At 45.4% G+C, this 57671-nt stretch carries 53 protein-coding genes (2 of these 53 cut by a window edge); all 53 read left to right on the top strand.

Annotated elements, in window-relative coordinates:
* A protein-coding gene (gene tsf, locus MWM02_RS13080) for a translation elongation factor Ts (protein ID WP_064551008.1) crosses the window boundary here: on the top strand, positions 1-262 show its 3' end. The gene continues 623 nt to the left of window position 1, outside the view; the window shows 262 of its 885 coding nt (coding positions 624-885); the start codon falls outside the window, past its left edge; its stop codon occupies positions 260-262.
* Between the two features lie 134 nt (positions 263-396).
* The gene (gene pyrH, locus MWM02_RS13075; RefSeq protein WP_003251694.1) at positions 397-1119 is read left to right on the top strand and encodes a UMP kinase; all 723 of its coding nucleotides are present in this window, start codon (positions 397-399) and stop codon (positions 1117-1119) included.
* Positions 1120-1121: 2 nt separating this feature from the next.
* Complete coding sequence (gene frr, locus MWM02_RS13070) at positions 1122-1679, top strand: ribosome recycling factor (protein ID WP_003251692.1); 558 nt, start codon at positions 1122-1124, stop codon at positions 1677-1679.
* 155 nt (positions 1680-1834) lie between these two features.
* A complete protein-coding gene (locus MWM02_RS13065; RefSeq protein WP_064551007.1) occupies positions 1835-2611 on the top strand; it encodes an undecaprenyl pyrophosphate synthase in 777 nt (258 codons plus the stop codon).
* Positions 2612-2616: 5 nt separating this feature from the next.
* Positions 2617-3411, top strand: a complete 795-nt coding sequence (locus tag MWM02_RS13060; RefSeq protein WP_064551006.1) for a phosphatidate cytidylyltransferase — start codon at positions 2617-2619, stop codon at positions 3409-3411.
* Between the two features lie 20 nt (positions 3412-3431).
* Complete coding sequence (gene dxr, locus MWM02_RS13055; RefSeq protein WP_064551005.1) at positions 3432-4577, top strand: 1-deoxy-D-xylulose-5-phosphate reductoisomerase; 1146 nt, start codon at positions 3432-3434, stop codon at positions 4575-4577.
* Between the two features lie 18 nt (positions 4578-4595).
* The gene (gene rseP / locus MWM02_RS13050; RefSeq protein WP_064551004.1) at positions 4596-5855 is read left to right on the top strand and encodes an RIP metalloprotease RseP; all 1260 of its coding nucleotides are present in this window, start codon (positions 4596-4598) and stop codon (positions 5853-5855) included.
* Positions 5856-5885: 30 nt separating this feature from the next.
* Positions 5886-7589 (top strand): proline--tRNA ligase, encoded by a 1704-nt coding sequence (locus MWM02_RS13045; protein WP_064551003.1) that lies wholly within the window; start codon positions 5886-5888, stop codon positions 7587-7589.
* 118 nt (positions 7590-7707) lie between these two features.
* Positions 7708-12018, top strand: coding sequence for a PolC-type DNA polymerase III (locus MWM02_RS13040; protein WP_064551002.1), 4311 nt, complete (start codon positions 7708-7710; stop codon positions 12016-12018).
* Between the two features lie 336 nt (positions 12019-12354).
* A complete protein-coding gene (rimP, locus tag MWM02_RS13035; RefSeq protein ID WP_244402195.1) occupies positions 12355-12828 on the top strand; it encodes a ribosome maturation factor RimP in 474 nt (157 codons plus the stop codon).
* Between the two features lie 24 nt (positions 12829-12852).
* Positions 12853-14001, top strand: coding sequence for a transcription termination factor NusA (gene nusA / locus MWM02_RS13030; RefSeq protein ID WP_064551000.1), 1149 nt, complete (start codon positions 12853-12855; stop codon positions 13999-14001).
* A gap of 12 nt (positions 14002-14013) precedes the next feature.
* Positions 14014-14304 (top strand): RNase P modulator RnpM, encoded by a 291-nt coding sequence (rnpM, locus tag MWM02_RS13025; protein ID WP_064550999.1) that lies wholly within the window; start codon positions 14014-14016, stop codon positions 14302-14304.
* Positions 14294-14596 carry a YlxQ family RNA-binding protein gene (locus MWM02_RS13020; protein WP_244402194.1) on the top strand — a complete coding sequence of 101 codons (303 nt, stop codon included), beginning with the start codon at positions 14294-14296 and terminating at the stop codon, positions 14594-14596. The genes rnpM and MWM02_RS13020 overlap by 11 nt, the downstream gene beginning before the upstream one ends.
* 19 nt (positions 14597-14615) lie before the next feature.
* Positions 14616-16838, top strand: coding sequence for a translation initiation factor IF-2 (infB, locus tag MWM02_RS13015; protein ID WP_064550997.1), 2223 nt, complete (start codon positions 14616-14618; stop codon positions 16836-16838).
* Positions 16835-17113: a DUF503 domain-containing protein gene (locus MWM02_RS13010; RefSeq protein WP_064550996.1), complete on the top strand. Its 279-nt coding sequence runs from the start codon at positions 16835-16837 to the stop codon at positions 17111-17113. Before infB ends, MWM02_RS13010 begins: the two co-directional genes overlap by 4 nt.
* Positions 17114-17128: 15 nt before the next feature.
* Entirely contained in the window at positions 17129-17509 is a 381-nt protein-coding gene (rbfA, locus tag MWM02_RS13005) for a 30S ribosome-binding factor RbfA (RefSeq protein WP_064550995.1), read from the top strand.
* 86 nt (positions 17510-17595) lie between these two features.
* Positions 17596-18504 carry a tRNA pseudouridine(55) synthase TruB gene (gene truB / locus MWM02_RS13000; RefSeq protein ID WP_064550994.1) on the top strand — a complete coding sequence of 303 codons (909 nt, stop codon included), beginning with the start codon at positions 17596-17598 and terminating at the stop codon, positions 18502-18504.
* A gap of 34 nt (positions 18505-18538) precedes the next feature.
* On the top strand, positions 18539-19522 hold the full coding sequence (gene ribF / locus MWM02_RS12995; RefSeq protein WP_064550993.1) for a bifunctional riboflavin kinase/FAD synthetase: 984 nt from the start codon (positions 18539-18541) through the stop codon (positions 19520-19522).
* Positions 19523-19613: 91 nt separating this feature from the next.
* A complete protein-coding gene (rpsO, locus tag MWM02_RS12990; RefSeq protein WP_003251659.1) occupies positions 19614-19883 on the top strand; it encodes a 30S ribosomal protein S15 in 270 nt (89 codons plus the stop codon).
* A 159-nt stretch (positions 19884-20042) separates the two neighbouring features.
* The gene (pnp, locus tag MWM02_RS12985) at positions 20043-22181 is read left to right on the top strand and encodes a polyribonucleotide nucleotidyltransferase (protein ID WP_244402193.1); all 2139 of its coding nucleotides are present in this window, start codon (positions 20043-20045) and stop codon (positions 22179-22181) included.
* A gap of 91 nt (positions 22182-22272) precedes the next feature.
* On the top strand, positions 22273-23235 hold the full coding sequence (locus MWM02_RS12980; protein ID WP_064550991.1) for a polysaccharide deacetylase family protein: 963 nt from the start codon (positions 22273-22275) through the stop codon (positions 23233-23235).
* A gap of 13 nt (positions 23236-23248) precedes the next feature.
* A complete protein-coding gene (locus MWM02_RS12975; RefSeq protein WP_244402192.1) occupies positions 23249-24490 on the top strand; it encodes a M16 family metallopeptidase in 1242 nt (413 codons plus the stop codon).
* 105 nt (positions 24491-24595) lie between these two features.
* Positions 24596-24835 (top strand): YlmC/YmxH family sporulation protein, encoded by a 240-nt coding sequence (locus MWM02_RS12970; RefSeq protein ID WP_064550989.1) that lies wholly within the window; start codon positions 24596-24598, stop codon positions 24833-24835.
* A gap of 122 nt (positions 24836-24957) precedes the next feature.
* Complete coding sequence (gene dpaA, locus MWM02_RS12965; RefSeq protein WP_064550988.1) at positions 24958-25860, top strand: dipicolinic acid synthetase subunit A; 903 nt, start codon at positions 24958-24960, stop codon at positions 25858-25860.
* Positions 25860-26459: a dipicolinate synthase subunit B gene (locus MWM02_RS12960; RefSeq protein WP_064550987.1), complete on the top strand. Its 600-nt coding sequence runs from the start codon at positions 25860-25862 to the stop codon at positions 26457-26459. Before dpaA ends, MWM02_RS12960 begins: the two co-directional genes overlap by 1 nt.
* A gap of 131 nt (positions 26460-26590) precedes the next feature.
* The gene (gene asd / locus MWM02_RS12955; protein WP_064550986.1) at positions 26591-27637 is read left to right on the top strand and encodes an aspartate-semialdehyde dehydrogenase; all 1047 of its coding nucleotides are present in this window, start codon (positions 26591-26593) and stop codon (positions 27635-27637) included.
* Positions 27638-27667: 30 nt separating this feature from the next.
* Positions 27668-28903, top strand: coding sequence for an aspartate kinase (gene dapG / locus MWM02_RS12950; RefSeq protein WP_064550985.1), 1236 nt, complete (start codon positions 27668-27670; stop codon positions 28901-28903).
* A gap of 20 nt (positions 28904-28923) precedes the next feature.
* Positions 28924-29796 carry a 4-hydroxy-tetrahydrodipicolinate synthase gene (gene dapA, locus MWM02_RS12945; RefSeq protein WP_064550984.1) on the top strand — a complete coding sequence of 291 codons (873 nt, stop codon included), beginning with the start codon at positions 28924-28926 and terminating at the stop codon, positions 29794-29796.
* 145 nt (positions 29797-29941) lie between these two features.
* Positions 29942-31606, top strand: a complete 1665-nt coding sequence (locus tag MWM02_RS12940; protein WP_064550983.1) for a ribonuclease J — start codon at positions 29942-29944, stop codon at positions 31604-31606.
* A 110-nt stretch (positions 31607-31716) separates the two neighbouring features.
* Positions 31717-32448: a ClpP family protease gene (locus MWM02_RS12935; RefSeq protein ID WP_064550982.1), complete on the top strand. Its 732-nt coding sequence runs from the start codon at positions 31717-31719 to the stop codon at positions 32446-32448.
* Positions 32445-32702 (top strand): YlzJ-like family protein, encoded by a 258-nt coding sequence (locus tag MWM02_RS12930; RefSeq protein ID WP_244402191.1) that lies wholly within the window; start codon positions 32445-32447, stop codon positions 32700-32702. The genes MWM02_RS12935 and MWM02_RS12930 overlap by 4 nt, the downstream gene beginning before the upstream one ends.
* Positions 32703-32769: 67 nt before the next feature.
* Positions 32770-35046: a DNA translocase FtsK gene (locus MWM02_RS12925; protein WP_275973736.1), complete on the top strand. Its 2277-nt coding sequence runs from the start codon at positions 32770-32772 to the stop codon at positions 35044-35046.
* A 200-nt stretch (positions 35047-35246) separates the two neighbouring features.
* The gene (locus tag MWM02_RS12920) at positions 35247-35978 is read left to right on the top strand and encodes a GntR family transcriptional regulator (RefSeq protein ID WP_064550980.1); all 732 of its coding nucleotides are present in this window, start codon (positions 35247-35249) and stop codon (positions 35976-35978) included.
* Positions 35979-36078: 100 nt separating this feature from the next.
* Positions 36079-37164, top strand: coding sequence for a BMP family lipoprotein (locus tag MWM02_RS12915; protein ID WP_064550979.1), 1086 nt, complete (start codon positions 36079-36081; stop codon positions 37162-37164).
* A gap of 133 nt (positions 37165-37297) precedes the next feature.
* Entirely contained in the window at positions 37298-38827 is a 1530-nt protein-coding gene (locus tag MWM02_RS12910) for an ABC transporter ATP-binding protein (RefSeq protein WP_064550978.1), read from the top strand.
* Positions 38824-39870: an ABC transporter permease gene (locus tag MWM02_RS12905; RefSeq protein WP_064550977.1), complete on the top strand. Its 1047-nt coding sequence runs from the start codon at positions 38824-38826 to the stop codon at positions 39868-39870. Before MWM02_RS12910 ends, MWM02_RS12905 begins: the two co-directional genes overlap by 4 nt.
* Positions 39871-40830, top strand: coding sequence for an ABC transporter permease (locus MWM02_RS12900; RefSeq protein ID WP_064550976.1), 960 nt, complete (start codon positions 39871-39873; stop codon positions 40828-40830).
* Between the two features lie 140 nt (positions 40831-40970).
* Positions 40971-42251, top strand: a complete 1281-nt coding sequence (yfmF, locus tag MWM02_RS12895; RefSeq protein ID WP_244402189.1) for an EF-P 5-aminopentanol modification-associated protein YfmF — start codon at positions 40971-40973, stop codon at positions 42249-42251.
* 2 nt (positions 42252-42253) lie between these two features.
* A complete protein-coding gene (gene yfmH, locus MWM02_RS12890; protein ID WP_064550974.1) occupies positions 42254-43546 on the top strand; it encodes an EF-P 5-aminopentanol modification-associated protein YfmH in 1293 nt (430 codons plus the stop codon).
* A 39-nt stretch (positions 43547-43585) separates the two neighbouring features.
* Positions 43586-44302 carry an elongation factor P 5-aminopentanone reductase gene (gene ymfI, locus MWM02_RS12885; RefSeq protein WP_064550973.1) on the top strand — a complete coding sequence of 239 codons (717 nt, stop codon included), beginning with the start codon at positions 43586-43588 and terminating at the stop codon, positions 44300-44302.
* A 62-nt stretch (positions 44303-44364) separates the two neighbouring features.
* On the top strand, positions 44365-44613 hold the full coding sequence (locus MWM02_RS12880) for a DUF3243 domain-containing protein (RefSeq protein WP_064550972.1): 249 nt from the start codon (positions 44365-44367) through the stop codon (positions 44611-44613).
* A gap of 139 nt (positions 44614-44752) precedes the next feature.
* Positions 44753-45544: a DUF3388 domain-containing protein gene (locus MWM02_RS12875; protein ID WP_064550971.1), complete on the top strand. Its 792-nt coding sequence runs from the start codon at positions 44753-44755 to the stop codon at positions 45542-45544.
* A 30-nt stretch (positions 45545-45574) separates the two neighbouring features.
* On the top strand, positions 45575-46450 hold the full coding sequence (locus tag MWM02_RS12870; protein ID WP_244402188.1) for a helix-turn-helix domain-containing protein: 876 nt from the start codon (positions 45575-45577) through the stop codon (positions 46448-46450).
* Between the two features lie 54 nt (positions 46451-46504).
* Positions 46505-47083, top strand: a complete 579-nt coding sequence (pgsA, locus tag MWM02_RS12865) for a CDP-diacylglycerol--glycerol-3-phosphate 3-phosphatidyltransferase (RefSeq protein ID WP_064550969.1) — start codon at positions 46505-46507, stop codon at positions 47081-47083.
* Between the two features lie 113 nt (positions 47084-47196).
* The gene (locus tag MWM02_RS12860; RefSeq protein WP_244402187.1) at positions 47197-48444 is read left to right on the top strand and encodes a competence/damage-inducible protein A; all 1248 of its coding nucleotides are present in this window, start codon (positions 47197-47199) and stop codon (positions 48442-48444) included.
* A gap of 165 nt (positions 48445-48609) precedes the next feature.
* Positions 48610-49662: a recombinase RecA gene (gene recA / locus MWM02_RS12855; protein ID WP_064551284.1), complete on the top strand. Its 1053-nt coding sequence runs from the start codon at positions 48610-48612 to the stop codon at positions 49660-49662.
* Positions 49663-50133: 471 nt separating this feature from the next.
* On the top strand, positions 50134-51699 hold the full coding sequence (rny, locus tag MWM02_RS12850) for a ribonuclease Y (protein WP_064550967.1): 1566 nt from the start codon (positions 50134-50136) through the stop codon (positions 51697-51699).
* An 83-nt stretch (positions 51700-51782) separates the two neighbouring features.
* Positions 51783-52577 carry a TIGR00282 family metallophosphoesterase gene (locus MWM02_RS12845; protein ID WP_064550966.1) on the top strand — a complete coding sequence of 265 codons (795 nt, stop codon included), beginning with the start codon at positions 51783-51785 and terminating at the stop codon, positions 52575-52577.
* 125 nt (positions 52578-52702) lie between these two features.
* Positions 52703-52963 carry a stage V sporulation protein SpoVS gene (gene spoVS / locus MWM02_RS12840; protein WP_003251598.1) on the top strand — a complete coding sequence of 87 codons (261 nt, stop codon included), beginning with the start codon at positions 52703-52705 and terminating at the stop codon, positions 52961-52963.
* A gap of 88 nt (positions 52964-53051) precedes the next feature.
* Positions 53052-53975, top strand: a complete 924-nt coding sequence (locus MWM02_RS12835; protein ID WP_244402186.1) for a dipeptidase — start codon at positions 53052-53054, stop codon at positions 53973-53975.
* A gap of 194 nt (positions 53976-54169) precedes the next feature.
* Positions 54170-55906 carry a 2-oxoacid:acceptor oxidoreductase subunit alpha gene (locus MWM02_RS12830; protein ID WP_244402185.1) on the top strand — a complete coding sequence of 579 codons (1737 nt, stop codon included), beginning with the start codon at positions 54170-54172 and terminating at the stop codon, positions 55904-55906.
* Positions 55907-55908: 2 nt separating this feature from the next.
* Positions 55909-56775 carry a 2-oxoacid:ferredoxin oxidoreductase subunit beta gene (locus MWM02_RS12825; RefSeq protein ID WP_244402184.1) on the top strand — a complete coding sequence of 289 codons (867 nt, stop codon included), beginning with the start codon at positions 55909-55911 and terminating at the stop codon, positions 56773-56775.
* A 187-nt stretch (positions 56776-56962) separates the two neighbouring features.
* Positions 56963-57671, top strand: the 5' portion of a protein-coding gene (gene miaB, locus MWM02_RS12820; protein ID WP_064550962.1) for a tRNA (N6-isopentenyl adenosine(37)-C2)-methylthiotransferase MiaB. Its footprint extends 863 nt past the window's final position; 709 of the gene's 1572 nt are visible here — the first part of the coding sequence; its start codon is at positions 56963-56965; its stop codon lies beyond the right edge, outside the window.

Below are 57671 nucleotides of genomic sequence, written 5' to 3'. Positions count from 1 at the left end.
GTTGAAACAGCAAGCGTTAAATGAAGGAAAACCTGAACATATCGTAGAAAAAATCGTAGAGGGCCGTTTAAACAAATTTTATGAAGATATTTGTTTGTTAGAGCAAGCGTTCGTGAAAAATCCAGACGTAAAAGTACGCCAATATGTTGAATCCAACGGTGCAACAGTGAAAACATTTATCCGTTATGAAGTTGGCGAAGGAATGGAGAAACGCCAAGACAACTTTGCCGAAGAAGTAATGAATCAAATGAGAAAGCAATGAGCGAAGTCCATAGGGAACACACACCGTGTTCCCTATTTTTCAAAATATAGCATCACGATTTTCCAAAAGTGGTGCGATGTTTTTTGCCATTTTTTGCGTTTCGCTTTTCCTAATTAGCTGCATGGAGGTTCGACATGGAGAAACCAAAGTATAAGCGTATTGTACTGAAGTTAAGCGGTGAAGCGTTAGCTGGGGAACAAGGATTTGGCATTAACCCTGCCATTATTCAATCCATTGCGAAACAAATAAAAGAAGTTGCCGAGCTCGGTGTTGAGATTGCGATTGTTGTTGGCGGCGGAAATATTTGGCGCGGAAAAACGGGAAGCGAGATGGGAATGGACCGTGCGACGGCAGACTATATGGGAATGCTCGCAACGGTCATGAATTCGCTTGCGCTTCAAGATAGCCTCGAACACCTCGGCGTCGAGACGAGGGTGCAAACGTCGATTGAAATGCGGCAAGTGGCTGAACCTTACATACGAAGAAGAGCCATTCGCCATCTTGAAAAAAAACGTGTCGTCATTTTTGCGGCAGGGACGGGAAATCCGTACTTTTCAACGGATACGACGGCGGCATTGCGCGCTGCCGAAATTGAAGCAGACGTTATTCTAATGGCCAAAAACAATGTGGATGGCGTATATAGCGCCGATCCGAAAATTGATGAAAATGCAGTGAAATATGATGAACTATCTTATTTGGATGTCATTAAGCAAGGATTGGGAGTGATGGACTCCACTGCTTCCTCGTTATGCATGGATAACGATATTCCGTTAATTGTTTTCTCGATTATGGAAGAAGGCAATATAAAACGAGCCGTTCTTGGCGAAAATATTGGAACAATCGTGAGGGGGAAATAGCGATGGTACAGCAAATCATCAATACTGCAAAGGAAAAAATGGATAAAGCCGTCCAGGCGTTTACTCGCGAACTTGCAACCATTCGTGCGGGAAGAGCCAATCCGAGTCTATTGGAAAAAATAACGGTGGATTATTACGGCGCACCAACGCCAATTATCCAGCTGGCAAGTATCAGCGCTCCGGAAGCGCGGTTGCTTGTCATTCAGCCGTATGATAAATCGGTTATCAAAGATATTGAAAAAGCAATTCTATCATCTGATTTAGGATTAACACCATCCAATGACGGGTCAGTCATTCGCATTGCGATTCCGCCGTTAACGGAAGAACGTCGCCGTGAGCTAGTGAAGCTTGTCAAAAAATATTCTGAAGACGCGAAAGTTGCTGTGCGCAATATTCGCCGCGATGCGAATGATGAGTTGAAGAAACTGGAGAAAAATGGTGAAATTACAGAAGATGAGTTGCGTGGTTATATAGATGATATTCAAAAGCTCACAGATAATCATATCGCAAAAATTGATACGATTACGAAAGAAAAAGAAAAAGAAGTAATGGAAGTGTGATGAAACAGGAAAGACCCTCTATATTCATGGAGGGTTTTTTTGCTATAATGGAAAGGCAATGAATCTGAAAAGTGGATGAAGCAAAAAAAGTTTGTTCCAGAAATCGCTAGTCACATGGTACATTATAATAAAATATCATCATATGGAGGACTAGTATGTTTAATAAAATTTGGAAAAATAAAGAGGATGAATCATCCTTTTCTCTTGTTTACACAAAAGAGGATATATTGCAACATCCGATTCCAAAACATGTCGCCATCATTATGGATGGCAATGGGCGATGGGCAAAAAAGCGGGCCTTGCCTCGGGCAGCGGGCCATTACGAAGGAATGCAAGTCGTTCGCAAAATTACCCGTTTTGCCAACGAACTTGGCATTAAAATACTATCATTGTACGCGTTTTCGACAGAAAATTGGAAGCGGCCGAAAAGCGAAGTAGAGTATTTGATGAAGCTTCCTGAACAATTTTTAACGACGTTTCTTCCGGAATTAATTGAAGAAAATGTGAACGTTCGCGTGATTGGAAATACCGAACAGCTTCCTGAACATACACGGCGGGCGGTGGAGAAGGCAATTTATGAAACAAAGGACAATACAGGATTGATTCTGAATTTTGCCTTAAACTATGGCAGCCGCGCGGAAATTACATATGCGGTGCAGCAGATTGCCAAAGAAATTCAAAACGGACGTTTATCTCCGGAACAAATTACGGAAGAGTTAGTGTCTTCGTATTTGATGACAAAAGATTTAACAGATCCGGATTTACTTATCCGCACAAGCGGAGAAATACGTTTAAGCAATTTTATGTTATGGCAGCTTGCTTATACAGAGTTTTGGTTCACTGATGTGTTATGGCCGGATTTTACGGAACAACATTTATTAGAAGCGATTGCTGCATTTCAAAAACGCAATCGCCGTTTTGGAGGAGTTTAAATAAGATGAAACAGCGAATGATTACTGGCTTCATTGCCGCCGCGTTGTTTTTGCCGATTGTGATTTTTGGCGGATTTCCGTTTATAATAGTAACATATATATTAGCAACGATTGGGCTGTTTGAATTATTGCGGATGAAACGTCTTCGCGCGTTTTCGCCAGGAGGAATCATAAGTTTTTTGCTTTTATGGGTGTTGCTGATTCCGAACGCATATGCCCATCGGTTCGAGTCTTTAAACATAACGAAAAGCGAATGGTTTGCACTCGCCGCGTTATTGCTGCTTGTATATACGGTAGTGACGAAAAACGCGTTTACATTCGATGAGGCGGGATTTCTGTTTTTATCTATTCTTTACGTTGGCTTTGGATTTTATTATTTTATGGAAATTCGCTTTATTGGCTTGGCGTATATGGTGTATGCTTTATTTACGATTTGGGCGACAGATATCGGGGCGTATTTTATCGGTCGGGCGTGGGGAAAACGCAAGCTTTGGCCGGAAATTAGCCCAAACAAAACGGTGGAAGGCTCGATTGGCGGAATCGTTTGCGCCGTTGTTGTTGCTATTGTGTACCAACTGTGTACAAACCTTTTTGACAGCTTCGGCATTCTCATTGCGATGACGATCGTTCTTTCCGTGTTTGGGCAGTTGGGAGATTTAGTCGAGTCCGCATTTAAGCGGCATTATGGCGTCAAAGATTCCGGAAATATTTTGCCGGGGCATGGCGGCATTTTAGACCGCTTTGATAGCTTATTGTTCATTGCGCCGATTTTAGCTGTTTTCATGAATGTCGTGTTATAAGGGAGTTAGGAGTGAAGGGATTGAAATATATTAGTATATTAGGAGCCAGCGGTTCCATTGGCACTCAGACGTTGGATATCGTTCGTTTGCATCCAGATCAATTTCAATTAACGGCAATATCGATTGGAAAAAATGTGGACATGGCACGAGCGATTATTGAAGAATTTGCTCCCCGGCTTGTCGCTGTCGCCGATGCAGACGCGTATGATAAGCTTCGCAGCGAATACGCGGGAAAAGTAAAGATCGTTTATGGTGAAGATGGTTTAACGGAAGCAGCCGTTTTTCCAGAAACGGACATTGTTGTGACAGCCGTCGTCGGAAGCGTTGGACTTGTTCCGACGTTACGAGCGATTGAGGCTGGTAAAACGATTGCGCTAGCAAACAAAGAAACGCTTGTGACAGCAGGGCATATTGTAACAGCAGCTGCCAAAAAACACGGCGTTGCGTTGCTGCCGGTGGACAGCGAACATTCGGCAATTTTTCAATGTTTACAAGGAGAAAAAAAGAAAAATGTGGAAAAAATTATTTTAACAGCGTCTGGCGGCAGTTTTCGCGACAAAACGAGGGAAGAATTAAAAAATGTCACGGTGGAAGAAGCGCTGCGCCATCCGAACTGGTCGATGGGGTCAAAAATTACGATTGATTCGGCGACGATGATGAACAAAGGATTGGAAGTGATTGAAGCGCATTGGCTTTTCGAGCTGCCATATGAGCAAATTGACGTGTTATTGCATCGCGAAAGCATCATTCATTCGCTCGTTCAGTTCCGCGACACAAGCATGATCGCCCAACTCGGAATGCCGGATATGCACGTGCCGATTCAATACGCTTTAACATACCCTGAGCGCTTACCGCTTATAAAAGCCAAACCGCTTGACTTAGCAGAAATTAGTACATTACACTTTCAGCGGGTGGATTTTGACCGTTATCGCTGCTTGCGATTCGCATATGAAGCAGGGAAGGCAGGCGGATCGCTACCAACGGTGTTAAACGCTGCAAATGAAGAAGCGGTTGCCGCTTTCTTGCAAGGCCGCATTGCATTTCTTGCTATTGAAGAATATATTGAACGCGCGTTGGAGCGTCATAAGCTTGTCAAAGAGCCGTCACTGGAAGAGATTCGCGAAATTGATGCGGAGACGCGTCAGTACGTCCGGTCACTACTATGAAAAAAGGTGGTTGAAACATTGGAACCGATCATTGCGTTTATCGTTATTTTTGGAGCGCTTGTGTTTTTCCATGAACTTGGCCATTTGATTTTCGCTAAGCGCGCGGGGATTTTATGCCGTGAATTTGCCATCGGCTTCGGCCCAAAAGTATTTTCATTTAAGAAAAACGAAACCGTATATACGATTCGTTTGCTTCCATTGGGCGGTTTTGTTCGCATGGCCGGTGAAGACCCGGAAATGATCGAAATCAAGCCGGGGCAAGTCGTTGGGTTAGTATTAGACAAGAACGGCAACGTTGATAAAATTATTGTCAACCATAAAGACGACTATCCAAACGCGAAAATAATTGAAGTTGAACAAGCGGATTTGGAACATCATATGTATGTTACTGGTTATGTCGAGCAAAATGAGGACCGGCTTGAACGTTTTTCTGTCAATGAGCCTGCCTTTTTTGTCGTCGATCACCAAGAAATCCAAATTGCCCCATACCATCGCCAATTTGTCGCAAAAACGCTAGGGCAGCGGACGATGACGATTTTGGCGGGGCCGCTTATGAATTTTGTGCTGGCGTTTGTCGTGTTTTTGCTCATCGGATTGCTGCAAGGATATCCGGTCGACAAGCCGATTATCGGCGAGCTGACAAAAGAAGGAGCGGCACGGGAAGCTGGCCTTCAGCAAGGGGATATTGTTCTTTCGATCGATAATGAACCGGTTAAGACATGGACGCAAGTGGTGGATATTATTCGCGCCCATCCGGAAGAAAAATTGCTTTTTAAAATACAACGGGATGGAAAAGTGATGGATATTGCTGTAACACCTGATGCGAAAAAAGTGCAGGGAGAAACGATCGGCCTCATCGGTGTGTATGAGCCGATGGAAAAATCGGTTTTTGGCTCATTAAAACAAGGAGTTATTGAAACGTACTACTGGACAAAAGAGATTCTTGTCGGTCTCGGACAGTTAGTCACTGGCCAATTTAAGCTCGATATGCTGTCAGGTCCTGTTGGCATTGCTGTTTCAACTGGCAAAGTGGCGCAATCGGGTATTTACTATTTAATGAAATGGGGAGCGATTTTAAGCATTAACCTTGGCATTGTCAACTTATTGCCGCTTCCTGCGCTTGATGGCGGACGGTTGCTCTTTTTCGCCATCGAAGCGCTGCGCGGAAAGCCGATTGACCGGCAAAAAGAAGGAATCGTGCACTTTATCGGTTTTGCCCTTTTAATGTTATTAATGCTTGTCGTTACATGGAATGACATTCAAAAGTTTTTCCTATAAAAAGAGACAGAGAAAAAGAGGTGCGAGAGAATGAGACAAAGCCAATCGTTTATTCCAACGCTGCGGGAAGTGCCTGCAGACGCGGAAGTGAAAAGCCACCAGCTGTTGCTGCGCGCTGGGTTTATCCGGCAAAGCGCAAGCGGCGTATATACGTTTTTGCCGCTCGGACAGCGCGTATTACAAAAAGTGGAGACGATTATTCGCGAAGAAATGAATCGCGCCGGAGCGATTGAATTGCTTATGCCGGCGCTGCAGCCAGCGGAATTATGGCAGCAATCCGGCCGCTGGTATTCGTACGGTCCTGAGCTGATGCGCTTGAAAGACCGTCATGAACGCGATTTTGCGCTTGGACCGACGCATGAAGAAATGATTACGGCGCTTGTGCGCGACGAAGTGAAATCATATAAACGTTTGCCGCTTACGCTTTATCAAATTCAAGTGAAATTCCGTGATGAAAAACGCCCGCGTTTCGGTTTATTACGCGGCCGCGAATTTATTATGAAAGACGCGTATTCGTTCCATACGTCGCAGGAAAGTTTAGATGAAACGTACAATAAGATGTATGAAGCGTATTCGAACATTTTCCGCCGCTGCGGTTTAAACTTCCGTGCCGTTATTGCAGATTCTGGAGCGATCGGCGGAAAAGACACGCATGAATTTATGGTTTTGTCAGAAATTGGCGAAGATACGATCGCTTATTCTGACGCTTCCGATTATGCGGCAAACATTGAAATGGCACCTGTTATTACCACATATGAGAAAAGCGATGAGCCGCTTCGCGAGCTAGAAAAAGTGCATACACCGGGGCAAAAAACAATCGAGGAAGTAGCTTCGTATTTGCAGGTGGCTCCGGAAAAATGCATCAAGTCATTGCTTTTTAAAGTCGATGACCGTTACGTGCTTGTGCTCGTCCGCGGCGACCATGAGGCAAACGACGTAAAAGTGAAAAACTTGTTTGACGCAGCCATCGTCGAGCTTGCGTCGCCGGAAGAAACGAAGCAAGTAATGAACTGTGAAGTCGGTTCGCTCGGTCCAATTGGCGTTGGCGAATCCGTCACTGTCGTTGCCGATCATGCGGTAAAAGCGATCGTTAATGGCGTATGCGGAGCGAATGAGGAAGGCTATCATTATATTGGCGTCAATCCAGAGCGCGATTTTACCGTTTCTGAATATGCTGATTTACGTTTTATTCAAGAAGGAGATCCGTCTCCGGATGGAAAAGGCACGATCCGCTTTGCCCGTGGCATTGAAGTTGGCCACGTGTTTAAATTGGGCACGCGTTACAGCGAAGCGTTGAACGCAACTTATTTGGATGAAAATGGACGTTCGCAAACGATGATCATGGGCTGCTATGGAATCGGCGTTTCGCGGCTAGTCGCGGCGATTGCCGAGCAGTTTGCTGACGAAAACGGTCTCGTCTGGCCAGCGGCGGTTGCTCCGTTCCACGTCCACCTTATTACGGCGAATGCAAAAAATGAAGAGCAGCGCCAGCTCGCCGACGAGTGGTATGAAAAATTGGGACAAGCCGGCTTTGAAGTATTGTATGATGATCGTCCGGAGCGCGCCGGCGTCAAATTTGCTGATAGCGATTTAATCGGGATCCCGGTTCGGGTGACAGTCGGGAAGCGCGCTAGTGAAGGAATTGTAGAAGTAAAAGTGCGCCAAACAGGCGAATCAATGGAAGTGCCTGTCCATGAACTGATTGACACGATTCAACGCCTTTTACAACAATAAATTACGGAATTTTTTCAGGGCTGTGCTGACGAAAAGTAGAAATGTTACTTTTCAGACAGCCCTTCTGTTATTATGTAGTTAAGTATGTATCATTTTGAGAGGGGAAAGGATCGACGTCATGTTAACAAATGAGCAAAAAGAGCGATTTCAAGTGTTGTTGCAGCAGCTTGAATTGACGTCAGACGAATTTGTTCCGTATTTCTTGGAAGCTGGCATTCAAAAACTTGTCATTGAAAAAGAGAAAAAATGTTGGCATTTTTATTTCTTGCTGCCGAAAATTTTGCCTTACCGCGTTTATCAGCTGTTTACGCAAAAGCTTGTTCATGCGTTTCATCATATCGCAAACGTGAAATACACCATTCAAGCAATGGATTCGCATTTTACAGAATCGGATGTCCGTGATTATTGGACGCACTGTTTGCAAGAGCTGCAAGAAGGAGCTTCCCCGCTTTTATCGCTGCTTCATGAGCAAGTTCCGAGCGTAAAAGGAAATAAACTGTATGTGATCGCCCACAATGAGGCAGAAGCAATGGCGGTGAAGCGTCGTTTTGCCAAAAAAGTGGCTGAAGTGTATCAGTCGTTCGGTTTTCCGCTTTTGCAGCTGGAAACAGAAGTCAAGCAGTCGGAAAAAGATTTTGCGCAATTTTTAGCGCAAAAGCAGCAAGAAGACGCCGAACGCGCTTTAGCGGTGCTAACGGAGATGACGACGAAAGAAACGGAAGCAGAGCCGGCGGCAGATGAGCCGGCGGGACCGCTCATTATCGGCTATCCGATTAAAGAGGACGAGGAAGTCCGTACGCTTGACAGCATCGTTGAAGAAGAACGGCGCGTCGTCGTGCAAGGATATGTGTTTGATGCTGAGGCAAAAGAATTAAAAAGCGGGCGGACGTTATTAACGCTAAAAATTACCGATTACACAAACTCGATTTTAGTGAAAATGTTTTCGCGCGATAAAGAAGATGCCGAGCTGATGGCGAATGTAAAAAAAGGGATGTGGGTGAAAGTAAGAGGAAGCGTGCAAAACGATACGTTTGTCCGCGACCTTGTGCTAATCGCCAATGACATTAATGAGGTGAAAGCGAAAGAACGGCAAGATACCGCTCCAGAAGGGGAAAAACGGGTGGAACTTCATTTGCATACACAGATGAGCCAAATGGACGCGGTCACGTCCGTTACAAAGCTCATTGAACAGGCGAAAAAATGGGGCCATCCAGCGATTGCTGTTACGGACCATGCTGTCGTGCAGTCGTTTCCGGAAGCGTACAGCGCTGCAAAAAAATACGGGATGAAAGTATTGTACGGCGTGGAAGCAAACATTGTCGACGATGGCGTGCCGATCGCCTACAACGAAGCGCATCGTTTGCTTGCCGAAGACACGTACGTCGTTTTTGACGTGGAAACGACCGGACTGTCGGCAGTGTATAATACGATTATTGAGCTTGCTGCAGTGAAAGTAAAGGACGGAGAAATTATCGACCGGTTTACATCGTTTGCCAACCCACATCATCCGTTATCGATGACAACGATTGAGTTGACAGGAATTACCGATGACATGCTGAAAGATGCTCCAGATGTGGAAGAAGTGCTGCGCCAGTTTTACGATTGGATTGGCGACAGCGTCCTTGTCGCGCATAACGCTAGTTTTGACATCGGTTTTTTAAATGTCGGTTTTACGAAAATCGGCCTTGGCAAAGTGACGAATCCGGTTATCGATACGCTTGAATTGGCGCGGTTTTTATATCCGGACTTGAAAAATCACCGCTTAAACACGCTTTGTAAAAAGTTCGACATTGAATTGACGCAGCATCACCGGGCGATTTACGATGCGGAAGCAACCGGATATTTGCTTATGCGGCTGTTAAAAGACGCGCAGGAACGAGGAATTTTATATCATGATGAATTAAACAAACGTTCGAAGGAAGAAGTGTCGTACCAGCGCTCCCGTCCGTTCCATGTGACGCTGCTTGCGCAAAATGACATTGGTCTAAAAAACTTGTTCAAACTTGTTTCTTTATCGCACGTGAAATATTTTTACCGGGTTCCGCGCATTCCCCGCTCGGTGCTGCAGCAACACCGTGAAGGCATTTTAGTCGGTTCCGGCTGCGATAAAGGCGAAGTATTTGACAATATGATTCAAAAAGCGCCGGAAGAAGTCGAAGAAATCGCGAAATTTTACGATTTTCTCGAAGTACATCCTCCGGAAGTATACAAACCGTTGATTGAAATGGACTATGTCAAAGATGAAAATATGATCAAGGAAATTATCCAAAAGATCGTCATGCTCGGAGAAAAATTAAACATTCCCGTCGTTGCGACCGGAAATGTGCATTATTTAAATCGAGAAGATAAAATTTACCGAAAAATTTTGATCCATTCCCAAGGCGGGGCCAATCCGCTCAACCGTTATGAGCTTCCGGACGTCTATTTTCGGACGACCGACGAAATGCTCGAATGTTTCTCCTTTCTAGGAGAAGAAAAAGCAAAAGAAATCGTCGTGACGAATACGCAAAAAATCGCTGGTCTCATCGATGAAGTGAGACCGATTAAAGACAAGCTGTATACGCCGCGCATCGAAGGGGCGGAAGAGGAAATTCGCGAAATGAGCTACCGCCGTGCCAAAGAAATTTATGGCGATCCGCTGCCGGAAATTGTCGAGCAGCGCTTGGAAAAAGAATTAAAAAGCATCATCGGACACGGTTTTGCCGTCATTTACTTAATTTCTCACAAGCTCGTCAAAAAATCGCTCGATGACGGCTACCTTGTCGGTTCGCGCGGCTCGGTCGGTTCTTCGTTTGTCGCGACGATGACGGAAATTACCGAGGTCAACCCGCTGCCGCCGCACTACGTCTGCCCGAACTGCAAGCACTCAGAATTTTTCAATGACGGTTCGGTCGGTTCCGGATTTGACTTACCGGATAAAAATTGTCCAAAATGCGGCACCAAATATAAAAAAGACGGGCACGATATCCCGTTTGAAACATTCCTTGGCTTTAAAGGGGATAAAGTTCCGGATATCGATTTAAACTTCTCCGGCGAATATCAGCCGCGCGCCCATAACTACACGAAAGTATTGTTCGGGGAAGATAACGTATACCGCGCAGGAACGATTGGCACTGTCGCCGATAAAACGGCGTACGGTTTTGTCAAAGGATATGCAAGCGATTTGAATTTGCAGCTGCGCAGTGCGGAAATCGACCGTCTCGCCGCGGGATGCACCGGAGTAAAGCGGACGACAGGGCAGCATCCAGGCGGCATCATCGTCGTTCCAGATTATATGGACATTTACGATTTTACGCCAATTCAATATCCAGCAGACGATACGAGTTCCGAATGGCGCACGACGCACTTTGATTTCCATTCGATTCATGACAATCTCTTGAAGCTCGATATTCTTGGGCACGACGATCCGACAGTCATCCGCATGCTTCAAGATTTAAGCGGCATCGATCCAAAAACGATTCCAACAGACGATCCGGAAGTGATGAAAATTTTCAGCAGCACCGAATCGCTTGGCGTTACGCCGGAACAAATTATGTGCAATGTCGGCACGCTCGGCATTCCAGAGTTCGGCACGCGCTTTGTCCGTCAGATGCTTGAGGAAACGAGGCCGAAAACATTTTCCGAGCTCGTGCAAATTTCCGGCCTTTCCCACGGAACGGATGTCTGGCTTGGAAACGCCCAAGAATTGATTCAAAACGGCACATGCACGCTGTCGGAAGTGATCGGCTGCCGCGATGATATTATGGTTTATTTGATTTATCGCGGACTCGAGCCGTCGCTTGCGTTTAAAATTATGGAATCGGTGCGGAAAGGAAAAGGGCTGACGCCGGAATTTGAAGAAGAGATGCGCAAGCATAATGTGCCAGAATGGTATATTGAATCATGCAAAAAGATTAAATATATGTTCCCGAAAGCGCACGCTACCGCGTACGTGTTAATGGCGGTCCGCATCGCTTACTTTAAAGTGCACCATCCGCTTTTGTACTATGCCACTTACTTTACAGTGCGCGCGGAAGATTTTGATTTGGATGCGATGATTAAAGGCTCTGCGGCGATTCGCAAACGCATTGAAGAAATTAACGCGAAAGGATTAAACGCGACGGCAAAAGAAAAAAGCTTATTGACGGTATTAGAAGTTGCTTTAGAAATGTGCGAACGCGGCTTCTCGTTTAAAAACATCGATCTTTACCGTTCACAGGCAACCGAATTTGTCATTGACGGCAATTCGCTTATTCCGCCGTTCAATGCGATCCCAGGCCTTGGGACGAACGTGGCGCTCAACATCGTGCGCGCCCGCGAAGAAGGGGAATTTTTATCAAAAGAAGATTTGCAGCAACGCGGAAAACTGTCAAAGACGCTCATCGAATATTTGGAAAGCCGCGGCTGCCTTGATTCGTTGCCGGATCATAACCAGCTTTCCTTATTTTAAACTTGGCCAGCTTCGTTTGAATGGTCGCCGGAATGTTTGCCATAGGAAGCGCGGCGGGCTGACTGGCGCGATCCACAATCGATCGGTCATTCGCGGCTGGCTCGTTAGGAACTTGATGAATACAGTGAAGCGAGAATCTCGTTTTCCCATTGCAATATATTTTCCAATATGTTATAGTTTTAGTGGAAATGGCAAAGATAATGGGTAAGGAAAGAGTGGGGAAACCCACTCTTTCGTCTTGAATGAATGTCAATTGCTTTTTCATTCCCCGCAAATTTGCAGGGGATTTTCTCGTTATAACGAGCGACGCAGTTTCTCTATGTTAGGAGGAAAAGAATGAGCAAAAAGGTGACGAGCATAGTAGAAGGACTAGTCACACCAATTCTTGCCGACATGGATTTAGAACTTGTCGATATCGAGTATGTAAAAGAGGGGAAAAGCTGGTTTTTGCGCGTCTTTATCGACTCTGATGAAGGGGTTGACATTGAACAATGTGGGGCCGTAAGTGAAAAGTTAAGCGAGAAATTGGATGAAGTCGACCCGATCCCGCACAACTATTTTCTTGAAGTTTCTTCGCCTGGGGCGGAACGGCCGTTAAAAAAACCGGCTGATTTTACGAAAGCGATTGGGAAAAATGTATATATCAAAACATATGAACCAATTGAAGGAGAAAAGGAGTTTGAAGGGGAACTTACCGGTTTTGACGGAAAAACAGTATCCGTCACTGTGAAAGACAAAACTCGCAAAAAAACCATCGACATTCCGTATGAAAAAGTGGCGAGCGCAAGACTTGCTGTTATCTTTTTTTAATGGCAAAAGGGGGATTTTCGTTTCATGAATACGCAATTACTAGATGCCTTAGCGGATATTATCCGCGAAAAAGGCATTAGCAAAGAAGTTGTGATGGAAGCGATCGAAGCAGCGATTATTTCCGCGTATAAACGCAATTTCGGCCAAGCGCAAAACGTACGGGTTGATTTGAACATGGAAACAGGAACCATCCGCGTATTTGCGCGTAAAGAAGTAGTGGAAGAAGTCAATGATCCGCGTCTGCAAATTTCTTTGGAAGAAGCGCAACGAATCGATCCAAACTATCAAATCGGCGATGTCGTAGAGTTGGAGGTAACGCCGAGAGATTTCGGACGCATCGCGGCACAAACGGCGAAACAAGTTGTTACACAACGGGTGCGCGAAGCGGAGAGAAGTGTCATTTACGCAGAGTTTGTTGACCGTGAAGAAGATATTATGACAGGGATTGTACAACGTATAGATCCTCGCTTTGTTTACGTCAGTCTCGGCAAGACGGAAGGGCTGCTACCGGCTAGCGAACAAATGCCAAACGAAACGTACAAGCCGCACGACCGCATTAAAGTGTATATAACCAAAGTGGAAAAAACGACGAAAGGACCGCAAATTTTTGTATCGCGCACTCATCCGGGATTGCTAAAGCGCCTTTTTGAACTGGAAGTTCCAGAAATTTACGACGGCACGGTTGAAATTAAATCGATCGCTCGCGAAGCGGGGGACCGCTCGAAAATTTCTGTGCATTCCGACAATCCGGAAGTGGATCCGGTTGGCGCTTGCGTTGGCCCAAAAGGACAGCGTGTTCAAGCGGTTGTGGAAGAGCTAAACGGGGAAAAAATTGATATCGTCCGCTGGTCTGCTGACCCTGTTGAGTTTGTCGCGAACGCATTAAGCCCGGCGAAAGTGCTGCGCGTGATCGTCAACGAAGAACAAAAGGCGACGACGGTCATCGTGCCAGATTATCAGCTGTCGTTAGCAATCGGCAAACGCGGACAAAACGCCCGGCTAGCCGCGAAGCTAACAAATTGGAAAATCGATATTAAAAGCGAATCGGAAGCGAGAGAATTGGGAATCGATCCGTATGCGCAATCCACTTTTCTTGATTCGGAAGAAACGTCGATCAATAATGAAAATGACAGCAACCAATCATTCGATTTACAAGATGAGAAAATCGAGTGAGGGGGGAGCGACATGGCTGGTCAAAAGAAAGTGCCAATGCGAAAGTGCGTCGTGACTGGAGAAATGAAGCCAAAAAAAGAAATGGTACGCATCGTTCGCTCTAAAGATGGAGAAGTTTCGATTGATCTAACCGGGAAGAAAGCGGGGCGTGGAGCGTATATTACGCTAGATAAAGAATGCATTTTATTGGCGAAAAAGAAAAATGTTTTAGCCCATCATTTAAAGACGGAAATTGCCGATTCGCTGTATGACGAATTGCTTCAGTTGGCGGAAAAGGAGACAGCAGCTCGAAATGAGCAATGAACGGTGGGCATCATTATTAGGACTAGCGAATCGAGCACGGAAAGTAATTTCAGGCGAGGAACTGACGGTCAAAGAAATTCGTAGCGGAAGAGCGAAACTCGTGCTTTTAGCGGAGGATGCATCAGAAAATACAACGAAAAAAATCAATGATAAATGTTCTTCATACGGTATTCCGCTCCGCAAAGTGCCTGATCGTTATACGCTCGGGCGCGCAATCGGGAAAGACGCCCGTGTTGTTGTTGCGGTGATCGATGAAGGATTTGCCAACAAACTACTGACGATGCTCGATTGATCTTTATGGGGGTGAATCTATGTCTAAAATGCGTGTATATGAGTACGCGAAAAAAAACAATGTATCCAGTAAAGACGTTATTCATAAATTGAAAGAAATGAACATCGAAGTGACGAATCATATGGCGACGTTGGAGCCGGAAGTGGTGGAAAAGCTTGACCATACGTACAACAAAAAAAATGAACGACCTGAACGGCCGCACGCTTCTGCTCCAAAGGAAAAACGCCCAACAACGGTAAAACCGAAAAACTATGTCGATGATTTTGATGATGAAGATGAAGAAGTAGTGAAAACGAAAGTGCCAAAGAAAAAAGGGGCAGGCAAAAAGAAAGAAGGAAAAAAACACGATTTGCAATTGCAGCAGCAAGAAAAGAAAATTTTCCATCAGCATAAGAAGAAAAATAAAGGAAAAGTAAAAGCGAAGGTAAAAGCAAAAGAACAGCAACCTGTGCAGCAACAAGAACCGCCAAAGAAAAAAGAAAAAGAGCTTCCTAAGAAAATTACGTACGAAGGAACATTGACGGTCGCCGAACTCGCGAAAAAACTCGGTCGCGAACCGTCGGAAATTATTAAAAAGCTGTTTATGCTCGGCGTGATGGCCACAATCAACCAGGATTTGGATAAAGATGCGATCGAACTGATTTGTTCCGATTATGGTGTAGAAGTGGAAGAAAAAGTAGTTATCGATGAAACGGATTTCGAATCGATTGAAATCGTCGATAATCCTGAAGATTTAGTGGAGCGCCCGCCGGTTGTCACGATTATGGGGCACGTTGACCACGGAAAAACGACGCTATTGGATTCGATTCGCCATTCGAAAGTGACGGAACAAGAAGCAGGGGGCATTACGCAACATATTGGCGCATATCAAGTGACAGTGAATGATAAAAAAATTACGTTCCTTGATACGCCAGGGCATGAGGCGTTTACGACAATGCGGGCAAGGGGAGCGCAAGTCACCGATATTGTCGTCCTCGTTGTCGCCGCCGATGATGGCGTTATGCCGCAAACGGTGGAAGCAATTAACCACGCGAAAGCGGCGAATGTTCCGATTATTGTTGCCATCAACAAAATCGATAAGCCCGATGCTAACCCAGATCGCGTGATGCAAGAATTGATGGAGTATAATCTCGTTCCGGAAGAATGGGGCGGAGATACGATCTTTTGTAAACTGTCGGCAAAAACGGGAGAAGGAATTGATAATTTATTGGAAATGATTTTGCTTGTTAGCGAAATGGAAGAATTAAAAGCAAATCCAAATCGCCGCGCGACAGGAACGGTAATCGAGGCGAAACTCGATAAAGGCCGCGGCCCGGTTGCGACGCTGCTCATTCAAGCGGGAACGTTGCATGTCGGCGATCCGATTGTTGTTGGCTGCACGTACGGACGCGTGCGGGCGATGGTCAATGATACAGGGCGTCGCGTGAAAGAAGCAGGCCCTTCGACACCTGTGGAAATCACTGGTCTTCACGAAGTGCCGCAGGCTGGAGACCGCTTTATGGTGTTTGAAGATGAGAAAAAAGCGCGGCAAATCGGTGAAGCGCGGGCGCAAAAACAATTGATGGAGCAACGTAGCATGAAGACGCGCGTCAGCCTAGACGACCTCTTTGAACAAATTAAACAAGGAGAAATGAAAGAATTAAATATTATTGTCAAAGCGGATGTTCAAGGATCGGTTGAAGCGCTTGTTTCCGCCTTGCAAAAGATCGATGTGGAAGGTGTGCGCGTGAAAATTATTCACGCTGGAGTTGGAGCAATTACAGAATCCGACATTATTTTGGCGACCGCATCGAACGCGATTGTCATCGGCTTTAACGTCCGCCCGGATGCAAACGCAAAACGTGTTGCCGAGTCAGAAAAAGTCGATATTCGTCTGCACCGCATCATTTATAAAGTGATTGAAGAAATTGAAGCGGCGATGAAAGGAATGCTTGATCCGGAATACGAAGAAAAAGTCATCGGTCAGGCGGAAGTACGGCAAACGTTCAAAGTATCCAAAGTTGGAACGATCGCCGGATGCTATGTCACTGAAGGAAAAGTGACGCGTGACAGCAAAGTCCGCCTCATTCGTCAAGGCGTCGTCGTTTATGAAGGTGAAGTGGATTCATTGAAACGCTTTAAAGATGATGTCAAAGAAGTAATGCAAGGATATGAATGTGGATTGACGATTAAAAACTTCAACGATATTAAAGAAGGAGACATTATTGAAGCGTACGTAATGCAGGAAGTGGAAAGACAATGATCGGCTTTGTCGCCTGTGAATGCCTTATTTACGACGCGCAATCATTAAAAGAAAAACGCGCCGTATTACAACGAATAATAACGCGGCTGAAACAAAAATATAATATATCCGTAGCCGAAATCGATCACCAAAACGTATGGCAGCGAACGACGCTTGGAATTGTTGCGATTACGTCGAGCCGGGTGACAACTGAGCGGGAGCTACAGCGCGCGCTCGCTTTGATCGATTCCTTCCCAGAATTGGAAAGGACGGTTACGACATTTGAGTGGTTTTAATCGAGGTGATTGGCAATGAATTTACGGGCTACACGTGTCGGTGAACAAATGAAAAAAGAATTAAGCGATATTATTGGTCGCAAATTAAAAGATCCGCGCATCGGCTTTGTCACTGTTACCGATGTGCGCGTCACAGGCGACTTGCAACAAGCAAAGGTGTATATTAGCGTGTTAGGGGACGAAGAACAGCGACAAAACACTTTAAAAGGTTTGGAGAAAGCGAAAGGATTTATCCGTTCCGAAATCGGCCAACGCATTCGTTTGCGGAAAACACCGGAAATATTTTTCGAAATTGATGAATCCATCGAATATGGAACCCGCATTGAGCAGTTGATCCGGCAAATTTCTGCGGAACGCGAAAGCGAGAAAAAAGAAGAGGAAAACGAAAAAGAATAAAAATGAATGGATAGACAATTTGTCTATCCATTTCGATTATGTACATAAATTATTTTGGTTATGACTTTGTCAGAAAGGGTGCGCAAATGGACGGAGTATTGTTATTGCACAAACCGCTTGGAATGACGTCGCACGACTGTGTTGCGCGCATTCGCCGCATGTTGCGAATAAAAAAAGCAGGGCATACAGGGACGCTTGACCCAAACGTATCAGGAGTTTTGCCAATTTGTATTGGAAAGGCGACACGCATCGCCGAATTTTTAACAGGATCGACGAAAACATACGAAGGTGAGGTGACATTAGGGATCGCGACAACAACGGAAGACAGCGATGGCGAAATCGTCGTAAAGAAAAAAGTGGATCGCATCATTCGTCGCAGCGAAATTGAAGAAGTGTTCCAGCAGTTGACGGGGGAAATTGCGCAAACGCCGCCAATGTATTCCGCGGTAAAAGTAAGAGGAAAAAAGCTGTATGAATATGCGCGCGCGGGCGTTGAAGTCGAGCGGCCGACTCGCATCGTCACGATCCATGAACTAACATTGCTTGATGAACGAGATACATTTTCTGGTGACACCGTTTCGTTTCGCTTTCGTGTCATTTGCAGCAAAGGTACCTATATCCGCACGTTAGCGGTGATGATTGGAGAACGCCTCGGGTATCCGGCGCATATGTCTGATCTTGTTCGCACTGCATCCGGCCCCTTTTCTTTGCAAGATTGCGTCACATTTGAACAATTAGAACGTTACATCGAGAACGGACAAGTGCAATCCGTTTTGCTTCCGATTGAAAAGGCGCTTTTTCATTTGCCGAAATATGAGATAAATGATAAAGTAGCAGAGAAAGTAAAAAACGGAGCGATATTGCCGCTTCCCGCTTTTTTGCAATCATTGCAAGGACCGATATTAATGATGACTAAACAAAGCGAGGCGCTCGCTCTTTATGTAAAGCATCCTGTTAAACCTCACTTGATGAAGCCGCTGAAAGTGTTTCGATAAGCGAAAAGGCAAAAATAGAAGGTGAGTAAAGAAAATGAAAACACTATTTATTTCGCATCCCCATCAGATAAAAAAAGAAGAACTGCCGCCGACCGTTATGGCGCTTGGCTATTTTGACGGCATCCATCTTGGGCATCAGAAAGTGATTCGCACAGCGGTAAAAATCGCGGCGGAAAAAGGGTATAAAAGCGCGGTGATGACGTTTCATCCACATCCTTCTGTCGTGCTTGGAAAGAAGGAAAAACATATTCATTTGATTACGCCGCTAAAGAAAAAAGAGAAGTTAATTGCCGAACTTGGCGTCGATTACTTATATATTGTCGAGTTTACCCCTTCGTTTGCGCAGCTATTTCCGCAAGAATTTGTTGATCAGTATATTATCGGCCTTCATGTGAAGCACGTCGTTGCCGGGTTTGATTTTACTTACGGGCGCCTTGGAAAAGGAACGATGGAGACATTGCCGTTCCATTCGCGCGAGCAATTTACGCAGACGGTGATTCCAAAATTAAGCATCGATGGAGAGAAAATAAGCTCCACTTATGTCCGGCAGTTGCTGAAAAACGGAGATGTCGATCAACTGCCGCGTTTGCTCGGCCGCTTTTATGAAGTGGAAGGCACAGTGGTGGGCGGTGAACGCCGCGGAAGAACGATTGGGTTTCCAACGGCGAATATAGCGTTAAATGATGATTATTTATTGCCGGCGCTTGGCGTATATGCAGTAAAAGTAAAAGTCGGTTCGCACATATTGGAAGGAGTGTGCAATGTTGGCTATAAACCGACGTTTCACTCTACCCGCGAAGGATTGCCAAGTATCGAGGTGCACATTTTTGATTTTGCCAAAGACATTTATGGAGAAACGATGACGATCGAGTGGCATGTGCGCTTAAGAAGCGAACAAAAATTCGCGAGTGTGGATGAATTGATCGCGCAAATTCAGCGGGATAAGGAAAAAGCGCAAGCATATTTCCGCAAATTCGCCGAAAATACTTGCATTTTATCGCAAAAAGAGTTATTCTAATAGATGTATGCAAAATAACCATTGCTTGGCAAGTCGAGTCACCGCCGCTTGCTCGGTAATTGGGGTTTTATCAACGAGGAGGTGAACAAGGATGGCATTATCGCAAGAGCGTAAAAGAGAAATTATCGAACAGTTTAAAATTCATGAGAACGATACAGGTTCTCCGGAAGTGCAAATTGCTATCCTTACAGAGCAAATCAACAATTTGAATGAGCATTTGCGCGTTCATAAAAAAGACCATCATTCACGTCGCGGATTGCTGAAAATGGTTGGTAAACGCCGCAACTTATTGAATTACTTGCGCAATAAGGACATTACGCGCTATCGTGAATTGATTAACAAACTTGGATTACGTCGATAAAAAAAGCGGGAGCATTCCCGCTTTTTTGCTAGTTATATAGGCGATTTTTCGCTATGATTAAAATAAATGGGAAACTGATACATCGTCAATGATTCGTCTATACTACAATATATACATTCGTTATTCTCGATTTGTACATAGAGAGGAGTACTCACCTATATGGAGCAAGAAAAACGCGTTTTTTCCATAGACTGGGCCGGACGGCCGCTCGTTGTCGAAATTGGCGAGTTAGCCAAACAGGCGAACGGAGCGGTATTAGTCCGTTATGGTGACACGGTAGTATTAAGCACGGCAACGGCATCCAAAGAAGCGAAAAACGTCGACTTTTTCCCGCTGACGGTTAACTATGAGGAGCGTCTTTATGCAGTTGGCAAAATTCCGGGAGGATTTATTAAGCGGGAAGGACGTCCTAGCGAAAAAGCGATTTTAGCAAGCCGCTTGATTGACCGGCCGATTCGTCCGTTGTTTGCGGAAGGATTCCGCAATGAGGTGCAAATCGTTTCGATGGTGATGAGCGTCGATCAAGACTGCTCGCCGGAAATGGCGGCATTACTCGGCTCCTCCCTCGCGCTGACGATTTCCGATATTCCTTTTGAAGGACCGATTGCCGGCGTGACCGTTGGCCGTGTTGATGGAAAGTTTGTCATTAATCCGACGGTCGAACAATCGGAAAAAAGCGATATGCATCTCGTTGTCGCCGGAACGAAAGACGCGATTAACATGGTCGAGGCTGGCGCCGATGAAGTGCCGGAGGAAATCATGCTAGAAGCGATTATGTTCGGGCACGAAGACGTAAAACGGCTGATCGCTTTTCAAGAGGAAATCGCCGCCCAAGTCGGCAAAGAAAAAATGGAAGTTGTTTTGTATGAGCTCGATCCGCAGCTGGAGGCGGAAATCCGCCAGCTTGCCGAAGCGGATATTAAACGGGCGGTGCAAGTGCCGGAAAAATTGGCGCGCGATGCAGCGATTGAGGAAGTAAAAGCGGGCGTCGTTGCGAAATATGAAGAACAGGAAGCGGACGAGGAAACGCTAAAACAAGTGAATGAAATTTTACATAAGCTCGTCAAAGAAGAAGTAAGGCGGCTTATTACCGAAGAAAAAATTCGCCCAGACGGCCGAAAAGTGGATGAAATCCGCCCGCTCTCCTCAGCAGTCGGCGTCCTGCCGCGCACGCACGGTTCGGGCTTGTTTACGCGCGGGCAGACGCAAGTGCTCAGCGTTTGCACGTTAGGGGCGCTTGGCGATGTGCAAATATTGGACGGGCTCGGCATTGAAGAAACGAAACGGTTTATGCACCATTACAATTTCCCGCCGTTTTCCGTCGGCGAGACGGGGCCGATGCGCGGTCCGGGACGCCGCGAGATCGGACACGGCGCGCTTGGCGAACGGGCATTAGAGCCGGTCGTTCCGTCGGAAAAAGAGTTTCCGTATACGATCCGTCTCGTGTCGGAAGTGCTTGAATCGAACGGTTCCACTTCACAAGCAAGCATTTGCGCAAGCACGCTGGCGATGATGGACGCGGGCGTGCCGATTAAAGCGCCGGTGGCGGGAATTGCCATGGGGCTTGTGAAAAACGATGATCATTATACGATTTTAACTGACATTCAAGGAATCGAAGACCATCTTGGCGATATGGACTTTAAAGTGGCCGGCACGCGAAAAGGCGTTACCGCTTTACAAATGGATATCAAAATCAAAGGCTTAACCCGCGAAATTTTAGAGGAAGCGCTGCTGCAGGCAAGAAAAGGACGGATGGAAATTTTAGACCATATGATGCAAACGATTCGTGAGCCGCGTAAAGAGCTATCGAAATACGCGCCGAAAATTTTGACGATGCAAATTAATCCTGACAAAATTCGCGAGGTCATTGGACCGAGCGGCAAACAAATTAATAAAATTATTGACGAAACCGGCGTGAAGATCGATATTGAGCAAGACGGAACGATTTTTATCTCATCCGTCAATGAAGCGATGAACGAAAAAGCGAAGCAAATTATCGAAGATATCGTCCGCGAAGTCGAAGTCGGGCAGATTTATTTAGGAAAAGTGAAGCGCATTGAAAAATTTGGCGCATTTGTTGAATTGTTCAATGGCAAAGACGGGCTTGTCCATATTTCCGAATTGGCGGAAGAGCGTGTTGGAAGAGTCGAGGACGTCGTTTCGATTGGCGATGAAATTTTAGTAAAAGTAATGGAGATTGATAAACAAGGACGCGTTAATTTATCGCGAAAAGCAGTATTGCGCGAGCAAAAAGAAAAAAGAGGAAAACGGCCGGAACGGCATAGAATGAAGCCTTAGGATTGGTTCCTTAAGGCTTCTTTGTTGTGGTTTGGATAGTTCTATCTTGTCCCTTCTTCACATATTTGTAGTATAAAAAGGAGGGACAGGTGTGAACAGAAACGATACCCGCTATTTATCGGTAGCGATCATCTTTTTCTTTGCTTGGTTTATCGTCAGCCAGCCACCGGTAAACCAGTATATTGCCAGTTTACAAGAACAGAGCATGGCGGTGATGAAAGAAAACGATAAGCTGTATGCGGAAATTGTGGAAAAAGCAAAACGGTATGAAATTCCTCCGCAAGACGCGGTCATCGATAGAGTGTGGAAAGCGACACCCGGTTATAACGGATTAAAAGTAGATGTGCAAGCTTCGTATAAAAGCATGAAAAAGGAAGGAAAATTTGATGAACGGAAGCTTGTGTACAAACAAGTTTCCCCGCGCGTCCATTTGGATGATTTGCCGCCTGAAGCGATTTACCGGGGCCATCCAGATAAGCCGATGGTTGCGCTTCTGATCAATGTGGCGTGGGGAAATGAATATATTCCGAAAATGCTTGATATTTTAAAAAAGCATCATGTAAAGGCGACGTTTTTTTTGGAAGGTCGTTGGGTAAAAAATCACCCCGATATGGCAAAAATGATTGTGGACGCCGGCCACGAAATAGGGAATCATTCGTATAGCCATCCGGACTTAAAGACGCTCAGCAACGCAAAAATCCGCGAGGAACTAGTAAAAACGAATGAAGTTATTGAAGCGACAACTGGGGTGAAATGCAAATGGTTTGCCCCGCCAAGCGGCAGCTATCGTGATGATGTAGTGAAAATTGCTGCGGATTTAGACATGAAAACAATTATGTGGAGCGTCGATACAATTGATTGGCAAAATCCGTCGCCATCTGTTATAGTGAAACGGGTAATGTCCAAAGTTCATCGCGGTGCAATGATTTTGATGCATCCGACGCTGCCGACGGCGGAAGCGCTTGAGCCGCTTATTATATCGATTCAGCAAAAAGAATATGAAATTGGTGATGTGTCTGCATTACTAGACGAAAAGAGAATTGTAAGAAAATAGGAGGAACGTGGCGTTGATTAACAAACATACTTGTAAAAATGGCGTACGAATTGTGCTAGAACAAATTCCAACAGTGCGTTCTGTCTCGATCGGGGTGTGGATTGGAACAGGTTCACGCAATGAAACCGAGCAAAACAACGGAATTTCCCATTTTTTAGAACACATGTTTTTTAAAGGGACGAAAACGCGCACTGCAAAGGAGATTGCCGAAGCGTTTGACAGTATCGGCGGTCAAGTCAATGCGTTTACGTCGAAAGAATATACTTGCTATTACGCCAAAGTGCTGGATGAGCACGCATCATTTGCTCTCGAAATGTTAGCGGATATGTTTTTCCATTCCACGTTTGTTGACGAGGAATTGCAAAAAGAAAGAAATGTCGTGCTAGAAGAAATTAAAATGTACGAAGATACTCCGGATGATATCGTCCATGATTTATTAAGCAAAGCATGTTATGCGAACCATCCGCTTGGTTATCCAATTTTAGGAACGGAAGAAACGTTGCGCACGTTTACGGGGGATTCGTTGCGCGGATATATGGCTGATTATTATACCCCGGACCGTGTGGTGATTTCTGTTGCCGGCAATGTGGATGAAAGTTTTATTCAGCAAGTGGAAAGCTATTTCGGTTTTTTCACAGCGAAACGAAAAGCTAGTGAATCGCCAGCTCCATTATTTCAGCCGCAAAAATTAGCGCGTCAAAAAGATACGGAACAAGCGCATTTATGCATCGGATTTAACGGGCTTCCCGTCGGCCATCCGGATATTTACACATTGATTATTTTAAATAATATTTTAGGTGGCAGCATGAGCAGTCGGCTTTTTCAAGAAGTTCGTGAACAGCGCGGTTTAGCGTACTCGGTCTTTTCTTATCACTCTTCTTATCAAGATAGCGGCTTATTAGCAATTTACGCTGGGACAGGCAACAATCAGCTTGATTTGTTATTTGAAACCATTCAAGAAACCATCGATAAATTAAAAGAGGACGGGATTACTGAAAAAGAGCTGAAAAACAGCAAAGAACAGATGAAAGGAAGTTTAATGTTAGGGTTAGAAAGCACGAATAGCCGGATGAGCCGAAACGGCAAAAACGAATTGCTGCTCGGGCGCCATCGCACGCTTGATGAGATTATTGAAGAAATTAATAGCGTCACTGTAGAAAAAGTAAATGAACTTGCGTGCCGCATTTTTGCTGAAGATTGTGCGCTCGCTTTAATTAGCCCGAGCGGTCGATTGCCGAGTCGAATTCGTTCGTAAGCAACCGTTTATCGCACGACGGTTGCGCAATGCCTGCTAAAAAAAATGCAGGCATTTTTTTATTTCCCCCATCTTACAATAATAGAAAGGAAGGGGGGATATGCAGTGAGGCTAAGCGAGTTAAGCGGCAAGGAAATTGTCGATGCAAGACGCGCCGAACGGCTCGGGGTGTTGGGGCAGACGGATTTGGAAATTAATGAGCAAACCGGGAAAATTCAAGCGTTGCTTATTCCAACGGGAAGATGGTTCCGGTTTCGGAAAGATGGAAATGAAATTCGCGTTCCGTGGAAATATATAAAAAAAATTGGCACGGACATGATTATTATCGATTTTCCCGAACAATGACGGCGATCGCCAAAGGCGGTCGCTTTTCTTTTTTAGGATATTCACCTATATTTCCCTTTTTACATAAGATGTGAAAGGAAATGAGGATGAAAGAATAAGTTTCGCGTAAAGAAGGTGAGCAGATGATGCTAACAGGCATGCATGTTGCTATTATCGGCGGGGACGCGCGGCAATTGGAAGTGATTCGCAAATTAATTGAATTGGATGCTAAATTATCTTTAGTTGGTTTTGACCAATTGGCACATCATTTTATGGGCGCAACGAAGCTACGAATCGAGGAAGTGGATTTTGCTAACTTAGATGCGATTATTTTGCCAGTTCATGGAACAACGTTGGAAGGAAAAGTAAATACCGTATTTTCACACGAGCAAATCCCGTTTACAGAAGAAATGCTGTTAAAAACAGCGAAACATTGCACTGTCTATACAGGAATAAGCAACCGCTATTTAGACGACTTAATGAAAGCAGTTGACCGTAAATACGTCCAATTATTTGAACGCGATGATGTCGCGATCTACAACTCGATCCCGACCGCAGAGGGAGCCGTCATGATTGTCATTCAGCATACCGATTTTACGATTCATGGGTCACGTGTAGCGGTTCTTGGGCTTGGTCGCATTGGTATGACGGTCGCTCGCACATTTGCCGCTCTCGGCGCAAAAGTGAAAGTAGGGGCGCGCCGTTCCGAGCATCTTGCCCGCATTATGGAAATGGGGCTTGCCCCTTTTCACCTTAATGATTTAGAAAAAGAAGTGCAAGATATCGATATTTGCATTAATACCGTTCCACATTTTATTGTAACGGCAAGTGTCATTGCGAAGATGCCGGCGCATACGCTTATCGTTGATTTGGCTTCAAAGCCGGGCGGCACCGATTTTCGCTACGCCGAAAAGCGAGGGGTGAAAGCGATTCTCGCGCCAGGGCTTCCGGGAGTCGTCGCGCCAAAAACGGCGGGGCAAATTATCGCGAATGTCCTTTCGCAACTACTATATGCGGATTTGCAAAAAAGAAAGGGGAATGGATAATGAGTTTAAGAGGAAAACGAATCGGATTCGGGTTGACAGGTTCTCATTGCACGTATGATGCGGTCATGCCGGAAATTGAAAAATTGGTAAAAGAAGGAGCGGAGGTGCTACCCATTGTTACCTATACGGTAAAAACGACAGACACTCGCTTTGGCGAAGGAGAAGAATGGGTGAAAAGGCTGGAAGAAATAACAGGCAACGAAGTCATTGATACGATCGTCAAGGCAGAGCCGCTTGGTCCGAAAGTTCCTCTCGATTGCATGGTTATTGCACCGCTGACAGGAAACTCGATGAGCAAACTTGCCAACGCGATGACAGATTCCCCTGTATTGATGGCGGCAAAGGCGACGATGCGCAACCATCGTCCGGTTGTCCTTGGCGTTTCCACAAACGATGCGTTAGGATTAAACGGGGTAAATTTAATGCGCCTAATGGCGGCGAAAAATATTTATTTTATTCCGTTCGGTCAAGATGCTCCGCACACAAAACCGAATTCAATGGTGGCAAAAATGTCGCTTTTGCGCGATACCGTTCTTGCCGCTTTGGAAGGAAGACAGCTTCAGCCAGTCATCATTGAGAAGTTCCGCGATGAGATGTGAGATAAGCCATCGGTAGAAAATTCATTCGTATGCATAAAAATTTTCTCTCCTTATAAAGTGGAATATGGTAAAATAAAAACTATAAATTTACCAAAGCGATTTGAGTGATTATGCGGAAGGAGAAATGGTTTATGGAACAAAGACGCTTTCACGTCGCAGTTGTAGGAGCAACAGGTGCAGTTGGCCAGCAAATGGTACAAACGCTCGAAAATAGAAACTTTCCAGTTGGAAAACTGACTTTATTATCGTCGGAACGTTCTGCAGGCAAAAAAATGCGCTTTCGCGATGAAGAAATCGAAGTGCAAGTAGCGACTCCGGAAAGTTTTGCCGGGGTGGATATCGCCCTGTTTAGCGCAGGCGGCTCTGTCTCAAAAGCATTGGCGCCGGAAGCGGTGAAACGCGGGGCGATCGTGATCGACAACACAAGCGCGTTTCGCATGGACGAAAACGTACCGCTTGTTGTTCCAGAAGTGAACGAAAACGATTTAACATGGCATAACGGCATTATCGCCAATCCAAACTGCTCGACAATCCAAATGGTTGTTGCCCTGGAACCGATTCGCCAAGCGTTCGGTCTAAAACGAGTGATCGTTTCCACGTATCAAGCTGTATCTGGTGCCGGGGCGCAAGCGATTGAGGAACTAAAGGCGCAAGCGAAAGCGGTGTTAAACGGCGAGCCGGTCGTTTCAGAAATTTTACCGGTAAAATCGGATCGCAAACATTATCAAATCGCGTTTAACGCCATCCCGCAAATTGACAAATTCCAAGAGAACGGCTTTACGTTTGAAGAAATGAAAATGATTAATGAAACGAAAAAAATCATGCATATGCCAGAGCTGCAAGTGGCGGCAACATGTGTGCGCATTCCGGTTGTCAGCGGCCATTCCGAATCGGTATATATCGAAATTGAAAAAGACGGCGTCAGCGCAGACGACATTAAAGCGGTATTAAAAGATGCCCCGGGCGTCATTTTGCAAGATGACCCGAGCGAGCAAGTATATCCAATGCCGGTTGACTGCGCTGGCAAATATGATGTGTTCGTCGGGCGCATTCGCAAAGATTTAGACGATGATCGGGCGTTCCATTTATGGGTCGTATCGGATAATTTATTAAAAGGTGCGGCATGGAACTCTGTGCAAATCGCGGAAAGTTTAATTAAACTAGGACTTGTAAAATAAAAGAGGAGCGAATGGCATCGAGGTGTTAACATGAAAATTATCGTCCAGAAATTTGGCGGCACATCCGTCCGCGATGACCGCGGACGTGATTTCGCCCGCAGGCATATTGAAAAAGCGCTGGAAGACGGCTATAAAGTAGTTGTTGTCGTCTCGGCGATGGGGCGGAAAGGGGAGCCATACGCAACTGATACGCTCCTTAGCCTCATCGGCGGAGCCGACAATTACGTTACGAAGCGCGAACAAGATATGCTGATGGCTTGTGGTGAAATTATTTCCAGCGTTGTTTTTACAAACCTATTAAACAAGCATGGAATAAAAGCAACCGCATTTACCGGTGCACAAGCAGGATTTCGCACAAACAGCGACCACACGAACGCAAAAATTATTGAAATGCGCTGCGAACGCGTGTTGGAAGCGTTGAACGAATACGACGTCGTTGTCGTTGCCGGCTTTCAAGGAGCAGCGGAAAATGGCGATATTACTACGCTTGGCCGCGGCGGAAGCGATACGTCCGCGGCGGCGCTCGGCGCGGCGCTAAACGCCGAATGGGTCGATATTTTTACCGATGTCGAGGGGGTTATGACCGCCGATCCGCGCATTGTCGAAAACGCCCGCCCGCTCGATGTCGTCACATACACAGAAATTTGCAACATGGCCTATCAAGGGGCAAAAGTCATTCATCCACGCGCCGTCGAAATTGCGATGCAGGCAAAAATTCCTCTGCGCGTTCGTTCAACATATTCTGATTCTTTAGGGACGCTTGTCACATCCTCGATCCGTTCGAAGAAAGGAAGCGATGTAAGAGAACGGTTAGTGACAGGCATCACTTACGTTTCCAACATTACGCAAATTAAAGTGCAGGCAAAAGAAGGACATTACGAATTGCAGTCTGACGTTTTTAAGGCGATGGCAAATGAAGAAATTAGCGTCGATTTTATTAACATTTCGCCAAACGGTGTTGTTTATACGGTTTCCGGCGAAATGACAGAGCGGGCGGTCGCTGCTCTGCGCCGCATTGGCTATGAACCGATCGTGACGACGGGATGCGCGAAAGTATCTACCGTCGGTGCAGGGATCGCCGGCGTCCCTGGAGTGACGGCAAAAATCGTTACGGCTCTTTCGGAACAAGGAATTCAAATTTTGCAATCAGCCGATAGCCATACGACCATCTGGGTATTAGTGAAAGAAGAAGATATGAAAAAAGCGGTGAACGCGCTACATGACGCGTTTCACCTCTCCGAGGAGCCAACGGGGGAATACGATTAATGGAGTGAGGAGTGAAAGCATTGGTTCAATTTGGTAAAATCGTGACAGCGATGGTAACGCCGTTTGATCGCAAAGGAAATGTCGATTTTGCGAAGACGACAAAGCTTATCGACTATTTGCTTGAAAACGGAACCGACTCGCTCGTTGTTGCCGGAACGACAGGCGAATCGCCAACGTTAACCACGGAAGAAAAAGTCGCTTTGTTCCGCCATGTCGTTTCCGTCGTGAACGGGCGAGTCCCGGTGATTGCCGGAACGGGAAGCAACAATACGCGCGCATCGATTGAACTGACGAAAAAAGCGGAGGAAATTGGCGTCGACGCTGTGATGTTGGTAGCGCCATACTATAATAAACCGAATCAGGAAGGATTGTATCAACATTTCAAAGCGATTGCCGAAAGCACGTCGCTTCCGGTGATGCTTTACAACATTCCTGGGCGTTCAGTCGTGAACATTTCTGTCGATACAATTGTTCGCCTATCGGAAATTCCAAATATCGTCGCCGTGAAAGACGCGAGCGGCAATTTGGATGCGATGACGGAAATTATTGCCCGCACGCGCGATGACTTTCTCCTTTACAGCGGCGACGACGGCATTACGCTTCCGGTATTGTCGATTGGCGGAGCTGGCGTTGTGTCCGTTGCTTCCCATATTATCGGCAATGAAATGCAGCAAATGATCGCCGCTTTTGAAGCTGGCGAGCTTGCCAAAGCGGCGAAGCTGCATCAAAAACTGTTGCCGATTATGAAAGGGCTGTTTGCCGCGCCAAATCCTGTACCGGTAAAAACGGCGCTGCAGCTAAAAGGATTAGATGTCGGTTCCGTTCGTCTGCCGCTCGTCCCGCTTACCGAACAAGAGCGCATCGAACTAATGAACCTATTAAACACACTATGATCAAAAAACCAACCCACGTAAAGTGGGTTGGTTTTTTTGTGAAAAAAGCACTCCATCATCAATCTTGTATTCAAAAACTCCCATCAGTTATAATAAAATCAAGTGACTTTGAGCGGGTTAGTAATCATCATAGGAGGACGTAGCATTGAGAACGAAACAAGTAGAGAAAATAAGGATTTTTTCCCTTGGGGGAGTCGGGGAGATCGGCAAGAATATGTATGTGGTTGAGCTGGATGACGACATATTTGTCATCGACGCCGGTGTCATGTTTCCAGAAGACGAGATGCTTGGCATTGATAAAGTAATCCCCGACATTAGCTATCTCGTTGAACGCCAAGACCGCATTAAAGCAATTTTTTTAACACACGGACACGAGGAACATATCGGCGCCATTGCCTATGTGCTAAAAAAAATTACGGTGCCAGTGTACGGAACGAAGCTTACGTTAGGATTGGCGGAATCGATTTTAAAGGAACAAGGAATTACAAATGCGAAACTGATCGAAGTTCGCTCCGATTCGGAAATTTTCTTTGATAAGGCCAAAGTGACGTTTTTCCGAACGATTCACAGCATTCCCGATTCGGTTGGAATTAGCATTCATACGTCCCAAGGCGCCATTGTCTATACGAGCGACTTTAAATTTGACCAGACTCCATACGGCAAAAATCGAGCGGATTTGGGGAAAATGGCGCAAATTGGCGAACAAGGGGTACTTTGCTTATTATCTGATAGCACAAATGCGGAAAGACCGGGATATACGGGATCGGATACGATTGTAGCCCAGGAAATTGCCGATGTGATTTATAATGCGGACGGTCGGGTGTTTGTTGCTTGTTATGCGTCAAACGTTACAAGAATTCAACAAGTATTGCATGCGGCAAAGCAGTATGGACGGAAAGTTGCCGTTGTGGGGAAAACGTTGCATAAAGTGATGGATATTGCTGTTCGGCTAGGATATTTGCATCTTCCAGAAAAAGTGACTATTTCTATTTATGACATTGATCGCTACGATGATAAAGAATTGATTATTTTGACAACCGGCGGGCATGGCGAGCCGATGAGCGCATTAGCTCGCATGGCAAAGCAGGCGCACAAGCAAGTCAACATCAAAAAAGGAGATACCGTCATCGTTGCGGCATCGGTGATGCCAGGATATGAATTAGTATTTTCCAAAACGATTGATTCGTTGTATCGCGCCGGAGCGAATGTCATTTACCGCGAGAGAAAAGTGCATGTTTCTGGACACGGATGTCAGGAAGAATTAAAGTTAATGCTTAATTTAATGAAACCGAAATATTTTATTCCTGTTCACGGCGAATATCGGATGCAAAAGGCGCACGCCAATCTTGCGAAAGCGGTTGGCATCTCCGAAGAAAGAACGTTTTTGATCGACAAAGGGGATGTCATTGAGTTTCGTAACGGTGTGGCACGTCCTGGTGGAAAAGTTCCGTACGGCAACATTTTAATTGATGGTCTTGGCATTGGCGATGTTGGCAATATCGTGTTAAGAGATCGGCGTCTTCTCTCGCAAGACGGGATTTTAATCGTTGTCGTTACATTAAACAAAGAATTGAAAAAAATTATCGCGGGACCGGAAATTATTTCGCGCGGTTTTGTCTATGTAAGAGAATCCGAAACATTGCTTGATGAAGCGACGAAAATCGTAGCAAATATCGTGAATAAATGTTTGCAAACTTATGTGATCGAATGGTCTTCGTTAAAATCAAACATTCGCGAAGCATTGAGCCAATTTTTATTTGAAAAAACGAAACGCAAACCAATGATTTTGCCAATTATTATGGAAGTATAATACAATCATGCTCAAAGTCAACGAACCATGCCGATAGGAGTTTCCTATCGGCATTTTTCTTTTCCAGTTCGAGCATACTAAATGTATGATGGAAAGAAAGGAGAATGTGTATGGAAAAAGAAAGCTACATACAATCGGAAGAAGAACAAGAAACGAAAGATGAGCAAGCAACATCGGCGATTCAACAGCTAGGTCAAACAAACGTTCCGCAAATGGCGCCTGATACGAACATTCACTGTTTGACGATTGTCGGGCAAATTGAGGGGCATATTCAACTGCCGCCGCAAAATAAAACGACAAAATACGAACATGTTATTCCGCAAATTGTTGCGATTGAGCAAAATCAAAACATCGAAGGGCTGCTCGTGATTTTAAATACGGTAGGCGGAGATGTCGAAGCGGGATTAGCCATCGCGGAAATGCTCGCTTCTTTATCAAAGCCGACCGTTTCGATCGTGTTAGGCGGCGGCCATTCGATTGGTGTGCCGATTGCCGTTTCTTGCGATTATTCATTTATTACCGAAACGGCAACGATGACGATTCATCCTATTCGCTTGACTGGGTTAGTCATAGGCGTTCCGCAAACGTTTGAATATTTGGATAAAATGCAAGAGCGGGTTGTCCGGTTTGTTACAAAACATTCAAAAATTACGGAAGAAAAGTTTAAGGAGCTTATGTTTTCCAAAGGAAATTTAACGCGCGATATCGGCACGAACGTTGTCGGCCCTGATGCGGTGAAATACGGGCTTATTAATGAAGTCGGCGGCGTTTCCAAAGCGATGGACAAGTTGCGCGAGCTGATTGAACTGAATAAATCAGGTGAAGGGAAGATGATCCAATGATTTTATATACGATCATGCCGGAGCATCTTGTTTTCCAAACGGCGGCGGAAGAGTATGAAAAACAGACAATGGTATATTACGATGAAATTCCGTTTCTCGTGCAAAAGACGGAAACAAACGAATACGAAATAGTCCGAAATTTAAGCACGAATCCGCTTCACTTTTTAGAACAAAAATACGCGCCGGGAACAAGATTCCCGATGTCGGTTGCAACACGTAATGAATTCCGCGGCCATTCATGGTATAATAAATGAACAAACGGAAAAAAGCAGCCAAATTTGGCTGCTTTTTTCCCATCTTTCAGTTTGTTTATTGGAGTGAATGATTGTGGCAAAACGGAAACGGCAAAAAAAAGCGAGACGGTCGAAGCGGCATTGGAAAGAAACGTTTCAATTGGAGCTGATCGGCCTTGCGATGTTGGCAATTTCCGTCATCGCGATGGCGCGCCTTGGGCTAGTCGGCAAGACGCTCGTATTCATCGCGCGCTTTTTCTTTGGAGAATGGTATATGCTATTATTTGTAGCCTTATTTCTATTGTCGTTTTATATCATTTGGAAGCGGCGATGGCCTTCGTTTACCCATCGAGTTCTCCTCGGTTCATATATTATCGTTTCATCACTGTTATTGCTTAGTCATGAAACGTTATTCGATTTGCTGTCCCGGAACGGCCAATTTGATCCTAGCGTCATTCGCACGACATGGGAATTGTTTTGGGGCGAAGTGCGCGGCGGATCGGCTGATGCCGATTTAGGCGGCGGGATGATCGGCGCATTTTTCTTTGCCGCCAGTTATCAATTATTTGATGCACTCGGCACAAAATGGATTTGTTTTTTCCTCTTTGTCATCGGAGTCGTTTTCATTACGGGAAAATCGTTGCGTGAAACAGTCGGAAAAGCGGTTATGATACTTGCGTCTTTCCTGCAGCGGCAATGGCAAGCGTTTATTGTCGACGTAAAACGTTGGGGCGGTAAAGCGCAGAAACGGAAACGGCGCAAAACTAAAACACCGGAACCGATCGCGCAGCAAGAGGGGGAAACGTTCTCTCCGCCGCCGATTATTTCCGATTTTACTGCCGCGCGCTCGAATGAGATAGAACAAGAACGAGAGCAAGAAAAGGCGGAAAGCGCGGAGGAAGAAGAGTCTCCGCCGCTTGCGTTTTCCGAAATGGAAAATGCCGATTATCAGCTTCCGCCGCTTGATTTGCTCCGCCTTCCGAAACAAACAAGCCAAGCGAAAGATCATGCGAACATTTACGCAAATGCGCGCAAGCTGGAAAAAACATTTCAAAGCTTTGGCGTAAAGGCGAAAGTGACGCAAGTGCATCTTGGGCCCGCGGTCACGAAATATGAAGTATATCCGGACGTTGGCGTGAAAGTCAGTAAAATTGTTAGTTTAAGCGACGACCTTGCGCTAGCCCTTGCTGCGAAGGACATTCGCATTGAAGCGCCGATTCCGGGAAAATCGGCGATCGGCATTGAAGTGCCAAATGAAGAAATTGCGACCGTTTCTTTAAGGGAAGTGCTGGAAGCGATTGACCATTACAAACAAGAGGCGAAACTATTAATTCCGTTAGGCCGTGACATTTCCGGAGAAGTTGTTGTTGCCGAGCTGAATAAAATGCCGCATTTATTAATCGCCGGAGCAACCGGAAGCGGCAAAAGCGTATGTATTAACGGAATCATCATAAGCTTGCTTATGCGCACAAAGCCGCATGAAGTAAAATTGATGATGATTGACCCGAAAATGGTGGAATTAAGTGTATATAACGGCGTACCGCATTTATTGGCCCCGGTTGTGACGAATCCAAAAAAAGCGTCGCAAGCGCTAAAAAAAGTGGTACAGGAAATGGAAAGACGATATGAATTATTTTCACATACAGGCACGCGAAATATCGAAGGGTATAATGAATATGTACGGCGCCATAATCAAGAATCGGAAGAAAAACAACCGCTTCTTCCTTACATCGTTGTCATCATTGATGAGCTGGCGGATTTAATGATGGTCGCTTCTTCCGATGTCGAGGATTCGATTACGCGTTTGGCGCAAATGGCGCGCGCGGCGGGAATCCATCTCATTATTGCGACACAGCGCCCTTCCGTTGACGTCATTACCGGCGTCATTAAGGCAAACATTCCGTCGCGGATCGCTTTTAGCGTTTCTTCTCAAACTGACTCACGGACGATTTTGGATATGGGAGGAGCGGAAAAACTGCTTGGTCGCGGCGATATGCTATTTTTGCCGATGGGTGCTTCCAAGCCGGTGCGCGTGCAAGGGGCGTTTGTTTCCGATGAAGAAGTCGAAGAGGTTGTCGATTTTGTTATTTCCCAGCAAAAAGCACAATACTATGAAGAAATGATGGTAAACGAAGAGAATAATGATGGCGAAGAATTCGAGGATGAATTGTACGAGGAAGCGGTCCGGCTTGTTGTCGAGATGCAAAGCGCTTCTGTTTCCATGCTGCAGCGGCGCTTTCGCATCGGCTATAATCGCGCGGCGCGTCTCATTGATGCGATGGAAGCGCGCGGAGTCGTTGGTCCGTACGAAGGAAGCAAGCCTCGCGCCGTGCTCATCTCGAAAGAAAATGTAAAAACATCATAGGAAACAGGCAATGTGTTGCCTGTTTCCTTAAAAATATGTCACATTGAAATCGTTTTCAATTGTTTTTTTGCTTTCATCGACAAAATTTTTATTTGCTATTTATTTATTCAAAAAAAAATGGTATAGTAATTTCGAAAAGGCTACATGTCTAACGTCAGAGGTCTGATATCTGCAAAATGGAAAAATGGGGGCTTTTTACAATGTCCATTAAATCAGACAACCGCCACCTATATTTACAAGTGATTGATCGAATTAAGCATGATATCGAAACAGGAGTGTATAAAGAAAAGCAAAAGCTTCCCTCGGAATTTGAATTAGCGAAGCAGCTAGGGGTCAGCCGCGCGACATTGCGAGAAGCGTTGCGCGTTTTGGAAGAAGAAAACGTTATCATTCGCCGGCATGGTGTCGGAACGTTTGTGAACTCGAGACCGCTATTCACGTCGGGGATCGAACAGCTAAACAGCGTCACCGATATGATCCGGCAGGCGGGACGAAAGCCTGGGACGATCTTTTTATCTTCTTCGGTGCAACAGCCGACGGAGGATGACATGCGGAAATTTCGTTGCTCGGCGGACGATGACATTCTTTTAATTGAGCGCGTCCGCACCGCTGACGGGGAACCTGTCGTCTATTGTATTGATAAAATTTTATGCAAATATTTGCCGAAAGGAATTTCTTATGAGCAGGAGTCCTTGTTCGAAAATTTACATAATCAGGCGAACCGCGATATCGCTTATGCTATAGCCCGCATCGAACCGCTCGGTTATCATGAGAAAGTTTCGCCAATTTTGCAATGCGAACCGGAAACTGCGTTGCTCGTCTTAAAGCAGATGCACTTTGATAAAAGTGATGAACCGATTTTTTATTCGATTAACTATTTCCGCTCTGATAAATTTAGCTTCCATGTGCTGCGAAAACGGCTTAACTTTTAAGGAGGTGACATCCATAAGGGATATTAGGATAATTTCATCATCATAATAAATGAAGATGCAAAAGCATCACATCTTTTATTGGATTAGGGGGTATTTTGTAATGAAAAAACGATTTGGCTTCGCCCTTTCCCTTGTTTTGACGACAGGCATGCTCTTAAGTGCATGTGGCGGGCAAGGGGGCGATAATGCCGGCGGCAAAGACACGTTTAGCGTCGCGATGGTAACAGATGTTGGCGGTATTGACGACAAATCTTTTAACCAATCGGCTTGGGAAGGATTGCAAAAATTCGGAAAAGATAATGGGATGAAAAAAGGCAGAGGCGGTTACGATTACTTGCAGTCATCTAGCGACGCCGATTATGCGACGAACTTAAATAAACTTGTGCGCAGCGATTTTGATGTCATTTATGGAATCGGATATTTAATGGGAGATGCTGTAAAAGAAATTGCTGAACAAAATCCAAAAAAGCATTTTGCGATCGTTGACACGGTCGTTGATGAGCCAAATGTGGCGAGCATTACGTTTAAAGAGCACGAAGGTTCGTTTCTTGTCGGTGTTGTGGCAGGATTAACGACGAAAACGAATAAAATCGGCTTTATCGGTGGGATGGAAATTCCATTAATTGAAAAGTTTGAAAGCGGATTCCGTGCAGGAGTAAAGGCGGTTAATCCGAATGCCAAAGTGGAAGTGCAATATGCCGGCGCGTTTGACCAAGCCGATAAAGGAAAAGCGATTGCATCGAGCATGTATGCTTCCGGCATCGACGTCATTTACCATGCCGCTGGCGGAACAGGAAACGGCGTGTTCTCGGAAGCGAAAGACTTGAAAAAGAAAGATCCGAACCGCGAAATTTGGGTGATTGGCGTTGACAAAGACCAATCTCCAGAAGGCGTTGTGAAAGTAGGCGGAAAAACATATAACGTGACATTAACATCGATGGTGAAACGGGTCGATGTTGCCGTATATGACGTGGCAAAACGCTCCAAAGAAGGCGATTTCCCTGGCGGAAAAACGCTTGAATACGGCCTTCCGGAAAACGGAGTCGGCATTGCCTCAACGCAAGACAACATTAAGCCAGAAGTGTTAAAAGCGGTCGATGAATGGAAGCAAAAAATCATTAAAGGTGAAGTAAAAGTTCCAATGACCCGCAAAGAATATAAACAATTTGAAGCATCCTTAAAATAACTGAATAAAAAGGCTAGTGTCTCCGCTAGCCTTTTTGTTCGCTCAAAAATCGTAAAATGAAAGGTCGCAATTCATGTTTATTGCCTCTTTCCATTTTATGATTTTACCTTGCTCAAGTAAGGAGTGAATTTATTTGGAATATGTCATTGAAATGTTGAACATTCGAAAGGTGTTTGGCAAATTCGTCGCAAACGACAACATCACATTGCAGTTAAAAAAAGGGGAGATTCATGCGCTCTTAGGGGAAAACGGAGCAGGGAAATCGACGCTTATGAACGTGCTGTTTGGTCTCTACCAGCCGGATGGAGGCGAGATTCGCGTTAAAGGAAAAAAAGTAAACATCACTGACCCGAACGTTGCCAACGAACTTGGAATTGGCATGGTGCACCAGCATTTTATGCTTGTCGATACGTTTACGGTCACGGAAAATATTATTTTGGGCAGCGAACCGACAAAAGGCGGCGCCATTGATATGAAACGGGCAGAACAAGAAGTGCGCGAACTGTCGGAACGGTACGGGCTAGCGGTAGATCCGACGGCGAAAATCGCTGATATTTCTGTCGGTATGCAGCAGCGCGTCGAAATTTTAAAAACGCTGTACCGTGGTGCCGACATTTTAATTTTTGACGAACCAACGGCGGTGTTAACCCCGCAGGAAATACATGAACTCATTCAAATTATGAAAAAATTGGTAAAAGAGGGAAAATCAATTATTTTAATTACCCACAAATTAAAAGAAATTATGGAAGTGTGCGACCGCGTCACGGTCATTCGCCGTGGAAAGGGAATTGCTACGTTAAATGTTGCGGAAACGAATCCAAACGAGCTCGCGTCTCTTATGGTCGGCCGCGAAGTACAGTTTAAAACAGAAAAGAAACCGGCGCAGCCGGGCAAACCGGTGCTTGAGATCAAGGACTTGGTTGTCAAAGACGCGCGTGGCGTCACCGCTGTCAATCATCTCGATTTAACGGTACATGCTGGAGAAATCGTCGGCATTGCCGGGGTGGACGGCAACGGGCAGACGGAGCTGATTGAGGCGCTTACAGGACTTGTGAAAGTGGAATCGGGCTCGATTTTGCTGAACGGCCGCGATATTGCGAACCTTCCGCCACGAAAAATTATCGAAGCAGGCGTCGGCCATATCCCGCAGGACCGCCACAAACACGGGCTTGTTCTTGATTTTCCCATCGGGGAAAATATGGTGCTGCAAACGTATTACAAACCGCCATATTCAAAAAGCGGAGTTTTAAACTTTAAAGCGATTTATGAAAAAGCGCGCCAGCTCATTGCCGAATTTGATGTGCGGACTCCGGATGAATATACGAAAGCGCGTGCGCTGTCCGGCGGAAACCAGCAAAAAGCGATTATCGGCCGAGAAGTCGACCGCGACCCGGACTTGCTCATTGCCGCTCAGCCGACGCGCGGCCTTGACGTTGGGGCAATTGAGTTTATTCATCGGCGTCTGATCGAACAGAGGGACAAAGGGAAAGCGGTGCTTCTTGTTTCATTTGAACTAGATGAAGTGATGAACGTAAGTGACCGCATCGCCGTTATTTACGAAGGAAAAATCGTTGCCATTGTCGATCCGAAAGAAACGACAGAGCAAGAACTCGGGCTATTAATGGCGGGAAGTAAACGGAAGGAAGCAGGTGTGTCTTCATGAATTCAAGTCGGCTTAATCATTTTCTCGTTCCTGTGCTCGCAGTTTTATTAGGAATGATCGTCGGCTCCATCGTGATGATTATTAGCGGCTATAATCCGATCGCGGGATATTCCGCGCTGCTATACGGAGCGTTTGGCGATCCGTATTACATTGGCGAAACGATCCGACAGACGACGCCTTATATTTTGGCGGGTCTTGCCGTTGCGTTTGCGTTCCGTACCGGCCTGTTTAACATCGGTGTGGAAGGCCAGCTCATTGTCGGCTGGCTCGCGGCAGTATGGGTCGGCGTATCGTTTGAGCTTCCGAAAGCCATTCACCTGCCGCTGGCGATTTTTGCAGCAGCGCTGGCGGGATCACTATGGGCACTCATTCCTGGGATTTTAAAGGCGTATTTAAAAGTGCATGAAGTGATTATTACGATTATGATGAACTATATTGCGCTTCATGTGACAAATGCTGTCATCCGCTCTGTTTTATCGGAGGAAGGCTTTAAATCAAAGCAGGTGCATGAAAGCGCGTCGCTTCGCTCGGAGTTTTTAGAATCGATTACGTACCACTCTTCCATGCATTATGGCATCATTATTGCGATCATCGGCGCGGTCGTGATGTGGTTTCTGCTTGAAAAAACGACAAAAGGGTTTGAGCTGCGCGCTGTCGGGTTTAACCAGCACGCTTCTCAATATGCGGGAATGAACGTAAGAGCAAATATAATTTTATCGATGGTGATTTCTGGAGCGTTCGCCGGAATCGCCGGTGCGATGGAAGGGCTAGGCACTTTCGGAAATATTTCTGTGAAAGCTGGTTTTACTGGTATAGGATTTGATGGCATCGCCGTTGCGCTGATTGGCGGAAATAACGCATTTGGGATATTGCTATCGGCGCTATTGTTCGGCGCGTTGAAAGTTGGGGCGTTAGAGATGCCATCAAGCGCGGGTGTGCCGACAGAACTAGTCGATATTATTATTGCGCTCATTATTTTCTTTGTCGCGTCAAGCTATGTTATTCGCTTATTATTATCTCGTTTGAAAAAGGGGGCGGAATAAGTGAGCGTCTATGAAGTATTGCAAGTGATTATTCCATCTGCCATTTTCTTTGCTGCTCCCCTTATTTTTACGGCGCTTGGTGGCGTATTTAGCGAACGATCCGGCGTTGTGAACATCGGTCTGGAAGGATTAATGATCATCGGAGCGTTTGTTAGCATCGTTTTCAATTTGACGTTTGCCGACACGTTCGGGGCGCTCACCCCATGGCTCGCTTTGCTCGCTGCGATGATCGTCGGCACCATTTTTTCGCTGCTCCACGCCGTTGCATCCATTTCGTTTCGCGCCGATCAAGTCGTCAGCGGTGTGGCGATTAACTTTTTAGCGCTTGGATTATCGCTCTTTTTAGTCAAAAAAATGTACGGAAAAGGACAGACCGACCAAATTCAAATTGGATTTGATAAAATTGACATCCCTGTATTAAGCGATATTCCCGTGATTGGGCCGCTCTTTTTCTCCAATACGTACGTTCCATCGTATTTGGCGATTATTTTGGCGTTCGTCGCATGGTACGTCATTTACAAAACGCCGTTCGGCCTTCGGCTTCGCGCAGTCGGCGAGCATCCGATGGCAGCGGATACGATGGGAATCAACGTGACGAAAATGCGTTACATCGCCGTTATGATCAGCGGAGCGTTAGGCGGAATCGGCGGCGCGGTGTACGCGACGATCATTTCCCGTGATTTTAGCCATGCGACGATTTCCGGGCACGGTTTTATGGCGCTCGCAGCGATGATTTTCGGAAAATGGCATCCGATCGGTGCGATGGGAGCAGCGTTGTTTTTCGGCTTGGCGCAAAGTTTAAGCATTGTCGGAAAAACGATTCCATTTTTAAAAAATGTACCGACGGTCTATTTGTTGATCGCGCCATATGTGCTGACGATTTTGGCGCTTGCCGGCTTTATCGGCCGTGCGGAAGCGCCGAAAGCTTCAGGCATGCCTTACATTAAAGGAAAACGGTAAAAGTCCGCGGAAAGAACTCGACGCTTGTTCGAGTTCTTTTTTGCTTTTATTTGCATTTTGCGTTTTATAAAAGGTATATTGTTGATATGATGAACACAACAATAAAATATCGGCAAGCTCACGTTAAAGGAGGAGTTCGATTGGTCAATGAAAAAATAACGGCAATAGAGAATATAAACGTCCATACGATTCCGACAAATAAATATAAAACCAATACGCTCGTATGGAAAATGAAAGCGCCGCTGGCAAACGAAACGGTGACGTTGCGCGCCCTTTTGCCGTATGTGCTGCAAAGCGGCACCGCCGAGCATCCAAGCGCGAAGCAGCTGCGCACATATTTAGATGAACTGTATGGAGCGACGTTAAATGTTGATTTATCCAAAAAAGGCGAAAGCCATATTATTACGATTCGCATCGACGTGGCAAATGAAGTGTTTTTGCAAGAGAAAATGCCGCTTCTTCGCAATGCTCTCAAGCTGTTAAGCGATATTATTCTTCGCCCCGCCCTACAAGACGGCCGGTTTGTCGACCGCATTGTGGAGCAAGAAAAGCGAGCGCTTAAGCAGCGCATTCAAGCAGTATATGACGATAAAATGCGGTATGCAAGCTTGCGGCTTATTCAAGAAATGTGCAAAGGAGAGCCGTACGCCCTGAATGCTAACGGCGAACTAGACGATGTGGACCGCATTACGGCGGAGGAGCTTTTTCAATATTATAAAAAAGCGCTGCAAGAAGACGAAATCGATTTATACGTTATCGGAGACGTACAAGAAGAAACTGTATTGGAAGCAGTTGCCTCGCATTTTTCGCTGCCAAACCGTACGGTTCGCTCATCTATGGGAGAAATGGTTTTAAGCAAAACGCGGGATAAAGTAAACGAAGTGATCGAAAAGCAAGATATTAAACAAGGAAAATTGAACATTGGCTACCGGACGAACATCACATACGACGACGACGATTATTACGCGCTGCAAATGTTTAACGGCATTTTTGGCGGTTTTTCTCATTCTAAACTGTTTATGAATGTCCGCGAAAAAGCAAGCTTGGCGTATTATGCCGCCTCACGTTTGGAAAGCCATAAAGGGTTATTGATGGTCACATCCGGCATCGAACCAGCGAATTATCAAAAGGCGCTGCAAATTATTGAAAAGCAAATGGAAGCGATGAAAAACGGCGATATTACCGATGAAGAAATCGCGCAGACGAAAGCAGTGATCCGCAACCAATTGTTAGAAACGATCGATACGCCGCGCGGATTAGTGGAAGTGCTTTACCATAACGTTGTCGCGAAGCGGGAACGGTCGATTGAAGAATGGCTATCAGGCACAGACAGTGTATCGCGGGAGGAAATCGTGCGCGTTGCTGGCAAAGTCGAACTTGATACGATTTACTTCCTGACCGGAATGGAGGGAACGGAATAGCGATGGAGAAAATCGTCTATGAGCAGCTGCAAGAACAGCTGTTTTATGAAAAAATGGAAAACGGTTTAGATGTGTACATTTTACCAAAAAAAGGGTTTAACAAAACGTATGCAACGTTTACGGCAAAATATGGGTCGGTTGACAATCAATTTGTTCCGCTCGGGAAGACGGAGATGAAGCGGGTGCCGGACGGAATCGCTCACTTTTTAGAGCATAAACTGTTCGAAAAAGAAGATGGCGATGTGTTCCAACAGTTCAGCAAACAAGGAGCCTCGGCAAACGCCTTCACTTCGTTTACGCGTACGGCCTATTTGTTTTCAAGCACGACAAATGTAGAAAAAAATTTAGAAACGCTCATCGATTTTGTGCAAAGCCCATATTTTTCTGAGCAAACGGTAGAAAAAGAAAAAGGAATCATCGGCCAAGAAATTCGCATGTACGACGACAATCCGGACTGGCGCGTTTATTTTGGCGCCATTGAAAGCATGTATCAAAACCATCCGGTGAAAATTGATATTGCCGGCACGGTTGAATCCATTTCCCATATTACGAAAGAATTGTTATACGAATGTTACGAAACGTTTTACCATCCGAGCAATATGCTGTTGTTTATCGTCGGGCCGGTCGATGAACAAAAAATCATGCAGCAAGTTCGCGATAACCAGGCAAAAAAATCGTTTCCAAAAGCTGGCGAGATTCAGCGCTTTGTGTACGATGAACCGAAAGAGAAAGCGGAAGAAAAGAAAGTCATTCCGATGCATGTGCAAACGAGCAAATGCATCGTCGGAATTAAGGCCCCAATTGTTCATCCGGCCGGTAAAGAAAAATTGATTCACGAGTTGGCGTTCAATGTTTTGTTAGATTATTTATTCGGGAAAAGCTCGCCGCATTATGAGCGGCTGTATGAGCTTGGGCTAATTGATGAAACGTTTATGTACGATTACACGGAAGAGCGGGAGTTTGGCTTTGCGATGGTCGGCGGGGATACGAGCGATCCAGACCGGCTTAGCGAAGAAATTAAACAAATCTTGCTGTCTTTCTCGGGTGATTCCGTAACAGACGCGCAATTAGAGCGGGTGAAAAAGAAAAAAATCGGTGCGTTTTTGCGTTCGCTAAACTCTCCGGAATATATTGCCAACCAGTTTACGCGATACGCGTTTAACGAAGTAAGCTTGTTTGATATCATTCCAGTGTTACAGTCATTAACGATCGAACAGATGGATCAAATCGCCAAACAATGTTTCCGCGAATCGCAAATAGCGGTATGCCAAGTCGTTCCAAAAGAAAGAAAGTAGCATCCTTCTTATGGAGGATGCTTTTTTAGGGGGATTGTCATGAAATACGCGCTTATTACCGGAGCAAGCGGGGGAATTGGGACAAGCATCGCCCGCCAGCTCGCTTCTGACGGCTACGGTCTTTTGCTGCATTATCACCGCCGCCGCGAGCAAGTAGAAAAGCTGAAAAACGAACTGGCCAACGTTCACGTCATTCCTGTTCAAGCTGATCTTTCGCAGGAAAATGGCGTAGACACGCTGCTTTCGCAAATCAATCGTCCTATCGATGTCATTATTCATAACAGCGGAGACAGCTATTACGGTCTCATTACGGATATGAGCGATGAGTTGGTGCGAAGAATGGTTCAGCTTCATGTGACAAGCCCGATTTTGTTGACGAAAAAGCTGTTGCCACAGATGATTGCAAACAAGCGGGGAAATATCGTTGTTATTTCGTCGATTTGGGGCTTAACAGGCGCTTCCTGCGAAGTCGTCTATTCCATGGTCAAAGGCGGGCAAAACGCGTTTGTTAAGGCGCTTGCAAAAGAATTAGCGCCCAGCGGCATCCGCGTGAATGCCGTTGCTCCGGGGGCGATTGATACCGATATGTTGCGCCGGTTCAGCGAGGAAGAATTGCGCTCGATTGCTGACGATATTCCGATCGGGCGCATCGGCACGCCGGATGAGGTGGCGAAAACGGTGGCATTTCTGCTCTCTGACGCTGCTTCATACATAACGGGACAAATTATTTCCGTCAATGGCGGTTGGTACTGTTAAGTATATTTTTAACAAAAAGCAGACAAACTATCCTTGAAACGAAAATCAAGGAGGTTATACGTATGTCTGTATTGGACAACTTCGAACAATGGAAAGACTTCCTGGCAGACCGCCTTCAACAAGCACAGCAGCAAGGATTAAGCCAACAAGTGATCGCAGACGTCGCTTATCAAATCGGTGATTATTTAGCAAAACAAGTAGATCCAAAAAACTCAGAAGAACGGTTGCTTGCTGACCTCTGGAGCGTTGCCGACGAACAAGAGCAGCACGCTATTGCAAACATGATGATCAAATTAGTGCAACAAAAATAAATAACGTGTAAAGAGGGGAGATTTCCCCTCTTTTTTCATTCTAATCCCTTTTCTGTTGCTTTCCCATTCGATATTATAGTAGTATGAACTTATCATAGGAGTTTGTGCGGGCATTTTGTGATGTGGGAGGAGAGACGGGATGGGGAAGCAGGAGTGGTATTTGGAATATGAAATACATATTAACCGTCCGGGTTTGTTAGGCGATGTTGCTTCATTATTAGGAATGTTGTCTATTAATATTGTTACGATTAACGGCGTCCATGGTTCGCGGCGTGGCATGCTTCTTCTTTGTGATAATAACGAACAGATCGAACGATTGTCTACCATTTTGCAAACAATGGATAATATTACAGTGACAAAGTTGCGGCAGCCGAAGCTGCTCGATCGCCTTGCTGTCCGTCACGGCCGCTATATCCAGCGCGACGCCGACGATAAAAAAACGTTTCGCTTCGTACGCGATGAACTTGGGCTGCTAGTTGATTTTATGGCGGAGATTTTTAAAGAAAAAGGCCATAAGCTGATTGGCATTCGCGGAATGCCGCGCGTCGGCAAAACGGAATCGATCGTTGCGGCAAGTGTTTGCGCGAATAAACGTTGGCTTTTTGTATCATCAACGCTGATTAAGCAAACGGTGCGCAGCCAGCTGATTGAAGACGAATATAGCGAAGATAATATTTTCATTATTGACGGTATCGTGTCTACTCGGCGGGCGAACGAAAGGCATTGGCAGCTTATTCGGGAGCTGATGCGCCTTGAGGCGACAAAGGTGGTGGAGCATCCGGATATTTTTATCCGCCATACCGAGTACACTCTTGATGATTTTCATTATATTATTGAATTGCGCAATGATCCAAATGAGGAAATTACGTACGATATCATTGAACAGCCGTCACTGTTTGGTAACGATGGATTTTCTGATTTTGACTTTTAATAAAGAAAAAGAAGTGGAAGGTGTTTGTCGTTGACGGAACTAGGTAAACGTTTAAAGGAAGCAAGAGAAGCGAAAAACATTAGTTTGGACGAGTTGCAAGAGATGACGAAAATTCAGAAGCGCTATTTAATCGGCATTGAAGAAGGAAACTATGCGATTATGCCGGGAAATTTTTATGTTCGAGCGTTCATTAAACAATATGCCGAGGCAGTCGGACTTGATCCGGAAGAAATATTTGAAGAGTATAAGCAAGATATTCCGCAATCGTATCAAGAAGAAATTCCGCAACAATTATCGCGAGTAAAAACGCGGCAACAAATTTCACCGAGAGGTTCGAAATGGGTGGATTTGCTGCCAAAATTGCTTATTGCCGCGGTGATCGTCGGCATCGCAATCGTGATTTGGTTGCTTTTGCAGCAACATGACGCAGGAAATAAATCGGGCAGTCAGATTGTGGGAGATACGACGACAGAAGTGGAACGCCCGAAAAACTCTCCGCTTGAAAAGGCTGCGAAGGAAGAAAAAGAGAAAAAACAAGAAAATAAGAAAAAACAACAAGAAACGAAAGAATCTCCTTCTTCGGATTCTACGCTTACAGTTGTAGAAAAAAGCGGAAATTTATCGACGATCGAATTGACGAATACGGATAAATTTGTCATTGAATTGACGTCGAAAGGCACCTCGTGGGTAGCAGTGTATAATACAAAAGGTCATTCCTTTTTCCAAGGAAATTTAGCGAACGGGCAAACGCAAACGTTCGATTTATCGGCGGAGACGGAAGTGTTTGTCAAAATCGGCAGAACGCTCGATGTCGATATAAAAGTAAATGGACAACCTTTCGCTTATCCAATCGACCCGAAAGACGAAGTATATCAAAAACTGAAATTTGTCTTTAAAAAATCGTAACATCGTCTTTTATGAGATGATGCTTTTACATGTTTAGCAGCGGAGGTATTCACAGTGAATTTGCCTAATAAAATAACAGTGGCACGAATTATGCTAATACCGTTATTTTTAATAGTGATGTTGGTCCCGTTTGGGTGGGGCAGCGTGAGAATTGGAACAGAAACGCTGCCAATCGCCCACCTTATCGGCGCGCTTATTTTCATCATCGCTTCGACAACCGATTGGATTGACGGATATTATGCCCGGAAATATCAGCTTGTGACTAATTTAGGAAAGTTTTTGGACCCGCTCGCTGATAAGCTGCTTGTCTCTGCGGCGCTCATTGTGCTTGTTGAGCTTCATTACGCGCCTTCATGGATGGCGATTGTCATCATCAGCCGTGAGTTTGCCGTTACGGGGCTTCGGCTTGTGCTTGCCGGCGAAGGGGAAGTGATGGCTGCCAACATGCTTGGCAAAATTAAAACTTGGACGCAAATTGTCGCGATTTCCGCTCTTCTGTTGCATAATTTTCCTTTTTCTTTTATTTCATTTCCGTTTGCTGATTTAGCACTTTGGGTGGCAGTTGTGTTTACGATTTGGTCTGGTTGGGATTATTTCGCCAAAAATAAACATGTTTTCTTGCATTCAAAATAGCGGAAATACGCGCACAGCCAAACAAAAGATTGTATAAAGATTTAGTTTTTTGATGGTCCAAGCTTGTTAGATTCCAAATTTAAGATTTGACCCAAACAAAGGGGGCGCTTTCATTGAACGCGGAAATTATCGCTGTTGGCTCCGAATTGTTGCTTGGGCAGATCGCTAACACGAATGCGCAGTTTTTATCTGCCCAGCTCGCCGAACTTGGCATTAACGTATATTTTCATACTGTTGTAGGCGACAATGCTGCCCGTCTGGAAAAAGCGGTAAAAGTGGCACAAACACGGGCGAATTTAATTATTTTCACAGGCGGACTTGGTCCAACGAAAGATGATTTAACAAAAGAGACGATTGCCCGCCTATTGGGGCGAGAGCTTGTCATTGACAAGGAAGCGCTTCATTCCATCGAAGCGTATTTTGCCCGCACAGGCCGAACGATGACAGAAAACAATAAAAAGCAGGCGCTTGTATTGCAAGGCTCCACTGTATTGAGAAACGAACACGGAATGGCGCCTGGAATGGCAATGACGATCGATTCGATTACGTACATGCTTCTCCCTGGTCCGCCAAAGGAAATGCAGCCGATGTTCATCAAATACGGCCGCCCGTTCTTAATGGAGAAGCTTGACCGCCATGAGCGCATTGAATCGCGTGTGCTACGCTTTTTCGGAATCGGTGAATCGCAGCTTGAAACGGAAATCGAAGATCTTATTGAGCAACAGTCAAATCCGACGATTGCCCCTCTTGCCGGCGATGGGGAAGTAACGCTGCGCTTGACAGCGAAACACCATTCTGAAATCGAAGCCAAAAAGCTTCTTGATAAAACCGAACAAGCGATTTTAGCGCGCGTCGGCCGCTATTTTTATGGCTACAACGATGAAACGCTGTTTAAAAATGCCGTGAAGATGTTGAAGGAAAAAAAGAAAACGATCGCGGCTGCCGAAAGCCTCACTGGCGGGCTTTTCTTAACGGAATTAACGGCCATTCCCGGCGCTTCCCAAGTGGTTCGCGGCGGGGTCGTCTGCTATGCCAATGAAGTAAAGGAGAAAGTTCTTCGCGTTCCCGCTTCTGTGTTGGCAACCGACGGAGCGGTAAGCGAACGCTGCGCAAAGCTGTTGGCGGAAAATGTCCGCACGCTTTGCCATGCGGATATTGGCATTAGTTTTACAGGCGTGGCAGGACCGGACCCGCTTGAAGGGAAACCAGTCGGTACCGTATATATTGGTATTTCCACCTCTGAAAATAAAACAGACGTCTACGCCCTCGCATTATCCGGCCAGCGTGATGCGATTCGCATTCGCACTGCGAAACACGGCTGCTCCATTATATTAAAAACATTGGCAGCTGCACGTTCGTAGCTGTCTTTCCCCCCTCGTTGTCCTCACTGCTTTTTTTTTCACCGCCAAAGGAGAATTTTTCTATTCCCGCCATTAGAAAAACGAATGAACGTTCGATTTTTTTCTTGGCAACCACCTTAAAAAACGGTATAGTATAAGTAGTCAAGAAAAAGGAGGAGTTTGTTGGTGAATCAAGATCGTCAAGCTGCCTTGGAACAGGCGTTAAAACAGATCGAAAGGCAATTTGGAAAAGGCTCAATCATGAGACTTGGAGAGCAAACAGATCGTAAAATATCCACTGTGTCAAGCGGATCGCTTGCGCTCGATATCGCTTTAGGTGTTGGCGGATATCCGCGTGGCCGCATTATTGAAATATATGGGCCTGAATCTTCCGGGAAAACAACGGTGGCGCTCCACGCGATCGCCGAAGTGCAGAAACAAGGAGGGCAAGCCGCGTTTATCGACGCAGAGCACGCGCTTGATCCGGTGTATGCGCAAAAATTAGGCGTGAACATTGATGAATTGCTACTTTCCCAGCCGGATACAGGAGAGCAGGCGCTGGAAATTGCCGAGGCGCTGGTAAGAAGCGGTGCGGTCGATATTATCGTTATTGACTCTGTCGCGGCGCTCGTGCCAAAAGCGGAAATTGAAGGGGAAATGGGCGACGCTCACGTTGGCTTGCAGGCTCGCCTCATGTCGCAAGCGTTGCGCAAATTATCAGGAGCGATTAATAAATCAAAGGCGATCGCGATTTTCATCAACCAAATTCGCGAAAAAGTCGGTGTGATGTTCGGAAATCCAGAGACAACTCCAGGCGGTCGCGCGTTAAAATTTTATGCTTCAGTCCGTCTAGAAGTGCGCCGGGCCGAACAAATCAAGCAAGGCAACGATATGGTTGGAAATAAAACGAAAATTAAAGTCGTGAAAAATAAAGTTGCCCCTCCATTTAAAACGGCTGACGTAGATATTATGTACGGAGAGGGAATTTCCCGCGAAGGCGAAATTATTGATATGGCGTCAGAGTTAGATATCGTGCAAAAAAGCGGCTCCTGGTATTCGTATAAAGACGAGCGCTTGGGTCAAGGCCGCGAAAATGCAAAACAGTTTTTAAAGGAGAATCCGCATATCGCTGAAGAAATTGCCCAAGAAATTCGCAAACATTACGGGATTGAGTCTCCTTCAAGTTCTAGTGATACAAACGGGTCACAACAGGAGGAATTCGGACTTTTGGAAGAATAAACGAGAGAGGAAACGGTTGTTTCCTCTCTTTTTTTTATTATCTTTTATATATTTTCGTTTGTTACAGGGAGAAACTTGCTATATCTTGACAATAAAATTTGCCACCTTTAAAATTAACATGTATATTTTACAATAATCAACCTTGAACGTCCGTGACTCCGGCTAGCTAAAAATGGCTCATGTACAAAGCGTTACGCGCCATAAAAGAAAAATTTTGGATTGAGCCAACTGGACGTTAAACACCAATTATGGTGTTTATTGTATGGGACATTTGGCAGAATGGGAGCGCGTTTGCGCAAAAGTGAAGAACATTCTCGCTTTATCGGCTTCAGCCGTACACCAGTTCAGTTCATGGGCGGATTATATGTGTTGCTGATTTCGATGCCAGTAAGAAATACTGTACGTTGTACGTTGCGTACTGCTGACAGTCATTTCGTAACAATTAGCTTATAGCAAGAGGAGGTGAAAGAAATGAGTTCCATCATCATCTCCGCTTTGCTTGTCTTGCTTGCTTTAGTTGTCGGTGCCGTTGTTGGCTTTTTTGTTCGAAAATCCATTGCGGAAGCGAAAATTGGCGGCGCACAAGCAGCAGCAAATCAAATCGTTGAAGAAGCAAAACGAGAAGCTGATGCGCTGAAAAAGGAAGCGCTTCTTGAAGCAAAGGATGAAATTCACAAACTTCGCACAGAAGTGGAACGCGAAATTCGCGATCGAAGAAGCGAATTGCAAAAACAAGAAAATCGCTTGCTGCAAAAAGAGGAAAATCTGGATCGAAAGGATGAAGCGCTGAACAAACGCGAGGCGCTTTTAGAAAAGAAAGAAGACGCACTTAATAAAAGACAACAACATATTGAACAAATGGAAAGCAAAGTGGAAGAACTCGTTCAACAGGAACAAATGGAACTGGAACGAATTTCCGGATTGACGCGCGAAGAAGCGCGGCAAATCGTTTTGGAACGCGTGGAAAAAGAACTGTCTCATGAAATTGCGGTGATGGTGAAAGAAGCTGAAACACGCGCAAAAGAAGAGGCGGATAAAAAGGCAAAAGCCATTTTATCGCTGGCGATTCAGCGCTGTGCGGCTGATCATGTTGCCGAAACGACTGTATCTGTCGTTAATTTGCCAAACGATGAGATGAAAGGGCGGATCATTGGCCGCGAAGGCCGGAATATTCGTACGCTTGAAACGCTCACCGGCATCGATTTAATTATTGATGATACGCCGGAAGCGGTTATTTTATCGGGATTTGACCCAATCCGTAGAGAAACGGCGAGAATCGCCTTGGACAAATTGGTTCAAGATGGGCGCATTCATCCGGCAAGAATTGAGGAAATGGTGGAAAAAGCAAGACGGGAAGTGGATGAGCATATTCGTGAAGTCGGCGAACAGACGACGTTCGAAGTTGGCGTTCACGGATTACACCCGGATTTGATCAAAATTTTAGGACGGCTTAAATTCCGGACAAGCTACGGGCAAAATGTTTTGAAGCATTCGGTGGAAGTGGCGTTTTTAGCTGGTTTGATGGCGGCGGAACTGGGAGAAGACGAAATGTTGGCAAGACGCGCCGGCCTCCTTCATGATATTGGCAAAGCGATTGACCATGAAGTAGAAGGAAGCCATGTGGAAATCGGGGTGGAATTAGCGACAAAATATAAAGAACACCCAGTTGTCATTAACAGCATTGCTTCCCATCACGGCGATACGGAGCCGACTTCCGTCATTGCGGTGCTTGTCGCGGCAGCGGATGCCCTTTCGGCGGCAAGACCGGGAGCGCGCAGCGAAACGCTGGAAAACTATATTCGCCGTCTTGAAAAATTGGAGGAAATCGCTGAATCATACGAAGGTGTGGAAAAATCATATGCGATCCAAGCAGGACGGGAAGTGCGCATTATGGTGAAACCAGATGCGATTGATGACTTAGAAGCGCATCGATTGGCGCGGGAGATCCGCAAACGGATCGAGGAAGAGCTTGATTATCCAGGTCATATTAAAATTACCGTTATTCGTGAAACGAGAGCGGTCGAATATGCAAAATAAAGTGGCGGCATCGCCACTTTATTTTTTTTATATTTTATGACAAACTTGAACTAGTTATATTTCAGCTTAGAAAGGGATATATAATGAAATTATTATTTATCGGCGATGTTGTCGGTTCTCCAGGAAGAAAAATGGTAGAACAATATTTGCCAAAATTAAAAGAAAAGCATAAACCAAACGTGATCGTCATTAATGGGGAAAATGCGGCAGGGGGGAAAGGTATTACGGAAAAAATTTATCGCGCGTTTCTCGAACAAGGCGTCCATGTCGTGACACTAGGCAATCACGCATGGGATCAACGCGATATTTTTGAATTTATCGATGATGCCAAGGCGCTGATACGACCAGCCAATTTGCCCGAAGGAGTGCCGGGGAAAGGGATCGTATACGTGCAAGTCGAGAATATGGAAGTGGCCATTATTAACTTGCAAGGAAGAATCTTTTTGCCGCCCATTGACTGTCCGTTTAAAAAAGCGGACGAGCTTATCGAGGAAGCATCTCGACGCACGCCAATGATTTTTGTCGATTTTCACGCGGAGGCGACAAGCGAAAAGCAAGCGATGGGATGGTATTTGGACGGGCGGGTGTCCGCGGTTGTCGGCACGCATACGCATGTGCAAACAGCAGATGCCCGCATTTTGCCAAAAGGGACGGCATACATTACGGATGTTGGGATGACTGGCCCGTATGACGGAATTTTAGGAGTAGATCGTGAGGCGGTATTGCGGAAATTTTTAACGTCGTTGCCTGTCCGCTTTGAAGTGAAAGAAGGGAGAAGCCAATTGAACGCTGTGCTCATTGATATTGACGCGAAAACGGGACGGGCCAATAAAATTGAACGGATTTTCATCAATGATGACTATCCTTATTTTGAATAATCCGTTTTTTAGTAATTTTCAAAAATATTTATGAAGATAGCAGGAATACTTTCCAAAACAGTGAATATAGTAACAATGGAACTATTTTTGTAAAGAATTTTTAAGGAATGAGGGAGGAACTAGAAATGGAAATATTAAAAGTTTCAGCAAAGTCGAATCCTAACTCTGTAGCTGGTGCACTTGCCGGGGTATTGCGCGAACGCGGGGCAGCCGAAATTCAAGCGATCGGTGCAGGTGCATTAAACCAAGCCGTTAAGGCAGTAGCCATCGCACGAGGGTTTGTGGCACCGAGCGGCATGGACCTTATTTGCATTCCTGCGTTTACTGACATCATCATTGATGGGGAAGAGCGTACGGCGATTAAATTAATCGTAGAGCCTCGTTAACCGTTAACATTCATAACAGGAATATAACCTGCTTGAGCCTGAATGGGAGGCAAGCAGGTTATTTTTGCTTTAGCGCGGAGGGAGTTTTATGATTTTCGATGCACATTGTGATGCTTTAATGAAATTATGGATGGATCGATCTTTATCGTTTCAAAACGGCCAACATCTTCATGTCACGTTTCCAGCGCTGGTAGAGGCGAAAGTGAAAGTCCAATGTTTCGCCATTTACATTCCGGAAAACGTTCCGGAAGAAGCACGCTTTACGGTTGCGCTAGAAATGATCGATATCTTTTTTGAGCGAATCATTGGCCGGTTTCCGTCGATGAAATTCATCCGTTCCAAACGGGATATTGACGCATTGGAAGAAAATGAAATTGGTGCGATGCTGACGCTCGAAGGGTGCGATGCGATCGGGACAAGCATTGTGAAGTTAAAAACGCTGCTTCGCCTTGGCGTCTCGTCTGTCGGGCTTACGTGGAATTGGGCAAACGCCGTAGCGGATGGGTCATGGGAACAGCGCGGGGCTGGATTGACAGAATTTGGGAAACAAGTCGTACGGTATCTTAACGAAGCGAAACGTTGGGTCGATGTTTCCCATTTATCGGAAAAAGCGTTTTGGGACGTATTAGAAATCGCGCAATTTCCGATTGCTTCCCACTCTAATACATATCGTTTCTGCCCGCATCCCCGCAATTTGCGCGACGAACAAATTCGCGCATTGATAGAGAAAAACGGGATGATCGGAATTACGTTCGTTCCATATTTTTTGACGAAAGAGAGCGAAAAAGCGGTGATTTCTGACGTTCTCCGCCATTTAGAGCACGTTTGTTCGCTCGGGGGAGCGAGACACGTTGGGTTTGGCTCCGATTTTGATGGGACGGAAGAAACGGTAAAAGGTCTGGAAAATGCGAGATGTTACGCAAATTTGGTGAACGAGCTGCAAAAACATTATTCGGAAGAAGAAGTGGAATGGTTTTTATTCCGCAATTTTTACGATCATTTGCCGCAGTAATGTAAAAAAATAATGTATTCGTGACGGCTGCGATAAGCGCAGCTGCTTTTTTATCTAGAACGAAATGGCTGGATACAATATTTTCATATGCTAAAATTTTTGCAAAAATCATTGTCTTAAAGTCTAGTGATTTTATCGGAAAAATGCTACACTTATAATTGTAATTTTTGACCGAACTTAAAGGGGTGTAAGCAATGATTCATCAGCTTTCATGGAAAGTTGGAGGGCAGCAGGGAGAAGGAATCGAAAGTACCGGTGAAATCTTCTCCATTGCACTAAACCGTCTAGGTTATTATTTATATGGGTACCGCCATTTTTCTTCGCGGATCAAAGGTGGGCATACGAACAACAAAATTCGCGTAAGCACGACACCAGTTCGTTCGATTGCCGATGATCTTGATATATTAGTAGCGTTTGACCAAGAATCGATTGATTTTAATTTTCATGAACTTCGCGATGGCGGGATCGTGATCGCTGACGCGAAATTTAATCCAACGATTCCGGAAGACCGAAATGTAACGTTGTATGCCGTTCCATTTACGGATATCGCGACAAATTTAGGCACATCGCTCATGAAAAACATGGTCGCTGTCGGTGCCTCAAGCGCAGTCCTTGACATTGATATTAGCGCATATCAAGAAGTAGTGCAAGAAATTTTTGGAAGAAAAGGCCAGCAAGTAGTGGAAAAAAATATGGAAGCACTTCGCGCTGGAGCGCAATATATGAAAGAACAGCTTGGCGATCGCATGCAAACGATGAAGTTAGCAAAAGCGGATGGCAAAAAGCGGATGTTTATGATCGGCAACGACGCGATTGCCTTAGGGGCGATAGCCGGAGGAGCGCGTTTTATGGCGGCATATCCAATTACTCCAGCTTCGGAAATCATGGAATATTTAATTAAAAAACTTCCGGAACTAGGAGGTGCCGTCATTCAAACAGAAGACGAAATAGCCGCATGCACGATGGCGATTGGCGCTAACTACGCTGGAGTGCGGGCGTTCACGGCATCTGCGGGTCCAGGTCTTTCCCTTATGGTGGAATCGATCGGGCTTGCCGGAATGACAGAAACACCGCTTGTCATCGTGGATACACAGCGCGGCGGTCCAAGTACAGGTTTGCCGACAAAACAAGAGCAATCGGACTTAATGGCGATGATTTATGGCACGCATGGCGAGATTCCAAAAATCGTGATGGCGCCAAGCACGGTGCAAGAAGCGTTTTACGATATGGCAGAAGCGTTCAACCTTGCGGAAGAATATCAATGCCCGGTCATCGTGCTGTCTGATTTGCAGCTTTCCCTTGGCAAGCAGACGGTCGAACCGTTAGAGTACGATAAAATCGAAATCCGCCGCGGCAAACTAGTAACAGAAGAACTTCCTCCACTAGAGAAAAAAGGTAATTTTAAACGTTACGAAGTCACTGAAGATGGCATTTCTCCACGCGTGCTTCCGGGAACGCCAAACGGCATTCATCATGTGACGGGAGTGGAGCACGCGGAGACAGGAACTCCGTCTGAAGCCGCGGCAAACCGAAAAGCGCAGATGGATAAACGGCTGCGCAAATTAAAACATATTAAATTCAACACGCCAGTTCATAAAAATGTGAAACACGATGAAGCGGACTTGTTGATTGTCGGTTTTATTTCTACGCGCGGCGCGATCGAAGAAGCGATCGAGCGGCTCGAACAGGACGGCGTAAAAGTCAATCATGCGCATATCCGCCTTCTTCATCCGTTCCCGACGGAAGAAGTGCTGCCGCTTGTTGCAGCGGCGAAAAAAGTCGTCGTCGTTGAGCAAAATGCAACAGGGCAACTTGCAAACATTCTTAAAATGAATGTTGGACATGCTGAAAAAATTGCTAATGTCTTGAAATATGACGGCAACCCATTTTTGCCGAACGAAGTTTATACAAAATGCAAGGAGTTGTTATAAGCATGGCGACGTTTAAAGACTTTCGCAATGATGTAAAACCAAACTGGTGCCCGGGTTGCGGCGATTTTTCCGTTCAGGCTGCGATCCAACGCGCTGCAGCAAACATCGGGCTTGAACCGCACCAATTAGCAGTTATTTCTGGTATCGGCTGTTCGGGCCGTATTTCCGGATACATTCATTCGTACGGATTTCACGGCACTCACGGCCGCGCGCTACCGCTTGCTCAAGGCGTGAAAATGGCGAACCGCGATTTAACGGTCATTGCCGCCGGCGGCGACGGCGACGGCTTTGCGATCGGCATGGGGCATACGATTCATGCGATTCGCCGCAACATCGATATTACGTACATTGTGATGGACAACCAAATTTACGGTTTGACAAAGGGGCAAACATCGCCGCGAAGTGATGTCGGTTTTAAAACGAAAAGCACCCCGCAAGGATCTGTCGAACCGGCCCTTTCGATTATGGAAATCGCCCTAAGCGCCGGCGCAACGTTTGTCGCGCAAAGTTTTTCCAGCGACTTAAAAGAATTGACAAGCTTAATTGAAGAAGGAATCAAACATAAAGGATTCTCGCTTATTAACGTATTCAGTCCATGTGTAACGTATAATAAGGTAAACACATACGACTGGTTTAAAGAAAATTTGGTGAAAGTCAACGACATCGAAGGATATGATCCGTCTGACCGCGCCATGGCGATGCAAACAGTGATGAAATATAAAGGACTAGTAACGGGGCTTATTTACCAAAACAAAGAACAAAAATCGTATCAAGAATTGCTTCACGGCTACAGTGAAACACCGCTTACGGAAGCAGACCTTCGCTTAAGCAAAGAGAAATTCGAAGAATTAGTTTCTGAATTTATGTAATTTGGAAATGATTCACTCCCAATTAGGTATTGCCTAGTTGGGAGTGATTTTGTTATGATAACATGTTCCGTATAAAACGGAACAAGAAAAGTATTGTTTAAATTTGTTCTGAATTATATACTATGGTAATGTGTATGTTGTGAGAAAAACATTTTTTCTTGCAGTTCTTAATAGAAAGGAGATTGTTATGAACGAAAAACAACGTTTAGAACAAACAGGGCAAATTCAAACAATGGATCATCCAACGGACAAAAAATCCGCTTTGGATGCGCTAAAGAAAAAAACGAGCAAAGATTATGAAAAGTATTTTACGAGCGTATTTATTCCGCCAAATCTAAAAGAAGCGAAAAAGCGCGGAAAAGAAGAAGTGAAATATTATAAAGATTTCACAATCCCAGAACAATTCCGCGGCATGGGCAACGGCCGCAAGTTTTACATTCGCACATACGGCTGCCAAATGAACGAACATGACACGGAAGTCATGGCAGGAATTTTTATGGAGCTTGGATATGAGCCAACTGACCGCCCGGAAGATGCGAATGTCATTTTATTAAATACGTGCGCGATTCGCGAAAATGCGGAAAACAAAGTATTTGGCGAGATCGGTCACTTAAAGCAGCTTAAGCAAGACAATCCAGATTTGCTCCTTGGCGTATGCGGCTGTATGTCGCAAGAAGAATCGGTCGTCAATAAAATTTTGAAACAATATCAATATGTTGATATGATTTTCGGCACGCATAACATCCATCGCCTGCCATACATTTTGCATGAAGCATATATGTCAAAAGAAATGGTTGTCGAAGTATGGTCAAAAGAAGGCGATGTCATCGAAAATCTTCCGAAAGCGCGCAAAGGCAACATTAAAGCATGGGTAAACATTATGTACGGCTGCGATA

The organism is Parageobacillus sp. KH3-4 (assembly GCF_022846435.1).
In the GTDB taxonomy this organism is placed as follows: Bacteria; Bacillota; Bacilli; order Bacillales; family Anoxybacillaceae; genus Parageobacillus; species Parageobacillus thermoglucosidasius_A.
Note: the sequence above shows the minus strand (reverse complement) of the source record. Positions and strands in the feature narration are given on the sequence as shown.

Bases quoted from the DNA above. Each gene is read 5' to 3' on its own strand.
- pyrH (WP_003251694.1), top strand. From the start codon at position 397: ATGGAGAAACCAAAGTATAAGCGTATTGTACTGAAGTTAAGCGGTGAA.
- frr (WP_003251692.1), top strand. From the start codon at position 1,122: ATGGTACAGCAAATCATCAATACTGCAAAGGAAAAAATGGATAAAGCC.
- MWM02_RS13065 (WP_064551007.1), top strand. From the start codon at position 1,835: ATGTTTAATAAAATTTGGAAAAATAAAGAGGATGAATCATCCTTTTCT.
- MWM02_RS13060 (WP_064551006.1), top strand. From the start codon at position 2,617: ATGAAACAGCGAATGATTACTGGCTTCATTGCCGCCGCGTTGTTTTTG.
- MWM02_RS13045 (WP_064551003.1), top strand. From the start codon at position 5,886: ATGAGACAAAGCCAATCGTTTATTCCAACGCTGCGGGAAGTGCCTGCA.
- MWM02_RS13040 (WP_064551002.1), top strand. From the start codon at position 7,708: ATGTTAACAAATGAGCAAAAAGAGCGATTTCAAGTGTTGTTGCAGCAG.
- rimP (WP_244402195.1), top strand. From the start codon at position 12,355: ATGAGCAAAAAGGTGACGAGCATAGTAGAAGGACTAGTCACACCAATT.
- nusA (WP_064551000.1), top strand. From the start codon at position 12,853: ATGAATACGCAATTACTAGATGCCTTAGCGGATATTATCCGCGAAAAA.
- rnpM (WP_064550999.1), top strand. From the start codon at position 14,014: ATGGCTGGTCAAAAGAAAGTGCCAATGCGAAAGTGCGTCGTGACTGGA.
- MWM02_RS13020 (WP_244402194.1), top strand. From the start codon at position 14,294: ATGAGCAATGAACGGTGGGCATCATTATTAGGACTAGCGAATCGAGCA.
- infB (WP_064550997.1), top strand. From the start codon at position 14,616: ATGTCTAAAATGCGTGTATATGAGTACGCGAAAAAAAACAATGTATCC.
- MWM02_RS13010 (WP_064550996.1), top strand. From the start codon at position 16,835: ATGATCGGCTTTGTCGCCTGTGAATGCCTTATTTACGACGCGCAATCA.
- rbfA (WP_064550995.1), top strand. From the start codon at position 17,129: ATGAATTTACGGGCTACACGTGTCGGTGAACAAATGAAAAAAGAATTA.
- truB (WP_064550994.1), top strand. From the start codon at position 17,596: ATGGACGGAGTATTGTTATTGCACAAACCGCTTGGAATGACGTCGCAC.
- ribF (WP_064550993.1), top strand. From the start codon at position 18,539: ATGAAAACACTATTTATTTCGCATCCCCATCAGATAAAAAAAGAAGAA.
- rpsO (WP_003251659.1), top strand. From the start codon at position 19,614: ATGGCATTATCGCAAGAGCGTAAAAGAGAAATTATCGAACAGTTTAAA.
- pnp (WP_244402193.1), top strand. From the start codon at position 20,043: ATGGAGCAAGAAAAACGCGTTTTTTCCATAGACTGGGCCGGACGGCCG.
- dpaA (WP_064550988.1), top strand. From the start codon at position 24,958: ATGATGCTAACAGGCATGCATGTTGCTATTATCGGCGGGGACGCGCGG.
- MWM02_RS12960 (WP_064550987.1), top strand. From the start codon at position 25,860: ATGAGTTTAAGAGGAAAACGAATCGGATTCGGGTTGACAGGTTCTCAT.
- asd (WP_064550986.1), top strand. From the start codon at position 26,591: ATGGAACAAAGACGCTTTCACGTCGCAGTTGTAGGAGCAACAGGTGCA.
- dapG (WP_064550985.1), top strand. From the start codon at position 27,668: ATGAAAATTATCGTCCAGAAATTTGGCGGCACATCCGTCCGCGATGAC.
- MWM02_RS12935 (WP_064550982.1), top strand. From the start codon at position 31,717: ATGGAAAAAGAAAGCTACATACAATCGGAAGAAGAACAAGAAACGAAA.
- MWM02_RS12930 (WP_244402191.1), top strand. From the start codon at position 32,445: ATGATTTTATATACGATCATGCCGGAGCATCTTGTTTTCCAAACGGCG.
- MWM02_RS12925 (WP_275973736.1), top strand. From the start codon at position 32,770: ATGATTGTGGCAAAACGGAAACGGCAAAAAAAAGCGAGACGGTCGAAG.
- MWM02_RS12920 (WP_064550980.1), top strand. From the start codon at position 35,247: ATGTCCATTAAATCAGACAACCGCCACCTATATTTACAAGTGATTGAT.
- MWM02_RS12915 (WP_064550979.1), top strand. From the start codon at position 36,079: ATGAAAAAACGATTTGGCTTCGCCCTTTCCCTTGTTTTGACGACAGGC.
- MWM02_RS12905 (WP_064550977.1), top strand. From the start codon at position 38,824: ATGAATTCAAGTCGGCTTAATCATTTTCTCGTTCCTGTGCTCGCAGTT.
- yfmH (WP_064550974.1), top strand. From the start codon at position 42,254: ATGGAGAAAATCGTCTATGAGCAGCTGCAAGAACAGCTGTTTTATGAA.
- ymfI (WP_064550973.1), top strand. From the start codon at position 43,586: ATGAAATACGCGCTTATTACCGGAGCAAGCGGGGGAATTGGGACAAGC.
- MWM02_RS12880 (WP_064550972.1), top strand. From the start codon at position 44,365: ATGTCTGTATTGGACAACTTCGAACAATGGAAAGACTTCCTGGCAGAC.
- MWM02_RS12875 (WP_064550971.1), top strand. From the start codon at position 44,753: ATGGGGAAGCAGGAGTGGTATTTGGAATATGAAATACATATTAACCGT.
- rny (WP_064550967.1), top strand. From the start codon at position 50,134: ATGAGTTCCATCATCATCTCCGCTTTGCTTGTCTTGCTTGCTTTAGTT.
- MWM02_RS12845 (WP_064550966.1), top strand. From the start codon at position 51,783: ATGAAATTATTATTTATCGGCGATGTTGTCGGTTCTCCAGGAAGAAAA.
- spoVS (WP_003251598.1), top strand. From the start codon at position 52,703: ATGGAAATATTAAAAGTTTCAGCAAAGTCGAATCCTAACTCTGTAGCT.
- MWM02_RS12835 (WP_244402186.1), top strand. From the start codon at position 53,052: ATGATTTTCGATGCACATTGTGATGCTTTAATGAAATTATGGATGGAT.
- MWM02_RS12830 (WP_244402185.1), top strand. From the start codon at position 54,170: ATGATTCATCAGCTTTCATGGAAAGTTGGAGGGCAGCAGGGAGAAGGA.
- MWM02_RS12825 (WP_244402184.1), top strand. From the start codon at position 55,909: ATGGCGACGTTTAAAGACTTTCGCAATGATGTAAAACCAAACTGGTGC.